A 53,940-nucleotide genomic window follows, 5' to 3' on the forward strand; every position below is an offset into this window, starting at 1 on the left:
TCCCGTTTCTCGCCCTGACACTTGGGGCAGTGTCGATTTCGACAGGAGTTATAACTTAGGCTAATATTGCCACAACTATCACAGGCATCTATATGGCCACCCAAGGCTGCGGTTCGGCAACGTTTTATGGCCGATAGGGTGCGTAATTGCCATGTATTTATTCCTATATCTTCTACCTTTTCACCCAAGCGATATAGTATATCGGCTACTTCCCACTTGGATTGCATACTACTGGGCAGTATTCAGCAAAAAGCGTATCTAAAGGACTAAAAGGTTTTACTCTACCACTTTGGGCTACGTGTAGATAAATCATCGTGGTCTCGATACTTTCATGACCGAGTAGCCCTTTCAGCGTTACGATATCTGTGCCATCTTCGAGCAAATGTGTCGCATAAGTATGTCTGAGCGTATGTACGTTTACGTGTTTAACTATTCCAGCTTTTTTGGCTGCCTGTCTTACTGCCCATTGTACTCCTTTTTGTGAATATCGGCTATCAAAATCGCCACCTTTGCGATTCTCCAAGGGCTGACCATTAAAGACCCAATCTACAGGATTTTCGGCTCCAATATACTTCTTCAGACCCCTAATAAGATGCTCACTAAGCGGAACATACCTGTCTTTTTTACCCTTTCCTTGATAAACATGGAGCATTTTACGATCAAAATCCAAATCTCTCAATCGGACATTCCTTGATTCAAAACAACGAAGACCGCAGCCGTACAAAAGGCCGATCAAGATTCTATGCTTCAATAAATCAGGTGCATTTAGTAGCCGCCAAATTTCTTCTTTACTAAGCACGACAGGAAGCTTTTTGTCTTTCTTAATACTGGGCAATCCCATATCTATCGGCTTAATGCCTTCTATTTTAAAAAGCAATCTCAAGCCGTAAATTGTAAATTTAAAATAACTCTCGGAGGGTGTTTTATGCTCTTCTTGTACGAGGTTGAGATAGTCCGTTAGTTGGTCTTCATCAAGTTCGGTAGGAATACATTTAAAATGCAGTGCAATCTTAGCTAAATGCCTGATATAGTTGAGATAAGTACTCCGACTTCGACCTAATATCGAAAGTTTCTTCTCAAACTTTTGGTTCAATTCTTTGAATCCCTTAATTTCATTGTCAGCTTGAGCAATTAAAGTGTGTTGTCCCAGCTCTTCAGGCTTTTTTTTGGTGTCATGATTATAAAATTTAATTGGTTTAAATCTAGTATTTCAATCAATATCATGCCAAAAACTACCGAAGGTTTAGTTCAACACGCGGTATAGCCAATAAGGGTTTCAGTGGTATACGAAGGTCTTCACCCGCATCAATCTTTCGTCTCGGTTGATAGGAACGTCGCTCCGCAATCCCTTACTGGCCATACCGCCACCGGTCAGCTGCATTTTAATTAAAACCTTTCAAAAAAGCAAAAATGACAAGAAATGAGCTAAAACCTTTTTGGAGTAAATACTTTAAGTTTGATTGGAAATTTGGACTTTTCCTAATTATAATAATCTCTTGTCCGAGATTTTTATTGGTTCTTAAAGCAAATTAAACAGGGAATTATGGCCCGATTGGTGCAATAATGTTTTTATCCGCTTTGATTCCTTTTATTTTTTTAAGTAAGTTCGGAAGAGAGACTGTTGGATTTAAAAAGACTAAGAGAATTGGCACAATAGCCACAGCATTCATTTTTGGAATTGTTTTTAGCCTATTCCTCTACTATCTTGGAATTGAGCTCTTTAAAAGTTCATTTCAAAATTGGTACAAATACATTGGCACATCATATAATATTCCAGAAGTCATTACTGCAAACGATAAACTTTTGCTGTTCTCGATAATGGCATCAACAGGCATGATTTTCAGTCCAATTGGTGAAGAACTATTTTTTAGGGGTATTGTTCAAGGCAGTTTTGCAAAATCCATTGGAGATAAAAAAGCATCCATCATTGACAGTTCAGCTTTTGCCATAACCCACATTGCCCATTTTGGCTTGGTATTTATAAACGGCAGCTGGAATTTTTACATTATTCCAGCAATATTATGGGTAACAAGTATGTTTCTCGTGAGCATTCTTTTCTTCAAAATGAAAAAACTATCTGGCTCATTGTTAGGGGCAATATTTTGCCACGCAGGATTTAATTTGGGAATGATTTACAGTATATTTTATTTGCTTTAAAAATAGAAGGAAAAAATAATAACAGATTCTAACATGAAGGTTTCGTTCAGCACAATATAATGCGTTCAAACATTTCGAAAGAAACCTCCCATAAACTTTCAAGATTAAACTGGATTTTTGGTGTAATCCTATCTGTTTTATAACTTAAAAAAACACCTAATTTTTGATCTAAATTGAACAAATTCAATGAAAGAAGAGATTGTTCCAAACTTTTGCCATCGACTTATAATTACTATGAATCATTTATGCATTTAGAATAGAACCTTCCAAAAGCTTTCCAAATTAAACTGTTCATTTAGAGTATGTCACACCGTTTTTTAACTTATAAATGCCATTTTTCCCGCACCTACGAGTTTTTAATCAACTTTTAAATACTTTTTGAGCATTCTTTTTACTCGGATTCGCATTTTTATTTTTTGACATTTCTGAAAAAGACGGAAAGAAATTTCATTTTTGAAATAAACTTAATGCTTTTATTATTAGACTCTTACTCGTAATTTAACATTCAGACCTTTAAAATTGAATCCTAAATAAGGTAGCCTCCCTTAAAAAGTTTTAGTACAGAGTTATTCTTAAATCGATGTACGATTTTAGAAGGTTTTCCTAATTTTGGGTAATCGTCAGCGGAAAATTAAGGACTGTATTGAAATTCTATCCCAAATGTAATAAAGTGAAAAATCTAATTTTACAATTTAGTGTTATTATTGTAATTTTCTCTTGTTCTCCTCAACAGAATAGCAACACCTCTTTTAATCCAAATAGAAACGGTAATTTTATAGTACACGATGCATTTAAAAAATACTTTGATTCCTGTGGTGTTGATGGTGCCATTGCTATTTTCGACAAAAATAATCAACAATGGATATTGTCGGACACTGGAAATGTGTTGAAAGAAAGTTTACCAGCATCTACTTTCAAAATCATTAATTTGCTTATTGCTTTAGAAACCAATGCTATAAAAGACGAAAACGAAATTGTAAAATGGATTGGTAAAACCGACACCGTTAAATATGGTTACAGGCCAGAAATCTATCACAATATGCCTGTCAAGGAGGCATTTGAAGTTTCGGCAGGTTGGGTTTTTGTAGAGTTAGCAAAAAAAATCGGAAAGGAAAACTACCAAAAGTATTTAACCGCTTGTCATTATGGAAATCTGAATCTTGACGAAAAGGACGATGATTTTTGGAATTTTGGAAGTTTTGAAATTTCACCAATCAATCAAGTAGAATTTCTAAAGAATCTCTATGAAGGTAAATTACCATTTTCTAAGAAAAATATTGAAATTGTAAAAAGGGTATTGATTAGCGAAGAAAACGATAATTTCACCATAAGATCTAAAACAGGTTGGACTAGAGAAAACAACACCAATACAGGTTGGTGGGTAGGATATATGGAAGCAAATAAAAATGTTTATTTCTTTGCAACACGTTTACTTCAAGACAGAAAATATAATAGAGCTGATTTTGGGAGTTGCAGAAAAAAAATTACGATGAGAATATTCAATGATTTGGGTTACATATAAATCCAATCTACAAGGGTGCCAGCATCGTTGGGGTAGCAGGCAAATTTAACTTGCTAATTTTTATTTATATTTCATTTTTATCAAAAAAAATTCAAGATAAATTAATCACCTATAAGTGCTACAGCACGAAAATTGGCAGTTATAGTATGGAATTTGGTAACAAAAGGCACCAGATACATAAACCCCGAAGGCTATTTATTTTTAGATCAAAAAAGAAAACTAGGCTTGGTCAAAAGAATTCAAAAACATCCCGATATTTGTCGGGAGATATATTTGGTCATACTAATGTCGAATTAAACACTACAAGTACTTGATAATCAACTTGGAGGAAAAACTTTAATAAGAATTTATAAATAACGCACTAAGGTTTAAAACAAATCATTAAACAATAGCATTTTGAAAGGTAAAATAATTACGTTAATATTATTAATAAGTTTCGGTTCAACATTGGCCCAGAATCTTATAACATCAGATTTAGAAAATTTCAAAAAGGCATATAATCTACTATCAAATTCTACAAGTAAATCGGACAGCCTAGATATTATCACTCAAAATTTACTAAATAAGGCGTCACCAGTATTTCAAGAGTACTTATCAGGAAAAAAAATATCAAAAGAACAGATTGCTGAAAGGTATTTTTATGCCCTTGATCATTATCCAAAATATTACGCTTCGGTAATTAAGTACAGTGAAATTTTTTCAGATCCAAGTCAAATTGCAAAAATAGAAAATGCATATAAGCGACTGAAAAGGGTATATCCTACTGCAAAGCTAAGGCCTAATGCCATTTGCATAGGTTTTATGGATGATGGTGGGCAATCTCTTTTTTCCGGTCAGTATATTGGTATTGAAGTAACTGCCTGCTCAAACGGCTTCGACCTTTCTGAACTTGATCAGCGTCTTCTTAGCTACTTTGGAGAATGTAAAGGAGATTTGCCAAAAATTGATGAAACAATTACGCATGAATTGGTTCACTTAAGCCAATTCAAACCAATAGATCCAATTGCTTTTGGTAAAAATTTTAATGGGACTATTAAATTTATTCCTTTGCTTAGTGAAGGGGGTGCGTCTTTTGTGACAGATTATTTGTTTAATTTCAAGGCTAGTGTTTTCAGTAAACAACAACTTGAATTCTGCTCTGCAAATGAAGAAAAGCTTTGGCAACAATTTTTATCCGATGATAATTTCAATCCCTATTTCAAAGGTATTCATCCCAAATATAATATACCACAAATAGGTTATTACCTTGGCTATCAAGTTTGTAAATCTTATTTTAATAAGTCAAAAAATAAAAAGAAAGCGATTAAAGACATAATCGAAGTGAATGATTGGGATAGATTTGTTCTTAAAAGTGGATATTTTTATTAAAACCTTTAGCAAAGAAACCGGAATATCTAGTATGGAATTATATTTCTGAAATATATTCAATAGCAGCTCACCTTTGCACGTTTTAAGTTGGTGAGGATTAGTACAATCGATATTTTTTGAAAATGAAACAATTTTTCATGGATATTTAAAAGAAATTAAAAAAAAATCGCCTTTACTCAAAATGGTAAAAGCGATTTGGCGAAATATTCTAATCTATTAATAACTAATATTGCTTGTTCTTCTATAAACTTTACTTACGCTTTAATCTTTCATTACTTAAAATTAGTCTGCGTTTTATTGAAACTCTCTAGTAATACCCTCATTCAATATTTTCATGAGCCATATTTTCAATAAAAAATAGTATTTTTCTCATCGTATAGCTGTAATTTAAATCAGACCTATTGATTCAAATTAGGATTTAATAAGTCATAGAATTGAGCTAATTTTGGCATTAAAATAATACGGGTACGTCTGTTTTTGGTTCGGCCTTCTGCAGAAAGGTTAGAAGTCAAAATATTATATTCTCCTCTACCTGCCGCTATTAACTTGTTAGGGTCAATTCCAAAACTCTCTTGCATTGTCCTTACAACTGAAGTAGCCCTCTTTGCACTCAAATCCCAATTGTCAATAATACATTCCGTATTGATACTTACATTGTCGGTGTAGCCTTCTACCATTACCTCTAGCTCCGGTCTGGACTTTACAATCAAGGCGATTTTTTCCAAAACGCTATTGGCCGACGGCGAAATTTTTGAACTTCCAGAGCTAAAAAGCATTTTGTCAGAAATATTTATCATCACTACCGTTTTATCCACTTTTACGTCAATATCCTTATCTTCGATGCCGTTTCTCAGTACACTTGTTAAATTCAGTGCCAAAGCTAAATTTATAGAGTCGGTTTTGGTACGGGCTGCATGTAGCATATAGATGTACTTGTCTTTTTCTGCCATTTGAGATAAAGTTTTTTCGATATTGGCATTGGCTTCTTTTGATAATACCGTAAGATTACCTACAGCATCCAATTGTCTATCTCGCAAGTTTCTTGCGTCAACCAATTGTACCTCTAAATCTCTGATTTGTTGCTCTCTATCATTTAAAAAACTTCTAACAACGATTATCTGATTATTGGATTCAAATTGTTCTTTGCTCATACGGTCTTTGTAGAGCATAAAGTCATTATTACAAGTTTGCAGGTTATTCTCACATTGTTCAGTCTTTTGGATTTGTGCAGTCATTTTTTTCTGTGATACACAAGAGGCCAAAGAAATACCAATAAGCACCATTAAATAATACATGAAAGGAGGTTTCATATTTTTCATAATTTTTAAATTTATATACGTTTATTTATAATTTAGGTGTAAAGCTCTGACTTTTAAGCAAATATAGTGTTATATAATTTTTTTGAATATTTGTAAGATTCACACATTTATGATTTTTGCTAAAACACGGAAAGAAGATTTCTGCCAACCGTCACGTAATTTTCAAATTCCTAAAACTATTATCAATTATTTATTTTCAAGTCGTGTAGGAATAAGTTTTTACTGTAAAAACTTAATAGCTACTTGAATGCTTTGGCATTTAATTTATTGTTATTGTTAGCAGCGTAATAACACAATATTTTTAGAAATTCTTTATTTTTAGATTCACTGAGGTCTATAAATGGTTTCATATTCAAATTATTTCAGCCAATATTTTCTACCATTCACGATGCTAATACTTATGAGAGATTAAATCGTACTTCAGAACCATTTGAAATATTAAAAACTTTAGACACACGTAATCATTTTGTCTCTGATGCAATCTATTTTGTCAACTAAGACTTCTTTTGGATAAAATCCAAGCTTATTTTTATTTTATATTACACTAAGTAATATATCAAATGTATTCATTTAATGAAGGCACCACTTTATTATGGTGCCACCATAGTTAAGATAGCAGAAAGGTTTTAATTGCTTTTTTTTGCTTTTTATTAATACTGATATTCCTCCATACAATCCTTTAGATAAATTAACCTTTAGGGTTTTCGTCAAGTTTCAAATGCTTTTTGAGTGTGGTTTTTACAGGGATTTGAATTTTTATTTTTTGATATTTCTGAAAAAGACGGAAAGAATTTTTATTTTTGGTAGAGGGTTTGTTTTATCTATTTACGATTCAGACAGTTTTGAAAAACATTTCTTCCTACTAAAACAAATACAAAGCACTATCAATCAATGCTTTTAATATGAATATCGGAAAGTATTATTAGGATGGTTTTCTACCTTTGAGAAAAAGGAATAGAAATAGCCTTATTAGGTGAAATGCAAAAACATACTTTTAGTATACTTACAAAAAATTTAACTTTAAAATAAATCAACCTTATTATGACTGTAAATAAATGTATTGCTTTATTAATCTTTTTTTATGGGACTTTAACGGCTCATAGTCAATCACTAAAAAACACTTCTTACAAAAACCAATCAGGCGAAAAGGTTTTGCGAATTGAATGTGTTCTACCAGTAAGCTTAAATGATGCCTGGAGACTTTTCACAACTGACGAAAAATTAAAAAAATGGATTGCACCGTTAGCACATATAGAATTGAAAGCAGGTGGCTATATTGTTACAAACTACGACGAATCAAAAAATCTGTCAGACAGCAGCTCAATTAAATTACCAATCACAAGCTTTATAGACAAGGAAATTCTTGTATTGAAAGTTATCCTTAACGATCACTTTGTAAAAAGTGTAAGAGAGAGCGATGAAAATCTTCAAGAAGTTATTCAATTTATAAAAGTTGACGACAAGCAAACAAAAATAGTTTCATCTATGATAGGTTGGGGAGAAGGAACTGATTGGGACAAAGTCTATGATTTTTTTGTAAAAGGCAACGAATGGACATACAAAGAACTACTAAATAATTACAAATAAAAATTCACACGATTTTGACCAAAGCCCTATAAGTAAAATTCATTTCTTCCTATAAATGGCAAATTACTCAAAGAAAAGCCTTAAAAACCTACTCATATAATAGCAAATTAAAAGACGCAAAGGTCGCTTGAATAAAGCAAAGCTTGCATAAGAATTGCAATTGACAAACTATGGCATACAGCCTGTCATGATACAGATTACCACGTCTTCCTTTCAAGTTTTAAAACTATTATTTGGCAGAAACAGTAAAAAGGCAATTAATAAATGTGTGAATAATACAATTTTATTAAATAATAGTGTAAGAATTTAATTTCAAAAAGCAACCACCTTTGTATACAAGAGCTTTCTTTTCAATTAAATAACAAAACGATGATGCATGGATATGACACTAACTCATTTTGGGGAATGCACCTTTTTGGGTGGTTCTTTATAATAATATGTTTGGTCATAATGGTTGGATGGATGTTTAGATCCAAAAAAAGGAAATAAGCGGCAAGCAAAGTCATTTAAAAAATAATTATACAACATGAAAAAGAAATATGAATTAGCAGGTATGAGTTGCGGTGGGTGTGTAAACAGCGTAAAGCAAGCATTGCTACAAATCCCAAATGTTGAAGAAGCAGAAGTGTATCTGCATCCACAATCTGCAATTATTACCATGAGCAAATTGATTGACGTAAGTGAATTACAAGCCCGACTTAGCAAATCAGGGCATTATACTATTAAAGAGACTGCTTCTATCTAAATACATAAGTTTCTGCCAGTATTCAAGTTTTAATTGCTAACTTATTGTTTCTCAGCAATATTATTACTCCATCTTTTACTAGACTTACTATCTTTAAAAAAATCACCTTGCTAATAAAGCTAATCTTTTTATTACTAAATATTTTAAAATGCACTGTTTTGCACATTTGGAGTTTATTTGTATTTTTGAGTTAAGGAGTGTTTGGGTTTGCTTAATACTTTATTAAAAGTGGTGGAACAATGGTTAAATGATTCCGATATAATTGGGATAAAGTTTCGTATCAATTTCACTATGGCTCGACATTTTGGTACTTTGAAATCGCCAAAATTTTTAGTTTAAAACATTTATCTAAAAGCTTGAAACGTAATATGCTCCAAAAGAAAAAATTAAGCATTTAAAAATAAACAACCATGGAAAACAACACTAAGACCTTGCAGTACGCTAACTGGCTCATATTTTTTGGAATACTTTTGTTTTTATTTGGACTACTCATTGCCTTCTGTATTCCTATAATGGTAAATCAAAGAATGGGACTTTCTGCCCATCTAGAAGGGACAATGAATGGAATGTTTTTGGTTATTTTGGGACTTATATGGAGCAAAATTTCATTACAAGGTAAGTGGTTAAAAATTACGTTTTGGTTGTCTATTTACAGTTCGTTTGCAAATTTTTTAGCAGTAACACTGGGTGCTATAACGGGAGCTGGAAAAATGATGCCAATTGCAGGTGGAAAAGAAGGTAACTTTCCAGTTGAAGGATTAATATCTTTTTTACTTATTACGCTCGCTATTGCAATGGTCGTTGTTTGTATTCTTGTGTTATCTGGACTTTATAAATTCATAAAACAATCCTCATGATTAATAGTACTTCTTCTCTAATTTGGTTCTAACATCCTTTAGGGGAAATATATGTTTAGTCTTTATAATAAAACAATGGTTTAATCTCGTCTATAAGTATATCGATAAAAGATTTATACAAATTCTAAAAAACAGAATGCTAATAGAAAAATACACATCCAAATGGATTAAAGACTTTGAAAACCTTAAAAATGAAATCTCCATTTGGCTCCAAGACCTAGAATTTAGTATCGAACATGTTGGAAGTACTTCTGTACCAAATTTGGACTCAAAACCAATTATCGATATTGACATTATCTATTCAAGATCCTTAGAGTTCGAACAAATAAAATTAGCTCTTGAAAAAGCTGGATATTATCATAATGGTAATCAGGGAATTGTGGACCGAGAAGTGTTTAAAAGGAATAGTAGCTCTACTAATGAAATATTAGACAATGTAAAGCATCATCTTTATATATGTCCTATAAATAGTAAACCATTAGAAAGGCACATTTTATCTCGTAATTTTTTAAGAAAAAATGAATGGGCAAGACTAAAATATCAGGAAATGAAATATGAATTGGCAGAAAAAGCCAAACAGGATAGAAAAATATATGCCGATCTGAAAGAGCTTTATGTAAATGATTTCATCGACACTATCATAGCAGAAGAAAAAAGAACTTCAAACACTTAAGGTTTTCTATTAACCTTTTCGTTCAGACCTCTGAAAGGTTCATAATTGTTTGAGATAGTAGCCCAGACTTAATTCGAATGATTTTAACACTGCTTACGAAAATGCAAATACACCAATAGAAGCAAAAGAATTCGTAGATTTCACTTTTAATTTCATAGAAAGCAATAAAGACTATTTGCAATCTGCCATATTTACATTTGGACGAGAAGATTTAATACCTGAAATGTTTGTTTCTATCGTAAATGACATTCATAAAAGATTTCCCGATAGTATCTCAATCTTTAAGTATTACCTCGAAAGACATATCGAAGTTGATAGTGACCATCATAGCCACTTGGCTTTACAGATGACATCTAATTTTTGCGGCTACAACCAAGCGTTTTGGGATGAAGCTGAAAAAGAAACAATTGAGTCATTACAAAAAAGAATCGAACTTTGGGACGGGGCTTATAATCAAATAATTAAAAGTAAAAACACCTTAGTCCTAAACTAAAAATTGCAGAGTCCCTAACAAAGACTCTGCTTTAAGAAAAAAATCTGTATTAATCCGTGCTGTCAAACATCCGTTTTTCAATAACAAACAATAAAAAAATCCGTGCAAATCTGCGTTTCGAAGAATCGGCGTCATCAGCGTGCCATCCACCACAAAAAACTCAAAAATCAAACTTAATCCCCTGAGCCAAAGGCAATGTTTTACCGTAATTTATGGTATTGGTTTGTCTACGCATATAGGCTTTCCAGGCATCTGAGCCACTTTCTCTGCCACCGCCAGTTTCTTTTTCACCTCCAAAAGCACCGCCAATTTCGGCTCCAGAAGTTCCGATATTAACATTTGCAATGCCGCAGTCAGAACCTTGGTTAGATAAAAACCATTCAGATTCCTGCATATTGTTTGTAAAAATAGCCGAAGACAATCCTTGTGGTACAGCGTTTTGTAAGCTGATAGCTTCATCTAGGGTTTCAAAACCTATAACATACAAAATAGGTGCAAATGTCTCATTACAAACTATTTCTATCTGTTTATCTACTTCAATAATTGTTGGCTCCACATAACATTTACCAAGATTTGGTAGTAAATTTCCACCATATTTCAGTATTCCACCTTCATTCATGGCACTTGTTATGGCAATTAAATACATCTCGACGGCTGCCTCATCTATCAATGGTCCAATGTGATTTGCTTTGTCTAATGGATCTCCAATTTTCATTTGAGCATAAGCAGAAACTAAACTTTCTACCAACCTATCTTTCAGTGAATTATGAACAATCAATCTTCTGGTTGAAGTACATCTTTGTCCAGCTGTTCCCACAGCTCCAAAAACTATCGCTGGCACTGCCAATTTCAAATCTGCATTTTCCGAAACTATAATCGCATTGTTTCCACCCAATTCTAACAAACTTTTACCCAATCTGGCCGCAACATTTTGAGCAACAGCTTTGCCCATCCTTGTGCTACCAGTTGCCGATATCAAAGCCATTCTTGGGTCTTTTGACATCAATTCGCCAATAAGCCTATCCCCTATTATTAAACATGAAACACCTTCAGGGACATTGTTTTCTTTTAAAACCTCTGTTATAATATTTTGACAAGCTATTCCCGTCAAAGGTGTTTTTTCGGAAGGTTTCCAAATACAAACATCGCCACAAACCCAAGCTAACATGGCGTTCCAAGACCAAACAGCTACAGGGAAATTAAAAGCTGAAATAATGCCTACCACACCCAAAGGATGCCACTGTTCGTACATACGATGCTGGGGTCTTTCTGAGTGCATGGTTAGGCCATACAATTGACGAGACAATCCCACTGCGAAATCACATATATCAATAATCTCTTGCACCTCTCCTAACCCTTCTTGTAGACTTTTGCCCATTTCGTAACTCACCAAATGGCCCAAATCGTCTTTATTCTTACGAAAAGCATCACCCATTTGCCTTACTATTTCGCCTCTTTTTGGTGCTGGAATAGTCTTCCATGTTGCGAAAGCCTCTGTCGCTTTTAAGAGCACATTTTCAAAATCTTCTGCCGAACCTAAATGCGTTTTGGCTATCAAAGTATCATTCGTTGGGGAAACTGAGTCTATTTCATCACCATTTCCTTCCCAAAACTCAAGGCCTGTTGAGACACCCGCATTACTATCTTTTATTCCTAATCTTTCTAATACTTCTTTCATTTGTTGATGTACGTTTATATGCAAATTTATTAATTTAATAGCATTCACTTTAAAATGTTCCAATAAAATCTTAGGTTTGAAAATAATTCATTCAATATATGTATTTTAAACCCCTATTTTTTGCATTTACTTTACTTTTCCCCAACATTATTTCTGAAAATATTACTTGGGGATTTTATTCTCACAGTTTAATAAATCGGATGGCAGTTTACAGTTTACCACCCGAAATGTTAGGTTTTTTTAAGGAAAATATAGATTATGTAACAGATAACGCCGTAAATCCTGACCAGAGACGTTATGCCGTAGTAGGTGAAGCTCCTCGTCATTTTATAGATCTCGACGATTATTCTGATTCTGTTCAAGTGATTTTACCGAAATTGAATTGGAATCAGGCGGTGGAAAAATTCACAGAAGATTCACTTATGGCACATGGCATTGTACCTTGGCAAATCCAAAAAATGACTTATCAACTTACGCAGGCTTTTGTCAAAAAAAGCAATCGAGATATTTTGCGAATAGCTACAGATTTAGGCCATTATATTGCAGACTCCAATGTACCATTGCACACCACGAGCAACTATAACGGCCAGAAAACCAACCAAGTAGGGATTCATGGATTTTGGGAATCGCGATTGCCGGAACTTTATAGCAAAGATTACGACTTATTTATTGGCAAGGCTGAATATGAAAACAATATTCAAAAAAGATCTTGGAAATCCGTATTGAATGCCAATGCTGCATTGGATTCTGTATTGAAATTTGAAAGATTTTTGACAGAAAAAATGGATGAAGAAAAGAAATTTACAATAGAAGAAAGAAATGGAATAACTGTAAGAGCATATTCTAGAAACTTCTCTTCAGAATATCACAAAATGCTTGATAATCAAGTAGAAAGACAAATGAAGGCTTCCATAAAAATGATATCAGATATTTGGTTTACAGCATGGGTTGACGCTGGGCAGCCTGATTTGAAAGCGATTCCAAAATTAGAAATTGACCCAAAAGAGGAACAAGACGTAATGAAATCGTGGTTACAACGTTTGTTAGATGTTAGAAAAGAATCTGATAATTGATTTTGAGAAAAATAGCCTGTTTAATTTTCATAATGCTTCTCCAAAATTTGTGTTTTGGGCAATATACTTTTTCCTTAGAAAAATATAATTCGGGAATCAAAATCCTTGATTTTGAAATAGTTGATGTAAAGTTTGAAACAAAAAACAATTATTTTGGAGATGTTTTTGTTGCGAATCTCAAAAAAGAAAAAATTGGACTGAAAGAAAATATAGAAAAGAGTATTTTTCAATACTACAAAAAATACAATAGCAATAAGAATGCAAAAGTCAAAGTAATGATTTTGGTCAAAAACTTGATGCTAGTTGAAAATTCCAACGCTTCAAAAAATATAGATGGTAAAATCTCCTATGATTTTGAAGCTTATTTTGTAAATGAAAAAGACAGTTCAAAATTCTGTAATTCGAGAAATTCTGCCAAATATACGAGGACAAGTCAAACGAGCATGTTGCCCAATGTTGAAAAACAATTTATTAGTGTTTTGGACGGAGGATTGAACTTTATCATTAAGTATGTTTCCAACTCAAAATCCAAAATGGAGGCATTTGCAACACATTCGAAAGTTATAATAAAACCTTTGTATTCAAAACCTTCCGTTGATACGGTGTATTATCAACAACGTAAAGTAAATTGGAATGATTTTCAAGGCCCATTTAGAGCAAGTGAGAAATATGGGGCTGCGATATTTTCGAGTTTTGGTTATGATAGTAAGATTTATGTGGAAAATTACACTATTTATACCGAAATAACCCCCAAGGTTTTTACAGACAAAAATATGTCTTGGGCTAAACCTGAAGTCAAAAACTCCTACTCGCTTAACCATGAGCAGCTACACTTTGATATTTGTTTCTTGAACTCGCTTCGATTTTTAAAAAAGATAAAGACTTTTGACAAAGAACCTACGCAAGATGATTTAATTAGCCGTATAAAATATGAGTATTTGGAATTTTATAGAGCTACGCATAACATGCAGGAGCAATATGACTCTGAAACCAATCATAGCATCATTAAAGACAAACAAATAGCTTGGCAAATAAAAATCGAAGAGGCTTTAAAAGAAATAAAAAAAGAAGCGATATTTGAGAATTAATCTCTAAAAATGCTCCAAGCCATCGTCGCTATTTTGTATTTCGCCAACAAAGTTTTGCTAAGTTTAAACAAAAAAGCCGGTTGGCAAATTGGTTTATTAGCTTCCGTTTTTGCCATAGCCTACTTTGTTTCAATCAAACTTTACTTATTAGTTGGCCTCGAACTTGGTTTCTTTGCCATTTTGGTTTTCGGTCTAATCAATCATGAGCAAGAGTTAAAATACGAAAAAGCCTTGTATTCCGTAATGTTTGTGCTTTTAGTATTTCTCTATTTCGTACTGAAAAACAGCACATTTTTAGAATTTTTAATCTCAGTAGATTTTATTCTAGCCATTTATTTTTTAGCTAAAAAAAACAAAACTACAGGCTGGATTATTATGTTAATTGGACACCTGATGATGGCCTATTTTACCTATACTAAGCAACAATATTTCTTTGCAACTATGCAAATTTTATCTATTGGGGTCGCTGTTTTTGCGATTAGCAGAAAAAAAATAAATTTATATTAAACTTATTCATTACTAAATCATTAAAAATCATTCGAAGTACCTCTGAGTTTTAGATAAATAGGTTAGTATAAAAAAAAACAATAAAGATTCAATATTTTATTTAAAAATAGAATAAAGACAAACATTAATATATTTTTGCCTGTCTTTATTGATTATTTAGTTAAAAGAAAGGTAATATGAAACCATCGGAATTTTATTATTGCTTTCCTCAATTTTTATAATACAATTTGAATAATATTTTCCTGCGAAACTTATGTCATTAACACACTTATATTCTAAATAACGAATTCCACCATTTGCATTAAGTGTATCAGAGCTATTTACTAATTTATATTTTATCACATAGAACCCTTTACCTGTTTCCGAAAAGTCTTTTAAATTTATTCTTGCATATTCAGTTTTAGAATTAGAACTAATATTACTTATTGATAGCACATCATTTAGCTTTTTTAAAATTTTAAACGAATTGTCTTCAGTATCTTGTAAATATATTTTTACCCATTCTATTTCACTTTCGCTTTCATTTTCCACTTTAAAACTTGCTATATTTTTATTTGGAAAAATATCTTTACAACTACTTAGCAAAATTAATATAAATGCGAATAAATGGACTTTATACTTTATCATAATCATATTAAATTAAGTGAACTAGTTCATAAGAGCTATAATCCCAAATCTGACTTGGGGTAACCAAAAAATAATCTAGACTATTTATATGGTCTGCTATAAATTCATCTGAAGCATAAATCGTAGTATTTCTGTTCCACCAAGGCCCCGTTATTTCAACAACATCAGAATAAAATTGTAATGCAACATAATTGTTTTTGTAGTCCATTTGTTGGGCTGAGCCTGATGAACCACATTCGTGAGATTCCAAAAGCTGCAAAATAATCCCCAAAGCTTTTGATTTATCTCCATATCTATATGTGGCATATTTGCCTAAATAAATCCCCCAAATTCCATGCCTTAAAGCATCAACTTTATCATCAGATCCTGAACACGTAGAACAAGCTCTTGTACATTTTTCATTTGCTACATCAACTGCAGAAAAGCCTCCACCTACATCAATGCGTGGATGCATTACTAAAACAGCCACACCACAAGCAGATTGAAATATGTCTTGTAAATCTGAATTAATCCTCCCATTTTTAGAAGATTTACTTTTGGGATGATCATTAAAATTAAATTTTCCGTTTGGTAATTGACTAAATGCTGATATAGTTTCAAAAGCTATTAATTTTTCTGTAAATTCAAGTATTAATTCAGAATTACTTTTTATTTCTTCAATTGTTAAAGTAGGAAATATTTCATTATAAATTTCTGCATCAAAATTGTCAAAACTAGGGTATCTTGATTTAACAAATTCAGTTATTTCATAAAGATTCTGACCTTTAATACCTTTAATTTTAGGAATACTTTTATAATCCCTATTCTCAACTATTTTCTGAATAGATTTGGAATCAAAAGAAAATAATTCTAGCGGATATTCTCTTGGAATCAATCCTGTTAAACCCTTATATTGGACTTGTTTAAAATCTTCTTTTTTTAAGTCTTCAAAATAGCTTTCAGATAAAGATGTCTGAGACAAATTGTTTGGGCTTTCTATTTTATTATTTTCACAAGAAGAAATTAGAAAGAAAAGTATGATTAGGAGAGAAGAGATAACTGAGGTTGTTTTTGTTGCTTGATTTTTCATTTTTTTTGATTTTTTTGTGAATAATTATTTTCTTTAACAAATGAAAAAAAAAAAGATGCTAAGCAAATTAAAATTCATTTTTTAAAACTTCTTTTAGCTAGAACTCGGTCGCTTACCCGCCCCCTCTAGCCCAAGCTTTTCTTAGAAACCGTAACCAATTCTTGTGGAATATATTTTCGATATCTTCTTTAGCATAGCCTCTTTTAGCCAAAAGGCCTTCTAAGCTTTGCAAATCAGCTATCGTATTCAAATCCATAGGAGACTGCTCAGTGCCGTAAGTGCCGTCCAAATCACTTCCAATAGCACAATGGAGAGAGTTTCCTGCAATTTGGCAAATGTGGTCATAATGGTCAATAATCGTTTCGATTTTTATCCCAAACTCAGCAGGATTGCTTTTCCTTTGAATAAAATCGGGCTTCATCATCCAAGCATCAAAACATCCTCCGATTACGGCATTTTTTTGAATTAATATTTTGATTTGTTCATCGCTCAACTGACGCTGATTTGGTGCTAAAGCCCTACAATTATGATGACTCGCCCACACATGGCCATCAAACAAATCCATTGCTTCTAAAAAACCCTTATCAGTCAAATGCGTGGCATCTAAAATCACATTGAGCTTTGACATTTCTTTGAGTAGGTCTTTACCGATTGATGTAAAACCTTCGGTGGTGCCAGTCCCATAGGCATATCTTCCAGTACTATAATGTGCTGGACCTATGGCTCTTAGGCCATATTTATAGGCTTTTTCTAAATAAGAAAGGTTAATCAAAGAGTCTGCACCTTCTAAGCTCAAAATATAGCCAATGGGCTTATCTTCACGCGGTTTACTTTCATCCATCCATAGTGCTAAGTGAGCTTCTAAACTTTTCAAATCGTTTATTTGCACCATTTCATTTTCAGCTTCCATAGCTTGATACCACGCCAATTGTGCCTGAGACATCGCCCAAGCCTGGTGAGGAGAATTCCAACCAGCTCCAGGCAAATTTCCATTGTTTTGATTGAATCTGGCCAGCTGTGTAGCCACTACTAAACCAATATTAGCTTTCCGAAGTTCAGGTAAAGAAACCGTTCCCTTACCTCTATCAATTTTATCGGTCATTCCTTCCTCTGATTTTCGAATAGCTTCGACAGACATTCTATAATCTCGGTTCCACTCAATGGCATTGGTGGATATATCTAAATGGGCGTCTATTAGGAACATAAGTTTATATATATTTCAATTTATTACTTCAAATTCATATCCTAAATCATAGAAATGTTTCAAAAAATTTGGCAAAACATACTTCATGTTTTTTTCCGCTTTCAAACTATCATGAAATAAAACTATAGAGCCTGGTTTTGTTTTATTTATTGTTCTTTTCAAACATTCCTCAGGACTAAATTTTACATCATAATCTTTGGTAAGCACACTCCACATAACTATTTTATGGCTTTTCAAAATCTCTTTGGCCTGTGATTTCTTAATTCTCCCATAAGGAGGTCTGAAAAGCAAAGAATGAGATAAATTGTTTTTTTCAATTGCATATTGGCAAAAAGAAAAATTATTTAAATAACTTTCGTCATCTGTCTCCCAGCCTTTTAAATGATTGTAAGTATGGTTTCCTATAGCGTGACCGCTTTTTATTATTTTTTCGAACACAGCCGGATTATTTTCTATATTTTCACCAACACAAAAAAACGTCGCCTTAGCTCCAAATTTTTTCAATTCAGCTAAAACCCATTCTGTAACCTCAGGGATTGGTCCATCGTCAAAAGTCAAATAAATTTTCTTTTCTGAGGTCTTTATTCTCCAGATATACTTAGGAAATAATATTTCGAATAGTTTCGTCATCTTAATTCTCTTGATTTCCATTTATAGGTTTTACTCATAAATATCGATATCACACCGAAAAATACCACATAAAAAGGATAAAGTATTTGAACCAAGGGGATATAGAAAATTGCTTTTTTCTTTTTCATAAACAGTAAAACAGCCCCTAAAAAAGTGAATTCTAAAACAAAACGTATCAACAATATTTTGAATGAAAATTGAACTGCCAAATATATGGTACTGAGATTTACAAAAAATATAAAAGCAGCTAGTAGTTTAGGAATTATAGACTTATAATGCGTCCATTTGCTTGCCCAGCGTTTTCTTTGATTATAAAAAGCAGCAATATTTTCACTTGCATTGGTTTCGACAATACAATCTTCCGATTTGGCAAATTCAATTCCTTTTGGATATTTTTCTGATATTTTATGCATTAAAAACTCATCGTCGCCTGAAGCCAGATGTTCGTTACTTTGATAGCCACCAACTTCATAAAACACTGATTTTCTGTAAGCTATATTGGCACCACTACACATATTTGGCTTTCCAGTAAAAATAGATACTGCGGCACTTCCCACCAAGGAAGCAAATTCTACGATTTGAATATTTTCCCAAAGCTGGCTCAAAACAGTTTTTGCATTTTCTTTGAAACTAACTGGGCCAGAAATAAACATTATCTCCTGATGATCAAACAAGTTGGCGTATTTATTTAAAATATGACTAGGCAAAATACAATCTCCATCAGTACAAAAAATCAAATCATATTTAGCTATACCTATAGCTTTTGCAATTCCATTTTTCTTTGGAGCATTTCCTCTTTCTTCAGGTTCAAGCTTTATTATTTGCAAATCCAATTTATTTACAAATTGTTTAGCTATTTCCACCGTCTTGTCTTCTGAGGCATCATCTATCAATATAACCTCGAAATTTTCAAAATATTGATTTGCAAGACTTTCCAATAAGTCAGCTATATTTTTTTCTTCGTTTCTAACACAGATTATTACCGAAAATGCCCATTGTTTTATTGTAATGACATCGGAAATTTCAGACTCCTTTCTTTCCCATTGAATTAAAAAATAAAATAATCCAAAGGAATAAATAAGTATGAAAACACCAGCGATTGTTATCATGATTTTGGTTGAAAAAATAAACTCCCCAACACAGGAATAAAAATATTAATAAACCAAACAGTAAACGTTGCCACAAGTACAAGGCTTTCATCTACTTTATAAAGTCCAAAAAAATTGACACTTACAAACTCTCTCAGAGTCAAATCTCCAAAAATATTTAACCCACCCCCGACCGTTTTTACCAAAAGAATAAGATTGATACCAATAAAATACAAAGCTGGTTTAAGAACCAATCCAAACGAATAATAAAAAAGCACAAATTGGAGATTGAAGATTATTGTTCTGCTAATAGAAAGACTTAAAATCTTAAATCTTAGCATATTACTTAAATCTAACTCTGTGAGTTCTTTTTTCAAATATGGCCTCAAAACTTTTATCTTCCGAAGCTTTTCCCAAGAAAAACTAAACTTAAAGACAAAAAGCAAACCTAAAATGGAAACAGAAAGCATTAAAATTGAAGGAAACAGGAGGATTTTTTTTAAACCATTTTCTGAAACTAAATACCATAAAAATATGGCACTTGAACCAAAAAATATAGAAGAATAGGTTTGACAAACGCTATTAAAAAGATTCAATGCAGCCACATAGGTTCTATTTTTCCTTTGAAAACTGGCGGTTCGTCCAAAAAAGTCACCCAACATATATGGTGTGAATAAACCTACCGCCAATCCTTTTAGAATATCCCTTAAGGATTCTTTTTTATTTCTTGTTTCAACATGGGTGGTCAAAATCTGCCATTTCCACAACTCCAAGAAATAATTAGGAAAAAGTAGAAATATTGCTCCCAAAAAATAGCCTATATTGCGACTCAGAGTTTTTAAAATTTCTTTAAACAACGCTTGATCTATTTTTAATCCAGAAATCTGGCGAGCTAATAAATAGAAAATACCAATCAAAAACGCAAGTTTTAGCCATTTCAAAAGCTTATTGGTTGGTATTTTATAATTTTGCTCCTTAAGATTCAATATTTTACCCATTTGGAAGCAAATTTAACTGAAAAAATAATACTTGGTGTTGACCCCGGAACAAGAATCATGGGTTACGGGATTATTTCTGTAAAAGGTTCACAACTTAAAATCATCCAATACGGTGTGCTTAGGTTGGAGAAACTACCCTCACATGAACTAAAATTGAAAAGGATATTTGAGAGAATTACGCAATTGATTACTGAGTATCTTCCTGACGAAATGGCCATAGAAGCTCCATTTTATGGCGAAAATGTTCAATCCATGCTCAAATTAGGTCGTGCCCAAGGTGTGGCAATGGCTGCAGCTTTAGCTAGAGATTTAAATATCGTAGAGTATCTGCCAAAAAAAGTAAAACAAAGTGTAACAGGCAATGGAAATGCATCAAAAGAGCAAGTTGCCTATATGCTCGAAAAACTATTTAATCAAACCCTAGAAAAGAAAACTTTAGATGCCACCGATGCCTTGGCCGTTGCAGTCTGTCATTTTATGCATGCCAAAACCAAAGCACTCACAGGCAACAACTCTAAGAAAACAGGTTGGAATGCTTTTTTGTCAGAAAACCCCGAAAGGTTAAAAAAGTAAAATAATCTCTACCATTTATCCCGAATAAGCTTCCACTTATCGATTGCTTCTCATCGTTTAGGTTTTAGGTTCATTTATTGAAATAAAATAGTTTTAAATCGTGATTCCTTTTAAAACCATTTTAGCATGAAAAGTTTATTCCTCTTTTTTTTGGCGTTTTTATTTATAAATATAGCCAAAGCCCAAAGTATAGAATTCAGTCCTTCAGGTCCTGTAAATCTCAAAATCGGAAATTATTATTCTCCATTATCTCCTATTTCTCCTGAAAATAAACTTTTGATTTATAGTAGAGAAAGTGGAAATTCTGGGTTGACCATGGTGGATTCAGCTGCAGATGGTACAACTAATATTTCCCAAATATTTTCAAAAGCTGGAGGAGCACCCTTTCAAGGTTTGTTTTTTGGAAACTACTCCAATTCGCCATTGGTATTTTTCAACAATGATGAAATAAATAATTTGATAATAACGCCTTCAGGCAAAATCGGAATTGGAATAGATAAATATGGTATCGATAATTCACAAAAGCTATACGGTAAATTTTTTGTAAATGGTATTGGCGACAGTTTGTACTCATTTTTAGATCAAATGCCAGGACATGTTGGCATGTTTTCAAATCTTGAGGGTTCGACCAACAGTAATACATTAAGAATAGGGATAGGCTCCCAAACTGACGGGACTGGCAATGCCGCAGACAATGTAACCAATATTGGAATATTCTCCGAGGCATCTAAAGTAGATACGAGCAATGCAAATGGCATCGGCCTTCATAGCCAAAGTTTCACAAAAACGGAGGGTTATTCGATAGGTGTTTTTGCAAAAAGCAAAAATTTAGGAACTGGTTCCTCTTTCGGATTAAATGTAGAAGCCTACTCGGGCAATGGAACTACAAAAGGACTTAATTCCACTGCAAACGGGGCTTTTTTAAATTATGGCGTCTATTCTAATGTTATTCCAACATCTGGCTCACCATCGCCTTCTTATGGATATTATGCCAATATCCTAAATGCTGCAAACAACAATGCCATCTATGCGTATTATGCTGATGTCTCCAAAACAAGCGGCAATTCTACTGCGTATGGTTCCTATTTGAAAATTAACGGAAGCTCAGGCGTAAATGCAATAGGCTCATACCAAAGGGTTAGTTCGGCAGGTAATTCTAGTTTTGGAACATTTGCAAATGCTATTGGAAGTGGAGAAAACTATGGACTCTATGGATTTGCTGACGGTGGCTCAATAAATTATGCTGTTTATGGATCTTTGGGCGAGGCAGCTGGTTCAAGTGATTTTGCGGGTTATTTTGCTGGAAATGTACATGTGGCTGGCGTTTTGTCTAAAAGTAGCGGCACATTCAAAATAGATCACCCTTTAGATCCTGAAAACAAAACCTTGAGTCATAGTTTTGTAGAAAGCCCTGAAATGATGAACATCTACAATGGAAACATAGTAACAGACCAAAACGGAAATGCGACAATTCAACTTCCCTCCTATTTCGAGGCACTCAACGAAAACTTCAGGTATCAACTGACAGCAATTGGCCAATTTGCTCAAGCTATAGTTTCCGAAAAAATCAAAGGGAATATTTTTAAAATAAAAACAGATAAACCTAATGTAGAAATAAGTTGGATGGTTACAGGCACTAGAAAAGATACTTTCGCCAAACAAAATCCAATTATAGTGGAAGAAGAAAAAACTTCTAAAAATAAAGGGAAGTATTTAAATCCGAAATCTTTCGGTAAAACCAAAAAAGAGGGAATGTTTGAAGTTGATGCGATTGACTAAAAAAACCAGTTCTCTCAGTTTTATTGAAAAACTAAAAAAAAAGACAAAAAAACTTCATTTTTTAAAACATTCGCTTTCAATAATTTAGACATAAAAGTTCTTTATTGTGGAAAAAAACATAGAATATTTTCAGGCAAAAGTTTGCTATGAAAAACAAATGAGCTATATTTGCAAACCTTTTCGGAGAGACGGAGAGATGGGTGAGTGGCTGAAACCACCAGTTTGCTAAACTGACGTACTGGTAACGGTACCGCGGGTTCGAATCCCGCTCTCTCCGCTGATACTTAAAAGACACCTCGGGGTGTAGCGTAGCCCGGTCATCGCGTCTGCTTTGGGAGCAGAAGGTCGCAAGTTCGAATCTTGCCACCCCGACAAAAAAGCAGCTAAAGCTGCTTTTTTAAATTAAAAAGGTTCTGTTTTTGTTTTATACAAAAATCCCCTTGATGGTTCCATAGCTCAGCTGGATAGAGCAACAGATTTCTAATCTGTGGGTCGCAGGTTCGAATCCTGCTGGGATCACATTAAAGCTCAAACTTTTTGTTTGGGCTTTTTTTGTTTTCATTCAAATTTAAAACTTCGAATCTTTTCTTTATAAAAATTGAAAAAAGCAATAATAGACCTCGGCACCAATACTTTTCACTTGATGATATTTGAAGGAAAAGAAACACTTTTCAAGACTTCAATTGCCGCAAAAATAGGAATGGGAGGTATTAACAAAGGTTATATTACAGATGAAGGAATAAGCAGAGGAATCGAAGTTTTGAAAACTTTCAGAGAAAAATTAGATGAATACCAGGTAAGTGCTGCAAATACATTTGCTTTTGGAACAAGTGCTATAAGAAATGCCTCCAATCAAACTGAATTTCTTGAAAAAGTCAAAGAAGAAACTGGTATCGATATTACGGTAATTGATGGCGACAAAGAAGCAGAGTTGATTTACAAAGGTGTAAGTCAGGCTGTACAAATAAAAAACACTTCCTTGATAGTTGATATTGGTGGAGGAAGTGTTGAGTTTATACTTTGTAATCCTGAAAAAATACTTTGGAAACGTAGTTTTGAAATAGGAGGACAAAGACTCATGGAAAAATTCATGAAGAAAGACCCAATTTCTCCATCAGAAATAAATAGATTAGATGAATACCTAAGAATGGAGCTTTTGCCACTTACCAATGCCATTCATCAATATCAACCCGAAGTCCTTATAGGTTCATCAGGATCTTTTGATACGTTAAATGATATGCTATTTTGGAAAAACACAGGTGCCTTTGCTCCTACTGATATCGCTGGTTTTGAATATCCTATTCAAGAATTCTGGAAAGCCTATGAAACATTGGTATTTGCCAATCACGAAGAAAGAATGGCAATTGGAGGTATGATACCTTTAAGAGTGGATATGATTGTTGTAGCTGTTTGCTTAATAAAATACCTCTTGATAACGCACAATATCAAACAAATGAAAATCTCAAACTATGCACTGAAAGAAGGAGCCATGTTGATGGTATAATTGGTATATTGGCATATTGGTATATTGGTATATTGGTATATTGGTATATTGGTATATTGGTATATTGGTATATTGGTATATTGGTTGAATTCGATTTGAGAATTTCAAGTTCAAATATTTAGCTTATTATTAGAAAAAAGTCTGTTCAATTTAATTTAAAAAGAATTTAAACTAATTTACAAATAACTAATTATCTAATAAACAAACAACTAATTCACAAATTAACCAATAACAAACTGAAATTATGCATAACAATTATCATTTCTTAAAACATCTAGCTGCTGAACTGAAAACAAAACTTTCGGGAATGGATTTGCTTGTTTGTTTTAGTCAAGAGAAGGATGAGTTGATGCTTGGTTTTGCAAAAAATGAGACTGAAGTCTTTTTGAAATGCACTTTGAAACCTGAATTTTCTTGTATTACCGTTCAAAATGAATTTGCCAGAGCTCGAAAAAACACGGTAAATCTTTGGGAAGAATTGTATGGTTTGGAGGTTTTGGATAGCACAGTTTTCGAAAACGAAAGAGCTTTAAAAATCGAACTGCAAAATCATTACCTATTGATAATCAAGCTTTTCGGAAATAGACCAAATCTCTTGGTTTATAAAAATGAAGAGCAAATGGCTATTTTTAATAATTCATTAATATCCGATAAAAACCTAAAGATTTCGGATTTTCAAAAGAAAGCGGATTTTAGTTTCGAGCATTTTATAAGTTTAAATGGGGATTACAAAAAGGTGTTTTTTACTTTTGGCAAGAATGTATTCTCCTATATAAATCCTAAATTAGAAAACTTAGAAATTGAAGAAAAATGGAAGTCTATTCAGGTTTTTTTAAAAGATTTGGAAAGTCCTACCTATCATATTGGAATATTCAATGAGCTGCCTGCATTGTGTCTTTTCCCAATTGAAGAACCAAAATACATATTTACAAATGCAATAGAAGCCATCAATGCTTTTTACCTTTTTTATCAGAAAGAATATACTTTTTCAAATCAAAAGAATACTTTTCTTAATACTTTAATAAAAGAGAAACTAAAAACTGAAAGCTACCTTAAAAACACAGATGCTAAATTAAAAGCTTTAAAATCAGGACAATCTAAAGAAATAATTGCCAATATTTTGATGGCAAATCTCCATAATATTAAAGATGACCTTACGGAAGTAGAGCTTTTTAATTTTTATAACGATCAGCCGATTGTTATTAAATTAAAAAAGGAACTTTCTCCTCAAAAAAACGCGGAGAATTATTACAGAAAAAGTAAAAATGAGAAAATTGAGGTTGAAATCATTGAAAAAAATATTGAAACAGCTTTTAATAAAATAATCGAAATAGAAGGACAAATAGCTGATATAGAATCTACTGAACATTTTAAAGATTTAAAAAATACCCTAAAATCTCAAAAGAAAACCGAAGCGGAAAAAGAAAGTCCAAAGAGCCTTTTTAAAGAATTTAATATTGAAGGCCATTTGATTTTGGTAGGGAAAAATGCCAAAAACAATGATATTCTAACATTAAAACATGCTCAAAAAGAAGATTATTGGCTGCATGCCAGAGATTGTTCAGGATCACATGTGGTCATAAAAAGAAAAAACAAAGAGAATCTTCCCAATCATATAATAGAATATGCAGCAAGTTTGGCAGCTTTTTATTCTAAAAGAAAAAATGAATCTGTGGTGCCTGTGATTTTTACCCAAAAGAAATTTGTTAGAAAAACCAAAGGATTGGCTGATGGCAAAGTAATAGTTGACAAAGAATCTACAATTATGATAGAGCCTTTTGATCCTGAAAAATAAATTTCTGTACTTTTTTATGATTTCCGAAATTAGCTTTTATGTAAATCTTTAAAAATATTCCCTTCTTTTTTTTCTAAAAATATTCAAAATAAATATCAGAATTCTTCAATTAGTAAAAAAACATTCTGATTTATCTAAAATATTTTATGCCAATCCCACCTTTGTGTATTAACTTTGTTTTTCGATAATCGAATCGAAACTCTCCAAAAAAAAATGCCAAAAAATTCTAGCATTAAATCAGTCCTAATCATCGGTTCAGGACCAATTGTTATAGGCCAAGCATGTGAATTTGACTATTCAGGATCGCAAGCCGCAAGATCAATCAGACAAGAGGGAATAGAAGTTGCTTTGATAAATTCAAATCCAGCTACTATCATGACCGATCCCATGAATGCTGATTTTGTATATCTTAAGCCTCTCGAAAAGAAATCTATCAAAGAAATCTTGCTCAAACACCAAGAAATGGGCAGGCCAATTACACATGTTTTGCCTACAATGGGTGGCCAAACTGCCTTAAATCTTGCAATTGATTGCGAGAATGCAGGGATTTGGAAAAAATACGGTGTTGAAATAATTGGTGTTGACATCAAGGCCATCGAGACCACTGAAGACCGCGAGCTTTTCCGTAATAAGATGATAGAAATTGGTGTGGGCGTTTGTAAAGGACGTACCGCCAAATCGTTTTTAGAAGGAAAAGAAATTGCACAAGAGATTGGATTTCCGCTTGTAATCAGACCTTCTTATACCTTAGGCGGCACTGGAGGCGGATTTGTAAACTCGCCTGAAGAATTTGACGAAGCTCTAAACCACGGTTTGCATGCTTCACCAGTACATGAGGTTTTGGTAGAACAATCTATAATGGGTTGGAAAGAATACGAACTCGAACTTTTGCGTGATCACAACCAAAACATTGTGATTATCTGTACGATAGAAAACTTTGACCCAATGGGTGTTCATACTGGTGACTCCATCACTGTAGCCCCAGCAATGACATTGCCAGACACAGTATATCAGAAAATGCGTGACATGGCCATCAAAATGATGAACGCCATCGGGCAGTTTGCAGGTGGTTGTAATGTACAGTTTTCATTGAATCCCGACACTGACGAAATAATAGCCATAGAAATTAATCCAAGAGTTAGTCGCTCATCTGCTTTGGCATCAAAAGCTACGGGTTATCCAATTGCAAAAATTGCCGCTAAAATGGCGATTGGATACAATTTAGATGAGTTGATAAACCCAATTACAGGTTCTACCTCAGCATTTTTTGAGCCAGCCATTGACTATGTGATTGTAAAAGTACCAAGATGGAATTTTGACAAATTCCCTGGTTGCGACCGTAGATTAGGATTGCAAATGAAATCTGTCGGTGAAACCATGGGTATAGGGCGTAATTTCCAGGAAGCTCTTCAAAAAGCTTGTCAGTCATTGGAAATCAAAAGAAATGGATTAGGAGCTGATGGAAGAGAAGAAAGAGATCAAGAAAAACTAAAATATAGCTTAGCAAATCCTTCCTGGGACAGACTTTTCCACGTTTATGATGCTTTCAAGGCAGGTTTATCTTTTAAAACCATTCAGAATCTAACGAAAATAGACAAGTGGTTTTTGCATCAAATAGAAGAAATGATTCAATTAGAACATAAAATTGAAACTTTCAGATTAGATGCTTTGCCTAAAGAAATATTGGTGGAAGCTAAACAAAAAGGTTATGCAGACAGGCAATTGGCTCATTTGCTAAGATGCAAAGAGAGCGAGGTAACTGCGAAGCGTAAAGGTTTAGGCATTAACAGAGTTTTCAAATGCGTAGATACATGTTCGGCAGAATTTGAGGCAAAAACGCCTTACTTCTACTCTACTTTCAGTGCTTCTGAAGAACATCCTGAAAACGAATCAATAGTTTCGGACAAGAAAAAAATCGTGGTATTAGGTTCTGGACCTAATAGAATTGGTCAGGGAATTGAGTTTGATTACTCCTGTGTTCATGGTGTTTTGGCAGCCAAAGAAATGGGCTACGAAACCATCATGATTAACTGTAATCCTGAAACAGTATCAACAGACCCAGACATTGCAGATAAATTATACTTTGAGCCAGTTTTCTGGGAGAATGTCTTTGACATCATTGAGCACGAAAAACCAGAAGGTGTTATAGTGCAACTAGGTGGACAAACAGCCCTTAAAATGGCCGAGAAATTTACCAAATATGGTGTTAAAATCATTGGTACATCTTACGAAGCACTAGATTTAGCAGAAGACAGAGGTCGTTTTTCAGAAAAACTTAAAGAATTAGATATTCCTTATCCTCCATTTGATACCGTAAGAACTGCCGACAGAGCAGTCGAAGTGTCAAAGGAATTGGGTTTCCCTCTTTTGGTTCGTCCAAGTTACGTATTGGGTGGTCAAAGTATGAAAATTGTTATCAACGAAACGGAATTGGAGCAACATGTTGTAAAAATCCTTAACGATATTCCTGATAACAATATCCTTTTAGATCATTTCCTTGAGAATGCTATAGAAGCTGAAGCTGATGCCATTTGTGACGGAACAGATGCTTATATCATTGGAATAATGGAGCATATTGAGCCTGCAGGAATTCACTCTGGAGATTCTTATGCCGTATTGCCAGCTTTTGATTTGAGCGAAAATGTGCTTAAACAAATAGAAGAATATACCAAAAGAATTGCGATAGCACTTGACACTAAAGGCTTGATAAACATACAGTTTGCAATAAAGGACGAGAAAGTTTACGTGATAGAAGCCAATCCAAGAGCTTCTCGTACAGTTCCGTTTATTTGCAAAGCGTACCAAGAACCTTATGTAAATTACGCTACAAAAGTAATGTTGGGAGCCAAAGTGAAAGACTTCGATTTCAATCCTATAAAAGAAGGCTATGCGATAAAAATCCCAGTTTTCTCTTTCAACAAATTCCCGAACGTAAACAAAGAACTTGGTCCAGAAATGAAATCAACAGGCGAAGGTATTTATTTCATAGATGACCTTCAAGACGATTTCTTCTTACAAGTATATTCTGAAAGGAATATGTATATGAGTAGATAAGAATTCAATAAATTATATAATGAAGCCCCTTGGTTTATACTGAGGGGCTTTTTTTGACAATAAAAAGAGCCATCTCCAATCGGAAATGGCTCTAAAACTACTCCTAAACCAATTTTTAATTATTCAAAGCTCCTGCTTTTACCCAATTTTCTATTGCTGTTATCTCACAAATAGAAAGCTTAGAACTTGGTGGCATAGCTATGTATCCAGTTATTTTTTTAACGCTTCCAAGCAAAACACCATTATCAGCTACAAATTTTATGTTGGCGTAAGAATTCAACAATACGCCACCTGAGGCATTTCCCGATTGATGACACCCTAGGCAATAATTATCAATGATTGGTTTGATAACAGCAGCAAAAGTTGGATTTTCGGCGTTGATAACCACATCACATTTGGTTTCTTTTGCTCCTTCTTTTATCCATTTCAAAAGCATATCTTTATTGGCTTGACTTATCGGAGCTGCTGGTGGAGGTGGCATCCGCTCTCTTCCAGTATCTACTATAACTTTGTACAATTTACTATTTGTAGGATTTGAAGTATTTATACCTTTTTTTATGCCTGCCAATGTTGTTAAATCATAACCTTCTGCCCGAGTTTTAGCATCATGGCAGCCGCTTTGACTACAATTACTCTGAAAAAAAGGTAAAATTTGCGTATTGAAACATACTACCGAGGAAGGAGTACTATTTGTGCCACAACTGACGGTTGAGGTATCTGTTCCGGTAGAATTGCTATTATTATCAATTGGGTTTCCGTTGATATCAACCAAACTACTACCGTTTTTTTCGTAAAGGCAGCCTTGAAGAGCAACCACTACGATGATAAATGAAAGTATTTTTTTCATAAGAATTGGAAATTATTTTTTAGTAAAAACAAAAGTGTTTTTCACTGCTATAGATTCTGCTATTTTGGCAATAACTAGCGTAGGAATATCTATTTTATGGTCCTTCAGAGGTATTTCGAAATCGCAATTCAATTTTATTTGTCCATTCAAAATTTCCATTTTCCCTTTTAATGTGCGTTCTTTTGTTACTCCGTGCATATTTAAAGATCCAACTGCAGTAATATCATAAGAGCCATTTTTTGAATAATCTACAGTCTCTTGAATTTTCCCTTTAAATGTTCCCAAAGGAAATTTATCTGATTCCATATAGTTTTCGTTGAAATGCTCCTCCATCAAGTGATTTTTGAACTTAAAATCTGTCATAGTAATTTTAACCGCAATTTCATTTTTATCAGTATCTATTACAGCAGCTACTTTATTATCCAGTGCTGAAATGTTCTCCATTGGTGTTTCTGAGAAAAAACTTGTTTGACCAGCTTTGCATACATAATAATTTTGGCTAAATGCCCCTGAAGAAATTCCTAAAAGGAAGATGATTATTTTTTTCATTTTTTATCAAAACTAAATGTTCGTGAAATATTAAATCCGTAATGAATGTCGCCTTTTGTCCAGGCTCCAGCTGTTTGCGTAAGAAACTGCCTTTCGACCATACCCAATGAATTGGTAAAGTGCAATTGGAAAACGTGGCCGCCAGTTTCTATATCAAACCCTATTGAAAGCGAATTATAATTGGAAGTATTCGGCAATAAACCTGGCTCTAAACTGACTGGTAGTCTATAAAAATACTCTGCATTCAGTGTTGTTCGCTTGGTGATTTTTGTCCTCCCTCCTATTCCTATCAAAAATATATCATTGGGATCGGTGGTATTTTCAACTTTGTTTCTGTGTACATAAGAGGGGCTTAGTTGTAGAGAAAGTTTGTCATTAAACTTCCTTGCAATCAACAATTGTCCTGTGTAAGTCCAACGCTCCAAGTTATTGTTAAAAACAAATTGAGGACTGGTTGAAAGGGAAATTGCATCCCAAGCACCTAAAGCAGTTAAACTTATAGGCGAACTAATCGGTCCTTTTGCCTGTCGCAAAATTTTATATTTTGCAAATGAGTCAAAAGTTTTTTGAGAAGTACTTCGTCCCAAACCAACCATAAACCTGTCAGTAACTCCATATTCAAGACCCAAACGCATAGTGGCTTGATCAAGCCCAAAGAAATTATAAGGGCCGTCGTTCAATTTTCCAAATCTGTGGGCTATTCTAAAGTCCAAATGATTCTTGGCCATGGTTTCATTCGAATGACCATTTATGATTCTTGTAGATTTAAAAGTGGCCGAAGTATAACTTTTAGAAGGCTTTACATTTTTATCTAATTCATCAAAAAGATCCTGACCATAGGCAAAATTTGCACATAATAGTCCAAGGACTAAAATTCTTTTCATATTATGTATATTAAGCATTTACAGTTAAAATATCTCCTACAAGAGAAGTCGTATAAACTGTCAACCCTCTGCTGCCGTTGGAGTTAAGTCCTTTTCCAGTTGTTGAAAAACGAGCACCATGAGCGGTACAATACCATTCGTTGTTGTTAAACTGAATTTGATTTTGGCCTTCATGGCTACATTTTAATGTTGCTGCTATATAATTTCCATTATAGTTTGCCACAACTACTTTATTAACGACCACATAAGAGCCTGAATTTTTAAGTTTCGCATAAGATGCATTCGCAAGATCTAGGCTAAGACCAGCACCCGAAGGCGTTACAGCACTTTCATTTAAACAACTGTCCAATCCATAAACTGCCATAAGAGCAGCACCACTAAATCCCAATTGTCTCAAAAAATTATTGCGACTAATTTTTTCTTTTAATTCCATTTTTTTTATAAATTGATTTAATTTCAATTGTATCTACGCAATAGATTTTCTTATGTTTCCATTGAAAAAATAAATATTTTTTTAGTGTTTTATTGGAATCAAATACCGATTTTTACCGTAGAGTACACTGAAAGACCAATTAATTCCTAATCCCTGAAGATATCTGTGTTTTTTAAAAAGAATAATAAAGTTTTTGATCTATCTGCTGTAATAGAAGGTTGTAGAAATGACTCACCTTCATCGCAAAAGATATTATTTGAAAATTTTTCGAAAATTGCCATGCGAATTTGTTCTAAATATGCATCTAATGACGTAGAAGCAGAAGAAATGATTATGGATGGATTTTTGAAGGTTTTCAAGAACATAAAAAAATATGATAGCAAATATGAGTTTAAAGGTTGGTTTCACAGAGTAATGGTAAATTCGGCCATAGATTATTTTAGGAAGAATAATTCTAGGATTGAGTTTTCGGATATTGAAATGGTAGAAAACAAAAATTTCGACCCTCATGTTATAGATATATTATCGATAGACGAAATATTGGATTTTGTGAGAAGACTTTCACCAGTATATAGGACGGTTTTCTCGATGGCAGTAATAGATGGATATGAATATAGTGAAATAGCAGAAAAACTTGGAGTGACAGAAAGTGCAGTTCGTGGAAACCTTTCGAAGGCCAAAAGTCGTTTACAAGGATGGATAACTGAGTATTTGAATAATCAAGCTAATAAATAGCACCCTATGGCAGAAGATTTATTTGAAAAGAAAATCAAGGCGAAACTAGAACAATTGGATAAACCCGTAACTGGAAGCCTTTGGTCTAAAATAGAAAGCCAAACAGAAAAACCCTGGTGGGTCCTTTTCTGGAGGAAATATGCATGGCCATTGTATGCAACTATGGCAACTGGCGTATTGTGGTATACATTTTACCAGAATACACTAATAAATGAGAAAGTATCAAACTTGAATGACGAATTAAATAACAAGACTACTCAAATCACTGAAACACAATTGGTAAACAATGTTTATCATAAAGACACTATATATATTGAAAAAACGATATACATTAAAAATGACAACTCAACTTATTCAACACCAACTGAAAAGTCAAATAAAGAGAGAGCTTTGGAGCGATATATTGAATCATTAAAAAATGACTTTGAGCAATATGTAAAAAATGTTGAAACAAAATATCTACAACCTCAAATTGAAAATATAAACAAAAATAACCAAGAAAATATTCAAGGATTTGTTGAAGCTGTTGAATCTTCCAATCAGAAAATAATTCAAAAGATTGAGGAACAACCGGCCATTGCTGAAAAAAAAGCAATAAAGGAAGATTCACTTCTGATGCCTACTAGAAAAGTAGAAACAGAACCTGAGGCTGAACCAAAGAAAAAGAAGTTTACGATTCCCAAAACAGAAACGAGGATTGGAGTTACTACTGGATATAACTTTGGAAATCAATTTGCTGTTGGACCTGTGCTGGAATGGTTTATGGGTCGTTCTTTAAGTTTGGATTTAGGAACCAGTTTTTCAAATTATCCAGAAAAAGAATATGGAAGCACAAGAGAATTCAACATCGCAACAGGTAAAGATTTCAACACAATATACGCAAGCCAACTACCTGAATATGAAGCCATAGAAGATATAAAAATTAGGACCTCCATAGTCGAAATGCCAATAAATCTAAACTATTACTATCCTTTAAATCAGAATTTAGATTTGAAATTTAGTTACGGTACACATATGGACTTGCGAACCTATCAAACTTTAGAAATTGAATTGTATAAAGCTGGAGAGGAATTTACTTCCAAAATATCTAACAATATGAAAAACAGCAATTTTCATAATATGGTTTTTGGTTCAGGACTTCAATATAGACGTGACAGATATATTTTTCAGATATTCCCTTCATATACTTTTAATTTCAGAGAAATAGACAATCAAAAAACAGGAGGAATTTTCAAATTGAATGGAAGTATATTATTGAAATTGAATAAATAATTCCATTGTCTTCGTTCAAAATTTAATTTTTGAATGAAGTTTTTTTTCATTTGTAAATTGCTCAATACCCGAATCACAATACTTCATTTTCGTATTTTCTGAATTTGGTAACCAATTTGCCAATTTCAGACTTACCTTTGCAGCAGTTTAATGGTGTCCACGATAAAATTGTTTATCGAAAGACATAATAGGGAATCACGTTAGAGTCGTGAGCTGTCCCCGCAACTGTGCGGTTTATTTGTTTCATTTTACCCTAAACGCCACTGGTTTACAGCTGTTTACTGGGAAGGCAAAAATGAAAAACCAAGCCAGGAGACCTGCCTTTAAATTATTCTTTTTGAGAACTCACGGAGGATGAGTACCAACGAGCGGTCGCCTATTTTTTATTTTCTTTACAAAAACAAAATGTTCAAAACATTTAAAAAAATCTTTTTTGTAGGTTTTTACCTGCATTCGTTTTCTGTGTATTCCCAAGATGAGAAATCGCTTGAGGAATTGGTCGTAACTGCCAATAAGTCTCCCCAAAAGCAAAATCAAACAGGAAAAGTAATTTCTGTCTTAAGCGATTCTTTACTAAAAGCTAACCTCGGAATGAACCTTGGGCAGATTTTGAGTCAGCAAGTTGGCGTATTGGTAACAGGTCAATCACAAACGATGGGCAGTGTTCAGAATGTTTCTCTGAGAGGAGCAAATTTTGGTCATACTTTAATATTGATTGACGGTGTACCAGTAAATGAGCCTTCTGGAATAGGAAGTAGCTTCGATATTAACCAAATCCCAATTCAGCAAATAGAACGCGTGGAAATAATGAAAAATGGGCAGTCAAGTTTATATGGCTCTGATGCCATTGGAGGTGTGATTAATATAATTACAAAACAAAAAAGTAAGGAAAAACTTAATTATACTGCCAATATTTATACTGGAAATATGAAAACTGCCCAAGCAACTGTGGGTATATCTGGAACTTTCAATAAAACATCCTATTCGTTAAATCAAACGCTTATTACGACGGATGGTTTTTCATCTGCTATTGACAAAAATGCATCAAAAGTCCTTGAAAATGATGGTTATAAATCTTCAAACACTTCTTTTAATATTTCTCAAGAAATAAGTAAAGACCTCAACTTAAGAGGTTTTTACAGGTACAATGTTTACAAAACCGACTTAGACGAGGGTGCATTTATAGATGATAAAGATTATACTTATTTGAGTAAAAACAATCAAGCAGGACTTGGACTGACTTTAAAGATTAAACCTGGAAAAATTACCTTTAATTATCTTTTCAATCAAACTTTTAGGAATTTTAAAAATGATTCTACGAATGTGCCATTTAATGCTTTCACAAGTTTTTCAAATACCGATTATCTTTCAAAAGCATCTTTTGGTGAAGTGTTTGCAAATTTAAGACTTAGCAAAGTCGCTGAATTGTTAATAGGGATGGATTATCGTGCTCAAAATATGAGCTATGAATATTTCTCAGTAAGTGCATTTGGGCCTTATGAAGATACACCAATCAAGCCCGAGAATGCAAAAATCAACAATCAAAGTGTATATACTTCACTAAACTTCAATTTCGAAAATGGCTTGGGAATGGAGCTTGGAGGAAGATTAAACAATCATTCAACTTATGGAGGAAATGCAACTTATTCCTTGAATCCATTTTATGTAATCAATGAAAGATTGAAGATTTTTACGACTATGTCAACGAGTTTTAAAAATCCGGCATTGTACCAATTGTATTCACCTTATGGCAACCTAGACCTTCAGCCTGAATTTGCGAAAACCGTGGATTTGGGATGGCAATATTTTGGAGAAAATCCATCCAATAATTTTAGAATCGTATATTTCAACCGAGCTTATTCAGACCTGATATTCTTCAGTTCATTAAATGAACCTCCTTATGGTCAATACATTAATTTGACTTCACAAAAAAATGATGGAATAGAAATTGATGGAAAATATGGCATTAAAAATCTAAGCATAAATGCCAATTATACCTTTCTTTCAGGTAAAATTTCAGATGATTTAATACTATACGAAAAATCAATTAATACATTTTTAAGGAGGCCCAACCACAATTTTAATTTAAATCTTGGGTATAATTTTTCGAAAAAACTAAAGGGATCGGCTACTTTTCAATATCAAAGCAAACGCAATGATTTGTATTATGACGGCGATACATTCTCAAATGCTGCTGTCATTTTAAATGATTTTGCTCAAATACATACCAATTGGTCTTATCAAATCAATAATAAATGGGGTGCTTTTATACAAATTCAAAATTTAACAAATACTTCATTTACAGAAGTTTACGGATATTCCTCGAGACCATTCACTTTTATAGGTGGATTGAATTTTCTAAAATAATTGTTCTATTTTTAAAAAATACCGCCGAAGGAAAATTTTCTTTGGCGGTATATCTTAGTTTTAAGTAATTTCGCATAAAAATACTGATAGAAATGCCAATAGACTTTTCAATAATCCCTTCCCCATGCTTCGTTTTAGATGAAAAATTACTAAGAAAAAATTTGGAATTGCTAAACAAAGTCCAGATTGATTCTGGTGCCGAAATCATATTGGCATTGAAAGGTTTTTCGATGTACCGTATGTTTCCAATGGTAAAAAAGTACCTTTCAGGAGCAACAGCAAGTTCATTAAATGAAGCCAGATTAATAGTGGAGGAAATGGGTTGCTTAGCACATACTTATTGTCCTGCGTATAAACCTGAGGAATTTCAAGAGATTTTGGGATATAGCAGTCACATTACTTTTAATTCATTAAACCAATACAAATTATATAAAGAGGAAGTTGAAGCTTCAGAAAAGAAAGTTTCAATGGGATTAAGAATAAACCCACAGTACGCTGAAGTTAGTACAGACATGTATAACCCTTGCGTAATTGGCTCACGCTTAGGCATAACCAGAGAATTGATTGGTGATAAATTACCAGAAGGAATAGAAGGCTTACATTCACATACCATGTGTGAAAACGACTCTTACGTTTTGGAACGCACATTGGTGCATATTGAAGAAAAGTTCGGTGATTTATTGCACCAAGTCAAATGGTTAAATCTAGGAGGTGGACATCTAATGACACGTGAAGGATATGATCATGCTCATTTAGTTTCAATCATAAAACGCTTAAAATCAACCTATAATATTGAAATAATTCTTGAGCCAGGCTCTGCTATCGCTTGGCAAACTGGTTATTTGAGAAGTAAAGTATTGGATATTGTTGATGCCCAAGGTGTTGATGTGGCCATTTTGGATATCTCTTTCGCAGCTCACATGCCCGATACTTTGGAAATGCCCTACAAACCAAAAGTTTGGGGTGCTACGGATGCAATTCCTGGTAAACCAACCTACAGACTAGGCGGTATGACTTGTTTAGCGGGTGATTATATGGCGGATTATTCCTTCGAAAAACCCTTAAATATTGGCGATACCCTTATTTTTGATGACATGATACACTATACTATGGTAAAAACTACCACTTTCAATGGAGTTGGCCTTCCTTCAATGGGAATTTGGCATGAAGATGATACTTTTGAGTTGGTGAAGAGTTTTGGTTATGAAGTATTTAAAGAGAAAATTTAAAGCTGAGATTCTAAAATGCAGCTAGTTTGTAACAAAACAACTTTTAAGAATGTTGATTAATACATAAGACTAAAAACAATGCTAGGATTTAATTTTTCAGAGTACAAACCAGAAGTTGAAAACAAAACTGGCTTCGATAAATTATTGGATATTTTCCAGCAACTATTATTGATTTTTTCGGGAAATGTAACCGAAGCCTTGGCATATATGAGCGATTTGGATAGGCAGTATAAGCTAACTGATGATAAATATGGTATTGCAGATTTCATAGACGATTTAAAGAAAAAGGGTTATTTGTCTGAAGAAAATGCAGATGGTGAAATTGTAATGACACCAAAAGCAGAACAAAGCATTAGAAAGAGAAGCTTAGAGGAGATATTTGGTAAGTTAAAAAGAGCTAAGTCTACCGGAAATCACAAATCTACTTATACGGGTAGTTCAGACGAAAATAGTAGCGACATCCGATCATACCAATTTGGCGATGGTTTAGACCAAATAGCCATGACAGAGTCTATTCGTAATGCACAGATAAACAACGGCTTGAATGATGATTTGATAATTTTTGAAAAAGATTTAGAAGTTACAGAGAGAGAATCAAACATTCAAACTTCTACCGTTTTGATGATTGACATCAGCCATTCGATGATACTGTATGGAGAAGATAGAATAACACCTGCTAAAAAAGTGGCATTGGCCATGGCAGAAATCATCAGAACCCGATACCCAAAAGACACGCTAGACATTATTGTATTTGGAAATGATGCTTGGCAAATTTCCCTTAAAGACATTCCGTATCTGGAAGTGGGACCTTATCATACCAATACAGTAGCAGGCTTGGAACTAGCGATGGACTTGCTTCGAAGAAGAAAAACCAAAAACAAACAAATTTTTATGATAACTGATGGAAAGCCAACTTGCTTGAAAGAAGGAATCCGTTATTATAAAAATAGCTTTGGTTTAGACCGTAAAATTGTAAATAAAACCTTCAATATTGCTGCACAAGCACGTAGACTAAATATTCCCATTACTACATTTATGATTGCCCAAGACGCTTACTTGAAGCAATTTGTCCATGAATTTACAGAAATAAACAAAGGCAGGGCTTATTATTCCAACCTAGATGGCCTTGGAGGTTTTGTATTAGAAGACTTCGAAAGAAACCGTAGACGCAAAGTCAAATAATTTAATTTTTTCTATCCTATTCAAAAAATTACTTGAATTATTTTTGTATAACTAAATATTTAGTTATAATTTCATAATAATATATTTTACAAACATCAAAATATTACTAATTATGAAAAATCTATTAATGTTATTATTATTGATCATTTTGTCTATTTCCTGCAATTCAAGAAAAAATCATGAAAACAAAGAGGAATTTGAACTGCAAGCCAATCTAGCATTTATTCCGCCACCTCCTGTTGAAAATGAGATTTCTATGTTAAAAAATGAAGAGCGAGTATCTACCAGTGAGCCTTTTGATAAAAACCAGAAACTAATAAAAGAAGGAAATATTAAGTTCTAAACAGATAATCTAAACGAAACAAAGAAATACATTTTTGAAAAAACAAAAGTTTTAAAAGGATATGTTGCAAATGAAAGCCAGAATAAACTTTATGATAGAAACGAAATAAATATAAGTTTAAGAATACCGGCAGAGCATTTTGACGATATCATGAATACGATTTCAGAAACTGCCAAAAGCATTGATGAAAGGAATATTTCCGTCAGAGATGTAACCGAAGATTACAGAGACAATGAATTACGAGCAAAAAACAAAAAAGAGGTTGAAAATAGATATAGAGAATTATTAAAAAGGGCAAATAAAGTAGAAGAAATACTATCGATTGAGGATAAACTGGGAGAGATAAGGACTGAAATAGAAAATTCGGAAGGGCATATAAACTATCTACAAAATCGAATCAAATACAGTACTTTAGAAATCAGTTTTTACAAAAAAATCGCGGAATCTAATTTATCTAATATCACTTTTTTTGATTCTTTAAAAAAAGGCTGGAAAATGCTGATTGATGTATTGAATAGCTTATTTAGTTTTTGGCCATTTTTCATTATATTAGTAATATTGTACTTAGGAATTAAAAACTATCGCAAAAAAAGAAATTCAAAAAATTAATGATACAAAAAGAACGCTACCAAAAGCTCATCGCATATTTTGAAGAAAACATGCCCAACCCTGAGACTGAGCTTCAATATAAAAATCCATACGAGCTTTTGGTAGCTGTCATACTTTCGGCACAATGCACAGATAAACGCGTAAATATAGTAACCCCTGGACTCTTCAAGCGTTTTCCAAACGCTGCCAGCTTATCTCGTTCTGATTCTGAAGAAGTTTTCGATTATATCAAAAGCATTTCTTATCCAAACAATAAAGCCAAACACTTGGTAGGAATGGCCAAAATCTTGACTGAAGAATTTGAAAATCAAGTTCCCGATACAATAGACGAATTAACCAAAATGCCTGGAGTTGGAAGAAAAACTGCAAATGTAATAGCCTCAGTCATTCATAATCAACCAACTATGGCTGTTGATACACATGTTTTCAGAGTTTCACATCGCTTAGGTTTAGTTCCACTAAAGGCCAAAACACCATTGTTAGTGGAAAAAGAATTAGTTAAACACTTTGATGAAACAGTAATTCCTCGGGCTCATCATTGGTTGATACTACATGGTAGATATACCTGTTTAGCAAGAAGCCCTAAGTGTGGGGAATGTGGACTAACTGAAATATGCAAATCTTATCCTAAAATATTAAAAGAAGGAATAAGCAAGGTAGACGGAAAACTACCATCTATTAATTAATCTAATAGTTGTATTTTTTTGAATATATAAACGCCAATTATGAAGATTATAGCTGGAAAAATTGAAAGTCCGAATGCTTCAAAAAATGCACTTTCATCAAAATAATCCCAAGCTAGTTTATAAGACAAAGCCAATAAACCAGGAAAAGTAATAAAGCCTAAAGGAAAAGTAAAAAGCAAAAAAGGGTTAGCTTTGCGATGCTTATTTATTAAATAGAAAAACTGACTATTGGCAAAAAACCAATAGTAGAGCGAAATTGCCCCAAGAACCTGTACCGTTATTAAAATTAAAGTTGCCAATTATAGAAAGTTTTTGCCAATATATAGAAAAAATAGTGCCACAAATTTTTCTGTACGGCTACAATCGATAATTGGCTTAAAAGTTTATATAATCGGTTAGTCTTGACTTAATTCTTTGATAGCAAGCCAAGCCATCAATCCAGGACCTAACGCTAAAGCATCCTCGTCAATATCGAATGTTGGTGTGTGAACTCCCGAAATTATTCCTTTATCCTCATTTCTTGTTCCTAATCTATAAAAACAGGCATCTACTTTCTGGCTATAAAAAGCGAAGTCCTCACCTCCCATCCATAAGTCCAGATCAACAATATTTTCTTGACCAATATACTCTGAAGTTGCTGTACGCATCCTTTGGGTTAATTCAGGGTTGTTTTGAAGAAAAGGATAGCCTTTCTCTATCCAAAACTCACACTTTGCTCCCATTGCTTCCGCCATACCCTCAGCCATTTTCTTCATTTTTTCCTTACCTTCAGCTCTCCAGGTTTCGTCCATACATCTAAAAGTACCTTCAATATAAACTTCATTAGGAATAATATTGGTAGCACCTTCAGCTATAAATTTGCCAAAAGTCAACACCGAAGGAAAAGAAGGATTACGATTTCTAGAAATAATTTGTTGTAATGCTACAATGATATGAGAGGCAACCAAAATGGGGTCAATAGCTTGGTGAGGAGCTGCACCATGCCCACCTTTGCCAATTATTCGCATATATATTTCATCTGTGCTAGCCATATACATTCCTTCTCTAAAGCCTATTTTACCAACAGGAATATTGGGAGCTACGTGCTGTCCTATAATATTATTAACTTTTGGATTTTCTAATACGCCTTCTTTAATCATCAAAGATGCCCCACCAGGAGCCTTTTCTTCTGCAGGTTGAAATATTAATTTTATACTTCCTTCAAATTCTTCTCTCAATGCAAATAATATTCTTGCGGCACCTAAAAGTGAGGAGGTGTGAACATCATGCCCACAAGCATGCATAACGCCTTCATTTTTAGATTTATATTCTTTATTGTTATCTTCTAAAATTGGTAAAGCATCTATATCAGCTCTTAAAGCTATCACTTTTTTGTTTGGATTTTTTCCTTCTATTATCGCCACCAATCCTGTACCTGCTACTCCTTCTTCGGGATTCAAACCAATGCCCTTTAATTCAGACGCAATAAATTTAGCAGTTTCAAACTCACAAAAAGAAAGCTCAGGATTTTGATGAATATGCCTTCTAATTCTGATGGTTTCTTCAAAATTTTCTTTGGATAAATTCTTTATTTTTTCGATTAATGACATAGAATACTTGTTTTATGATCAAAATTAAAGGTATAGCTTCAAAGATTTCACTTATGTTCAATTAAATTCAAGAATTTTGTCACTTTAAGTACTGAAATGGCCAGAAATAAATAAAAAGACTATAATTTTGGAGAAAAATAAAAGTTTTTTGAAATCAAAAATAATAATAGTAATGGGAGTTTCAGGTAGTGGAAAAACTACTTTAGGCTCGATGCTAGCAGAAAAATTGAATACCGATTTTTTCGACGGTGATGATTTTCATCCAAAAGAAAATATAGCTAAAATGTCAAATGGTATACCACTAACTGACGATGACAGAATAGGATGGCTTGATAGAATCAATGAAAAAGGGGTTGAATTGATTCAAAATAATAAATCTGGTGTATTTGCCTGCTCCGCTTTAAAAGAATCCTACAGAAAAAGGCTTTCTAATACTTTAGAAAAAGAGATTCTTTTTGTTTATCCAAAAGGCTCTCAGGAAGTGATACAAAGGAGAATGGATGCCAGAAAGGATCATTTTATGCCAAGCAATTTGCTAGATTCTCAATTTTCGATTTTAGAAGAACCAAAAAATGCGATAGAAATAGATTTGACCAAAACACCAGAACAAATGTTAGAAGATACTATAAAGAAAATGGCTCTTTCGGAATTCGGCCTTGTTGGATTGGGCGTAATGGGCAAAAGTTTGGCCCGAAATCTCGCAAACAATGGTACAAAGCTTTCATTATTTAATAGATATGTAAAAGGAAGTGAGGAAGGAATAGCCAATAAATTCATCAATAGCTTTGAAGAATTGTCTGATGCTCAAGGATTTGAAGATTTGGAAGACTTTGTTGAATCTATGCAAACACCAAGAAAAATCTTCTTGATGATAAAAGCGGGTAAAGAAACAGACGAATTTATTGAAAAAATCAAACCGTTTCTAAATGCCGAAGATGTGCTAATAGATGGGGGAAATTCACATTTTAAAGATACCAAAAGAAGGATTGAATATTTAGAAAAGGAAGGAATCTATTTTGTAGGCACAGGGGTTTCTGGCGGAGAAGAGGGAGCCTTAAAAGGCCCATCCATTATGCCTTCTGGTAATTTTGATGCCTATAAAACAATAGAACCGTTTCTTAAAAAAATAGCCGCTAAGGATAAAAAAGGTCTAGATTGTTGTACCTATATTGGGCCGGAAGGTTCAGGGCATTTCATAAAAATGGTCCATAACGGTATAGAATATGCTGAAATGCAATTGATAGCTGAAGTTTATGCATTGCTAAGATATAGCAATCAAATGAGTCCTGATGAAATCTCAGAAGTTTTTAAAGAGTGGAATCAAGGCGAACTTAAAAGTTATCTTTTAGAAATATCTTCTGAAATACTCACAAAAAAAGAAGGAGACAATTGCTTACTAGACATGATTTTGGATCAAGCTGGCAATAAAGGAACGGGAAATTGGACCACAGTAACTGCTACCGAAATGGGCATGCCAGCAACTATGATTACTTCAGCATTGTTTGCAAGATATGTTTCATCTGTAAGAGAAAAATACGGAAACTTATCTCTAATTACGGAGCAAAGTTTCATAAAACTGGAAATTGAAACTGTAAAAAATGCTTATTCTTTGGCTAGGATAATTAATCATCAACAAGGATTTACTTTAATTAAAATAGCTTCGGAAGAATACCGTTGGAATCTTAATTTATCTGAAATATCAAGAATTTGGACAAATGGATGTATAATAAGAAGTACACTTATGGAAGAAATAAGTGCTGTTTTTAAGCATAATTCAGATATTTTTGATGATTTAAGTATTTTTGAAAATGTAAATAAATTCAGAAGTGCTTTAAAAACTTTTTGCGTAAGTAGTCTTATGGCTGAGCTTCCAATACCAACTATGTTGGCTGCCAATGATTTTGTAAATTCATTGAATGGAGAAATAAAAACGGCCAATATTATTCAGGCCCAAAGAGACTTTTTCGGTGCTCATACCTACCAAAGAACGGATGCTGAAAGAGGTAAATTCTTTCATACCAATTGGTAATAAGTATTTCTGTGAAATTTTTGGAACAGATTTTGCGTTTATCTTAAAAAAAACATTTTCATGAAGTTAAAAATATTATTTTTTGCTCTCCTATTTATCAGCAGTTTAGCTCAAGCACAAACCAAAATAAATTGGATGAGCATAGAGGAAGCTTATGCAAAACAGAAAATTACACCTAAAAAAGTTCTAATTGATGTATACACTGGCTGGTGTGGCTGGTGTAAAGTAATGGATAGAGAGACGTTTACCGACAAAGACGTCATCAACTATGTAAATCAAAATTATTATGCTGTAAAACTAGATGCAGAAAGTAGAAAAGATATTAATATCGGAGGTAAAGTTTATAAGTTTGATGAGGCCAACAGAGCAAATGAAGCTGCAATAGCACTTTTACAAGGTAAAATGAGTTATCCAAGCATAGTATATTTGGATGAGGCTTTTAGTATGATACAACCTGTTCCTGGCTATATGAAACCTAAAGAATTTCACGAATTGATCACTTATTTTGGAGGAAATTACCACAAAAAAGAACAATTTGACCTGTATAAACAGAGTACCTATGGCAAATTATTTACAAAAAAAGGGATTTAAAATCCCTTTTTTTATGCTCAATATTTTAGCGTTTTTTATAAAATATATTGACTTAAATCTTTGTTTTTGATTAAACTCGCTAACTTATCAGAGACCATTTCTTTCGAAATCTCCAAATTTGTTCCTGCCGTAATTTTCTCTGGAACATCAAAAAGAATGTCATTCAACAAGTGTGACATTACAGTTTGTAATCTTCTTGCACCTATATTTTCTACCTCAGAATTTGCTTGAAACGCTAAAGATGCCAACTCCCTTAGAGAATCATCACTGAAAGTCAAATGAACGCCTTCGGATTCCAGCATAGCTTCATATTGTTTCGTGAGTGCATTTTTTGGGGTTTTTAGGATATGATAAAAATTATCCTCTGTTAATGCTTCCAACTCAACTCTGATTGGGAATCTTCCTTGTAATTCAGGTATTAAATCTGAAGGTTTTGATACATGAAATGCTCCTGCGGCAATAAATAAAATATGGTCAGTTTTGATTGCCCCATGTTTGGTATTAACGGTGGAACCTTCGACAATTGGAAGCAAATCTCTTTGAACTCCTTCCCTACTCACGTCTGGACCAGACTTTCCACCCGAAGAAGCTATTTTGTCTATTTCATCAATAAAAATCATCCCTAAGTTCTCCGCTTTCCAGATGGCTTCGTCTTTCACTTCGTCCATATCTATCAATTTAGCGGATTCTTCTTCCATCAAAATCTTTCTGGCTTCGGCTATTGTCACTTTCCTTTTTTTCTGGCTCTTGGGCATGAATCCACCAATCATTTCTTGAATATTCATCATCGAAACATCATCAATAGGACCACCCATCACGCCAATTGGTGCCATATTAGAGCCTGCAACATCGATTTCTATTTTTCTGCTATCAAGATCTCCATTTTTTAATTTGTTTCTAAAAGCCTCTCTTGTTTCCTGATTCAACTCAAAATCCTCTTGCGAGTCCTCTGTATTTTCCTCTTTTTTAGCGTTGGTTTTCTTTACGGGAGGAATCAAAATATTCAGTATTTTACCTTCAACCGCTTCAGCAGCTTTTATTTTGACTTCTTCTTTTTTATTGGTTTTAACGATATTGATACTTTGCTCTACCAAGTCCCTCACCATACTTTCCACGTCACGACCTACATAACCGACTTCCGTAAACTTCGAAGCTTCAACCTTTACAAACGGGGCATCAGCTATTTTGGCCAATCGTCTTGCTATTTCAGTTTTGCCAACTCCAGTTGAGCCAATCATCAAAATATTGTTGGGAATAATCTCATCTTGCATTTCAGGAGTGGCGTTCATCCTTCTCCACCTATTTCTAAGAGCTATGGCAACATTTTTTTTAGCATCTTTTTGGCCTATTATGTATTTGTCAAGTTCCGCTACTATTTGCCCTGGTGTAAGATTATCTATGGTTCTGTTCATTCAAAAATTTTAATTAAATACAAAAAAACGCAAATATTCGGGGTTTTCTATGGGTTATAAAGAAAAAAAAGATATCTACTTCAAATGAATGGAAGCAAATATCTTTTTAAACTTTACATATTGAGATATGTTTATAAAAACCTCTGAATCCAATGGTAAAGTAAGTTTTTTCTTATGGGAATAATTTAGATCTTATTGATGACTTACCACAATTTTTTGACTAGTGGTTCTGATTCCATCAACAATCAAACTATAGAAATATGTGCCGTCAACCCATCTGTTTGTTTCAATTTTAACAAAATTAGAAGTTTTAGATAATTCTAAATATTTCATTTGTTTTCCATTGATATTTGAAAAATTCAAAGCTGCTTTGATAGCAGTATTTGGCACCCTATATTCTACTGTAAGAAGATCACTTACGGGATTAGGATAAGCGTTAGCTATACTCAAATCTCCTAAATCTCCTTGTGGAACCATCAACGGATTATCGCATCCACATACATCTTCACCAGCAAACTTACCAGGTTTTTCAACAGCTAATTCTTTTAAATAAGCTTTGACGGTTGGTCCAACTGTATTTGTTTTTTTATCTCTAAATGCCACATAATATGTCCCAGGCACTTTGGCCCTGAATTTTTTACCTGTGCGTATCTCTTTGGTTGCAAGCTCATCAGCAAACCAAACTACTTCTGCTCCAGCCTCTTTTGTAACTACCAAAAATGCTGGCGGAAATTGGTTTTCGTTTACGAATTGAGTGGTTTGATCTAAAACGGGCATTCCTAGTGGTTTTGTTGTACAGTTTGGTGCATTAACTATTCTAACGTTTCGGCACTTTCCTGTCAAATCACTCGATACTAATGTAACATTTGGCATAAATGCAGGGACATTTTCAATTCTATAAGAACTATTGCCTAAAGAAGTTACAAATCCAGAACTAGAAGTAAGCGGCAATGTGTTTATCCTGCTTAAATAATTGGTCAAAACTGGGAAATTCAAATTTGACATGGCATAAAATACTTTCTCGATTAGGCTGTATTTATCATTTTCGAGATGAACAAGAATATTATAACTATCAACAGTTGTATTACAATATACGGAATCTACCACAATTGGAGGCCCAGAGCATGATTCCACAATTATTGGGCAACAAGAGCTTATATTACAATCTCCTACTTTTTTAGAAAACGAAAACTCACCTCCTTGTTTTACAGTAAGCGAGCTATCAGGATTTATGACAGCCAAAGCAGGGTTGGTACGGTCATTAATTTCTGAAAAATTACCTGATGCATCTTTATAATACCATTTAATCCCTTTATATTCTTTCAATACAATCGAATAAACTTCTGAAGAATTTATGGCGATTGGTACTGTAACGCAACTCGTGCCACTTCTTTTTCCACCTGTTATACCTGAGGCTTGTGCATCAGAATAGTCGTATATTCTGTCACCTTCTTGTGCAATATAAGAAGATAGGTAGTTTAGTCCTGTTGATTTTACTTTTAATCTTAATACCAATTTTACTGATTTCCCTCCTTCAAGTGTCCCGACTTTCCAAATGTTTCCAACAGAAGTATATTGGCCTTTTTCTGTATAAAAGTTTACCGTTTCTAGATTTAAACTTTGGATTAATCTAACCTCAATACTTTCAGAAGTCTTGGTGCCTTTATTTTGGATTATAGTAGTAAAAGTTACAAGTTCATCCAGCTGGGGTTTTGAATTATCCACCGCCTGAATCATTTCTAAAGTAGTATAGTCTCTATCTAAGGCGAAATTCATGTGTTCGAAAATGATGGTTGCGTCTGTATGACATTCTTCATTTTCATTATACAATCTTACTCTGTATGTTTTTTTACCTGTAGGATTTGAAATATTCTTGATTTCAATTTCTTTTTGAAATGGAGCTAGAGCTATTGATTGTGCAAAATCAAAAGGTGTATTTGTCCCTTCTATAATTTCGTAATGTGTGGCGTAGTTGATATTGGTTATTAATAACCTTCCGTCATTGGTTGTTGGTGATGAGACATCGGTATTTCTTGTGGTATATGTTGGAAACCTACATGTAGTACTTGTAGAATCAATGTTTTTTGCTTGACTTTTTAAACAAAACAAGGATATAACTCCAAATACTATTAGGAATGTAAATTTTAAAGGATAACGGAAATTCTTGTAGAATTTTTCCATTTTCGGAATTGAATTTATGTAAATATCAGGATTTGTTTTAAAAAGTAAATACCCGAAGGTTGATTTCAGGTATTTACTGTAAGATATTTTCTTAGAAAATTGAAATCTCATTTTACTGAGATTTCAATTCAAGTTTTATTTAGTTTTTGTAACCGTTGCAGGCTCACAATATCCACCTGGACAAGTACAATCTTTAGCTACCAATGGAACTGTTACGTCAATGAAACATTCAAATCCACCCGGATGGAAGTTTTTAATTCTAACAGTATAATCCTGTTGGGCTCCTGTTGGATTAGGTAAGTTTGAAGCAATAATTCCTGAGGTTGGAACATTTTCAAAACCAGGTGTAGGATTCTCTGGAGTTGTAGATGAAAATATTGAACCTGTACTCCAATCAACTTGATCTGAATCACGATATCTTGTTAAAATAAGTTGACCATCATTTTGAGATATGGTACCTATACATAAAGCACTAACTGGAATTACACTAGCCACTGGAAGTGGATTGACAGTGATTTTAAGAGGTGCTTGTGGTGATTCGCAAGAAATGGTATCAACACCTATTAGCTCATATAAAGTAGTTTGTGTAACATATGCCCAGGTAGCACCAGCAAAATTTGTTGGAGGTGTTGGTGCAGTAGCTGTGGTATCTCCATCCCAATACCATGTCAATGTATTCAAAGCGTTTGAAACCGTGTTGGTAATAACTGGAGTTGCTATAAGGGCAACTGAAGGTTCGTTCAAACAATATGTAGGTTCAACCACAGCTGGTGCGTCAGGCGTATCTTTTATGTAAACATTGAAATTGGCCGTATCAGATTGGCATCCCGAAGTTGAGTTATATTGCGAAACCCAATAGTTAAACGTTCCAATAACATCTGTTGGCGGTGCAGTATATGTAGCATTTGTATCACCTGGAATTACTGTTTTATCCAAACCATACCATATTAAATTATATGTTCCAGGTGAAGCCGTTGCTGTTAAAGGAACCGACGGATAGTTTTCACAATAAGCTAAGTCTTGAACCACAGGTGGTAAAGGTTTGGCGTCGATAGTGACAATAAGCGTATCTGGATGAGATTGACATCCGTTGTTATCCACTTGCGTTACATACCATGTGTATTGACCTGCAGCTACTGATGTATTTGCATAAGGTCCAACGTTATAACCAATCAAAGTGGTTGTATCTGGCTCATCTGTAAATTGATACAGTGTAGGTCCTTCATACCATCTTAAGCTATCTCCATTGTGATCTGGTGCAGTAAGAGAAGGAATTAATAAAGCAGATAATCTTTTTCCTTCAATTTCTTGACAATAGGTTGTATCTATTGCGTTTGGAATAGCTGGAAGAGGATTAATTACAACAGGTATTGAAACTGTATCAGCACATTCTAAACCGTTTGTAGTGTAAAAAGCTCTTACAAAATAATCACCTTCGTTAACCTCTTGAGCATTTAATATCACATCAACTGAATCAGTACTTGTCCAACTGTTTGGTCCCCACCATTCCCAACTTGCAGCAGGAAAAGGATTTATTGAATTGTTAACTGCTGCATTATATGCTGCAAGTTCTATTGTATCTTCTTGACATATTGGAGAGTTGCTAGAAGCAACTGGAATAGGCAATTCATTAATAATAAACTGAACCTCAGTTGTATCTGTACATGATTCGTGTCCATCTTGAACCGAAATCAATCTATAGTTATAAATACCCGCCGTAGTAGGTAAAGTAACCAAAGTAAGAGTGGTGTCAGTCGCCAAGGGAGTAGTATCATTGTTACTTGGACCGTTGTTGTTATACCACTGGTACTTGAAAACACCTTGGTCAGCTAGAAAGCCAGTTATTGGTGTTGAAATATCATAGGTAATATGATCTGTGGCAGTGTACCCTGTTTGAGTATTTGCTGACTCAATTAATGGTGAAGGCATACCAAAACAAATTACTTCGTCAGCAGGTTTAGTCAAAATCGGAGGTAAACCAGGTATAACTTTTATTGGACAACATCCTTCATATCCGCATGATGTAGAAGATGAATCTCTATAATATTTATAATCTCCAATACTTTTAATAATTAAAGCACCAGTAGCTGCAATTTCATAATCAGCATTTGCACCTGAAATTGTAGTCCAATTCGCTCCATTATCAGTACTCCTTTGCCATACTACACCTGTGTAATCACCTGAAACTAATGCGAAAGTATATTCGTCTCCATTACAATAATCTCTGTGCGTAGTAATACATATCTGGGCCTCGTCATCTTCAACTTCAGCATTAGGAACAGGCGTTGAGTCTAAGTCAATTTGATCTAATGCTGTCGCTTCAGCTGTAATTTCCTTAATTCCTCTTGCATCCACAGTATATGTTAATGTTAAACTTACCGTTGTTCCAGCAGGTATATCTCCTATGGTCCAAACACCAGTTGTGTTATTAAATGTACCAGCGGCAGTATTATCTGCAGTTAATGTTAAATCTAAAGCACTTCCTATTTGATAAACTACACCAGTTGCATCTAAAGATCCAGCATTTTTAACTGCAACAGTAAGTGTTACAGATGCTCCTAAAGGAACATCGCCAGCAGGTGATCTTGTAATAGTAGCCTCTAAATCGACATAAGTTGGAGCATAGTTATAATTTACATAAGGTAAATAAAATGTGGAATCTGTGTAACAGCTACCTGTTGCATCATAAACTCTAACTGTATATTGATCTCCTGGTGCCGCCAATGGGGCAGTCAAAGTGGAATCTATATATCCGTTTGTAAGAGATGAGAATAGATATGCTGAAGCAAAGCTACCACTATAAGAAGTTCCTGGAGAAATTCCTACTTTATAATTGCCGTTTTGAATACCAGATATTCTGACTTTTGCATCGCTTACTGTTTCTGCACTTGCATCAAATGTCGTTATAGTCATGGCCAAAGCAGGGTTACATGCTTGTGCGTAGGTTGACAAATGAGCAAACAACATAAGAAATCCTAAGACAAGGATTTTCATCCAAATCTTCCTATCCCTTTCAAAAACAGATGCTACTCTGGTTTTTAAATAATTGTTTTCCATGTTAAAAAAATATTAAATTGTTTATGTTTCTATTTTGTTTTTTCTACTGTTCCGGGAGGACAAACTTTAATATCGCAATCTTGACATACATTCTCAATCGAAACATTTTGGTCTATAGGACATCCTTCCGCACTAATGATCCTAATTGTATATTCTTGTGGGCTTCCTTTTGCTGGACCAGCCAATGTTTGAGCAATTTTTCCATTTGAAGGAATCAATGCTGGCGAATTAGCTAGCGAAGCGTTATAATTTGGTCCTGGATTAAATGAATACGTTTCTCCATTTTTAAATCCTGACAATATTAGACTTCCGTTGTTTAGTACAGCTTTTCCTATACAAGTAGGGTTTATAGCAAGTACATCCGTTTCTGGAAATGATTTAATATTGGCTAAAACCACAGATCTTTGTGGACTAGTACAATTATCAATCGAAATGCACGAAGCGAAGAAATTTGCATTTTCACTCAATATATTGGTAGCAAAATTGGTGCCACTTAATAATAAATTTCCAGAAAATTGTTCGTCATACCAGTTTATTGTTCCGTTGCAATTCGATCCGCTTAGATTTAAACTTGCTGGACCGCAATTACTGTCTCCAGTCAAGGTGGGTGCCTCTGGCAATGGAAGCACATTGATTTGGGTTGAATCATAATTTGTACAATTATATGTATTGGTTACTTCTAAATAATATGTTCCATTGTGTAGTAAGCTGTCAGCATTATTTATAGTTGGATTTTGGTCAGTTGATGTGAAACCATTTGGACCATTCCATACATAACCCGAACCGCCACTTGATATAAGAGAGATATCTGTATTGGTACAAAACTGTCCTCCGTTTATTGAGATAACAGGATTTGGATTTACTTGAATAGTAGCAGATGATGAGGTTGCTGTTCCGCAGCCATTGCCACTCGCCACTCCAACTACTTGGTATATGCTAATGCCAGGCACATTTGTTGGTACAATTAAACTATCTGCAGTTTCTCCAGTGATTTTTGTAAAAATAGCACCGTTGAATTTTCTCCATTGGAAAGAAATATTTCCTGTACCATTGCTTGGGTTAGCATTTAATACCATTGATGTTCCTTCACAAATTTCAGCACTTGTCAAATTCACATTTATTGTTAAATTTGGAACAATGACAACTTTGCTTACCGCAGAAGTATCCGCTCCACAACCGATACCATTTGCAGAGGCTATTATTCTATAATATGAAGTATCTGCAGATGAAGTTGAAACTGAATAAGAAGTCGAATTTGCTCCAGAAATGTTATTCCAAATTAAACTATCAGAAGAAGATTGCCATTGGTAAGAAATGCTTCCAGTTCCATTGTTGGTTGATGCTGAAATTGTTACATTTCCACCTTCACAAACTTGGAAGTTTAAAGTATCTAATGATACGCTTAAATTTGGCACAACTGTTATAGTTGCAACTGAAGGATTAGATGCTCCACATCCAATACCACTTGCGGTTGCTACAATTTCATAATAATTAGTTCCAATAAATGTACTCGAAGTTCCAACTATCAAAGTGTCAGCTGTTGCACCTGATATAGTTGTCCAAGTAGAATTATCAGTAGAAGTTCTCCATTGATAAGTAATTGTGCCAGTTCCATTTGTAGTATTTGCTCTTAAAATTAGTTCGGCATCTTCGCAAACAGTGGTGCTTGGAACGTTGACATTTACACTTAAATTAGGTAAAATTACAACTCTCGAACTATCAGAGTCTTTATAATTACAACCAATACCTACAGCCTGAACACTAACTTTGTAAAAAGTAGTATCTACTATTGAAGAGTTAACGTTCAAAGTTTGACCAGTTGCACCTGAAATTGGCGACCATGACAATCCATCTGGTGAAGATTGCCATTGATATCTTACAAATCCATTTTGATTAGTTACTTGTGCATTTAATGTCAATGATCCTGATTGACAAATCGTGATATCCGCCAAATCAATATCCGCACCTAAATTTGGCAAAACAACAATTGTGAACGTCTCTGTATTTCCAGGGCAACTATTTATTAATGGAGTTACAGTAATAGTTGCAGTAACAGGGGCAATTCCGTTGTTGATAGCGGTAAATGAAGAAATATTTCCAGTTCCTGATGCAGCTAAGCCAATTGAAGTATTTGAGTTAGTCCAAGTATATCCACTAGATAGTGTTCCAGTAAAAATTTTATCAGGAATCGTTCCATTGTTACAAACTGTATCACTTTCTACTGGATCCATCGTGATTACAGGATTTACAATGATTGTAAATGTCTCTGTATTTCCTGGACAGCTATTAATTAATGGCGTAACTGTTATTGTCGCTGTTATTGGCATTGTTCCAGAATTGGTTGCTGTAAAGCTTGCAATGTTTCCTGTTCCACTTGCTGCCAAACCAATCGCTGTATTGCTGTTGGTCCAAGTATATCCAGTTGATAATGTTCCTGTAAAGTTGATTGCTGAAACAACTTCCGTATCACAAACCTCTTGGTCTGCTACTGGATCCATCGTGATTACAGGATTTACAATGATTGTAAAGGTCTCTGTATTTCCTGGACAGCTATATC

At 33.8% G+C, this 53,940-nt stretch carries 44 protein-coding genes, 3 tRNA genes, 2 pseudogenes and 1 riboswitch; of the genes and pseudogenes, 29 read left to right on the forward strand and 20 right to left on the reverse strand.

Annotation, left to right across the window (positions count from 1 at the left end; all coding sequences use genetic code 11):
* Positions 1 to 227, reverse strand: a 227-nt coding sequence (locus EGI22_RS13120) for a transposase zinc-binding domain-containing protein (RefSeq protein ID WP_255068919.1), incomplete at its 3' end; no start/stop codon positions are given.
* The gene (locus EGI22_RS13125) at positions 206 to 1,093 is read right to left on the reverse strand and encodes a tyrosine-type recombinase/integrase (protein ID WP_255068920.1); all 888 of its coding nucleotides are present in this window, start codon (positions 1,091 to 1,093) and stop codon (positions 206 to 208) included. The genes EGI22_RS13120 and EGI22_RS13125, both read right to left, overlap by 22 nt.
* 470 nt (positions 1,094 to 1,563) lie before the next feature.
* Here EGI22_RS13125 and EGI22_RS13130 point away from each other — a divergent pair, with 470 nt between their 5' ends.
* The 3 genes from EGI22_RS13130 (at position 1,564) to EGI22_RS13140 (ending at position 5,047) form a co-directional block, all read left to right on the forward strand.
* Positions 1,564 to 2,157, forward strand: coding sequence for a CPBP family intramembrane glutamic endopeptidase (locus EGI22_RS13130; RefSeq protein WP_255068921.1), 594 nt, complete (start codon positions 1,564 to 1,566; stop codon positions 2,155 to 2,157).
* A 670-nt stretch (positions 2,158 to 2,827) separates the two neighbouring features.
* Positions 2,828 to 3,679, forward strand: coding sequence for a penicillin-binding transpeptidase domain-containing protein (locus EGI22_RS13135; protein WP_255068922.1), 852 nt, complete (start codon positions 2,828 to 2,830; stop codon positions 3,677 to 3,679).
* Positions 3,680 to 4,075: 396 nt separating this feature from the next.
* The gene (locus EGI22_RS13140) at positions 4,076 to 5,047 is read left to right on the forward strand and encodes a hypothetical protein (RefSeq protein WP_255068923.1); all 972 of its coding nucleotides are present in this window, start codon (positions 4,076 to 4,078) and stop codon (positions 5,045 to 5,047) included.
* Positions 5,048 to 5,445: 398 nt separating this feature from the next.
* Here the strand turns inward: EGI22_RS13140 and EGI22_RS13145 are convergent, their stop codons facing one another.
* Positions 5,446 to 6,357, reverse strand: coding sequence for an OmpA family protein (locus EGI22_RS13145; RefSeq protein WP_255068924.1), 912 nt, complete (start codon positions 6,355 to 6,357; stop codon positions 5,446 to 5,448).
* Positions 6,358 to 7,407: 1,050 nt separating this feature from the next.
* Between EGI22_RS13145 and EGI22_RS13150 the strand changes: the two genes are divergently transcribed.
* From EGI22_RS13150 to EGI22_RS13170, 5 genes and pseudogenes are all read left to right on the forward strand, one after another.
* A complete protein-coding gene (locus EGI22_RS13150) occupies positions 7,408 to 7,953 on the forward strand; it encodes an SRPBCC domain-containing protein (RefSeq protein WP_255068925.1) in 546 nt (181 codons plus the stop codon).
* A 553-nt stretch (positions 7,954 to 8,506) separates the two neighbouring features.
* Positions 8,507 to 8,698 carry a heavy-metal-associated domain-containing protein gene (locus EGI22_RS13155; protein WP_255068926.1) on the forward strand — a complete coding sequence of 64 codons (192 nt, stop codon included), beginning with the start codon at positions 8,507 to 8,509 and terminating at the stop codon, positions 8,696 to 8,698.
* Positions 8,699 to 9,108: 410 nt separating this feature from the next.
* Entirely contained in the window at positions 9,109 to 9,555 is a 447-nt protein-coding gene (locus tag EGI22_RS13160; RefSeq protein WP_255068927.1) for a hydrogenase, read from the forward strand.
* A 136-nt stretch (positions 9,556 to 9,691) separates the two neighbouring features.
* Positions 9,692 to 10,228 carry a GrpB family protein gene (locus EGI22_RS13165; RefSeq protein ID WP_255068928.1) on the forward strand — a complete coding sequence of 179 codons (537 nt, stop codon included), beginning with the start codon at positions 9,692 to 9,694 and terminating at the stop codon, positions 10,226 to 10,228.
* 85 nt (positions 10,229 to 10,313) lie between these two features.
* Positions 10,314 to 10,721 (forward strand): annotated as a pseudogene (locus tag EGI22_RS13170) (DUF3050 domain-containing protein); the annotation flags it as partial.
* Positions 10,722 to 10,881: 160 nt separating this feature from the next.
* Here the strand turns inward: EGI22_RS13170 and EGI22_RS13175 are convergent.
* On the reverse strand, positions 10,882 to 12,399 hold the full coding sequence (locus EGI22_RS13175) for an aldehyde dehydrogenase family protein (RefSeq protein ID WP_255068929.1): 1,518 nt from the start codon (positions 12,397 to 12,399) through the stop codon (positions 10,882 to 10,884).
* Between the two features lie 200 nt (positions 12,400 to 12,599).
* Between EGI22_RS13175 and EGI22_RS13180 the strand changes: the two genes are divergently transcribed.
* Genes EGI22_RS13180 through EGI22_RS13190 form a run of 3 tightly spaced genes read left to right on the forward strand, consistent with a single transcriptional unit; the run spans position 12,600 to position 15,067 of the window.
* Positions 12,600 to 13,472: a zinc dependent phospholipase C family protein gene (locus tag EGI22_RS13180; RefSeq protein WP_310588155.1), complete on the forward strand. Its 873-nt coding sequence runs from the start codon at positions 12,600 to 12,602 to the stop codon at positions 13,470 to 13,472.
* Between the two features lie 32 nt (positions 13,473 to 13,504).
* A complete protein-coding gene (locus EGI22_RS13185) occupies positions 13,505 to 14,560 on the forward strand; it encodes a hypothetical protein (RefSeq protein ID WP_255068931.1) in 1,056 nt (351 codons plus the stop codon).
* Between the two features lie 9 nt (positions 14,561 to 14,569).
* The gene (locus EGI22_RS13190; protein ID WP_255068932.1) at positions 14,570 to 15,067 is read left to right on the forward strand and encodes a nicotinamide mononucleotide transporter; all 498 of its coding nucleotides are present in this window, start codon (positions 14,570 to 14,572) and stop codon (positions 15,065 to 15,067) included.
* A gap of 156 nt (positions 15,068 to 15,223) precedes the next feature.
* Here EGI22_RS13190 and EGI22_RS13195 read toward each other — a convergent pair whose 3' ends face one another.
* The 6 genes from EGI22_RS13195 to EGI22_RS13220 all read right to left on the reverse strand — a co-directional run bounded on the left by EGI22_RS13195 (position 15,224) and on the right by EGI22_RS13220 (position 20,683).
* Positions 15,224 to 15,694, reverse strand: a complete 471-nt coding sequence (locus EGI22_RS13195; protein WP_255068933.1) for a hypothetical protein — start codon at positions 15,692 to 15,694, stop codon at positions 15,224 to 15,226.
* Positions 15,695 to 15,701: 7 nt separating this feature from the next.
* Positions 15,702 to 16,763 (reverse strand): hypothetical protein, encoded by a 1,062-nt coding sequence (locus EGI22_RS13200; protein ID WP_255068934.1) that lies wholly within the window; start codon positions 16,761 to 16,763, stop codon positions 15,702 to 15,704.
* Between the two features lie 112 nt (positions 16,764 to 16,875).
* Positions 16,876 to 17,967: a dipeptidase gene (locus EGI22_RS13205; RefSeq protein ID WP_255068935.1), complete on the reverse strand. Its 1,092-nt coding sequence runs from the start codon at positions 17,965 to 17,967 to the stop codon at positions 16,876 to 16,878.
* Positions 17,968 to 17,982: 15 nt separating this feature from the next.
* Positions 17,983 to 18,597, reverse strand: coding sequence for a polysaccharide deacetylase family protein (locus tag EGI22_RS13210; RefSeq protein WP_255068936.1), 615 nt, complete (start codon positions 18,595 to 18,597; stop codon positions 17,983 to 17,985).
* The gene (locus tag EGI22_RS13215; protein WP_255068937.1) at positions 18,594 to 19,706 is read right to left on the reverse strand and encodes a glycosyltransferase; all 1,113 of its coding nucleotides are present in this window, start codon (positions 19,704 to 19,706) and stop codon (positions 18,594 to 18,596) included. Before EGI22_RS13215 ends, EGI22_RS13210 begins: the two co-directional genes overlap by 4 nt.
* Positions 19,703 to 20,683 (reverse strand): lysylphosphatidylglycerol synthase domain-containing protein, encoded by a 981-nt coding sequence (locus EGI22_RS13220; protein WP_255068938.1) that lies wholly within the window; start codon positions 20,681 to 20,683, stop codon positions 19,703 to 19,705. The genes EGI22_RS13215 and EGI22_RS13220 overlap by 4 nt, the downstream gene beginning before the upstream one ends.
* Here EGI22_RS13220 and ruvC point away from each other — a divergent pair, their 5' ends adjacent.
* The 8 genes from ruvC to carB all read left to right on the forward strand — a co-directional run bounded on the left by ruvC (position 20,684) and on the right by carB (position 29,388).
* Positions 20,684 to 21,256 (forward strand): crossover junction endodeoxyribonuclease RuvC, encoded by a 573-nt coding sequence (gene ruvC, locus EGI22_RS13225; RefSeq protein ID WP_255068939.1) that lies wholly within the window; start codon positions 20,684 to 20,686, stop codon positions 21,254 to 21,256.
* A gap of 126 nt (positions 21,257 to 21,382) precedes the next feature.
* On the forward strand, positions 21,383 to 23,035 hold the full coding sequence (locus EGI22_RS13230; protein WP_255068940.1) for a hypothetical protein: 1,653 nt from the start codon (positions 21,383 to 21,385) through the stop codon (positions 23,033 to 23,035).
* A 190-nt stretch (positions 23,036 to 23,225) separates the two neighbouring features.
* Positions 23,226 to 23,312: transfer RNA gene (locus EGI22_RS13235), tRNA-Ser, on the forward strand.
* Between the two features lie 20 nt (positions 23,313 to 23,332).
* Positions 23,333 to 23,407 (forward strand) — tRNA-Pro (locus EGI22_RS13240).
* A 73-nt stretch (positions 23,408 to 23,480) separates the two neighbouring features.
* A tRNA-Arg gene (locus EGI22_RS13245) sits at positions 23,481 to 23,554 on the forward strand.
* A gap of 79 nt (positions 23,555 to 23,633) precedes the next feature.
* Complete coding sequence (locus EGI22_RS13250; protein ID WP_255068941.1) at positions 23,634 to 24,539, forward strand: phosphatase; 906 nt, start codon at positions 23,634 to 23,636, stop codon at positions 24,537 to 24,539.
* A 244-nt stretch (positions 24,540 to 24,783) separates the two neighbouring features.
* Positions 24,784 to 26,334: an NFACT RNA binding domain-containing protein gene (locus EGI22_RS13255; RefSeq protein WP_255068942.1), complete on the forward strand. Its 1,551-nt coding sequence runs from the start codon at positions 24,784 to 24,786 to the stop codon at positions 26,332 to 26,334.
* A gap of 213 nt (positions 26,335 to 26,547) precedes the next feature.
* Positions 26,548 to 29,388 carry a carbamoyl-phosphate synthase large subunit gene (gene carB / locus EGI22_RS13260; protein ID WP_255068943.1) on the forward strand — a complete coding sequence of 947 codons (2,841 nt, stop codon included), beginning with the start codon at positions 26,548 to 26,550 and terminating at the stop codon, positions 29,386 to 29,388.
* Between the two features lie 115 nt (positions 29,389 to 29,503).
* Here carB and EGI22_RS13265 read toward each other — a convergent pair whose 3' ends face one another.
* The 4 genes from EGI22_RS13265 to EGI22_RS13280 are packed head-to-tail and all read right to left on the reverse strand — an operon-like array spanning position 29,504 to position 32,101.
* The gene (locus tag EGI22_RS13265; protein ID WP_255068944.1) at positions 29,504 to 30,235 is read right to left on the reverse strand and encodes a c-type cytochrome domain-containing protein; all 732 of its coding nucleotides are present in this window, start codon (positions 30,233 to 30,235) and stop codon (positions 29,504 to 29,506) included.
* A gap of 12 nt (positions 30,236 to 30,247) precedes the next feature.
* A complete protein-coding gene (locus EGI22_RS13270) occupies positions 30,248 to 30,784 on the reverse strand; it encodes a YceI family protein (protein WP_255068945.1) in 537 nt (178 codons plus the stop codon).
* Positions 30,781 to 31,668: a DUF5777 family beta-barrel protein gene (locus EGI22_RS13275; protein WP_255068946.1), complete on the reverse strand. Its 888-nt coding sequence runs from the start codon at positions 31,666 to 31,668 to the stop codon at positions 30,781 to 30,783. The genes EGI22_RS13270 and EGI22_RS13275 overlap by 4 nt, the downstream gene beginning before the upstream one ends.
* Before the next feature lie 10 nt (positions 31,669 to 31,678).
* Entirely contained in the window at positions 31,679 to 32,101 is a 423-nt protein-coding gene (locus EGI22_RS13280; RefSeq protein WP_255068947.1) for a Rieske 2Fe-2S domain-containing protein, read from the reverse strand.
* Between the two features lie 165 nt (positions 32,102 to 32,266).
* On the opposite strand from EGI22_RS13280, the gene EGI22_RS13285 reads away from it, so the two are divergent.
* The 8 genes and pseudogenes from EGI22_RS13285 (at position 32,267) to nth (ending at position 40,524) form a co-directional block, all read left to right on the forward strand.
* Positions 32,267 to 32,836, forward strand: a complete 570-nt coding sequence (locus EGI22_RS13285) for an RNA polymerase sigma factor (protein ID WP_255068948.1) — start codon at positions 32,267 to 32,269, stop codon at positions 32,834 to 32,836.
* A gap of 6 nt (positions 32,837 to 32,842) precedes the next feature.
* Positions 32,843 to 34,108, forward strand: coding sequence for a hypothetical protein (locus EGI22_RS13290; RefSeq protein WP_255068949.1), 1,266 nt, complete (start codon positions 32,843 to 32,845; stop codon positions 34,106 to 34,108).
* Positions 34,109 to 34,242: 134 nt separating this feature from the next.
* Positions 34,243 to 34,448, forward strand: a riboswitch (cobalamin riboswitch).
* 65 nt (positions 34,449 to 34,513) lie between these two features.
* Complete coding sequence (locus EGI22_RS13295) at positions 34,514 to 36,475, forward strand: TonB-dependent siderophore receptor (RefSeq protein WP_255068950.1); 1,962 nt, start codon at positions 34,514 to 34,516, stop codon at positions 36,473 to 36,475.
* A 92-nt stretch (positions 36,476 to 36,567) separates the two neighbouring features.
* Complete coding sequence (gene nspC / locus EGI22_RS13300; RefSeq protein WP_255068951.1) at positions 36,568 to 37,704, forward strand: carboxynorspermidine decarboxylase; 1,137 nt, start codon at positions 36,568 to 36,570, stop codon at positions 37,702 to 37,704.
* Positions 37,705 to 37,782: 78 nt separating this feature from the next.
* Positions 37,783 to 38,886 (forward strand): VWA domain-containing protein, encoded by a 1,104-nt coding sequence (locus EGI22_RS13305; protein ID WP_255068952.1) that lies wholly within the window; start codon positions 37,783 to 37,785, stop codon positions 38,884 to 38,886.
* A gap of 112 nt (positions 38,887 to 38,998) precedes the next feature.
* Positions 38,999 to 39,229: a hypothetical protein gene (locus tag EGI22_RS13310; RefSeq protein WP_255068953.1), complete on the forward strand. Its 231-nt coding sequence runs from the start codon at positions 38,999 to 39,001 to the stop codon at positions 39,227 to 39,229.
* Between the two features lie 12 nt (positions 39,230 to 39,241).
* Positions 39,242 to 39,838, forward strand: a pseudogene (locus EGI22_RS13315) (DUF4349 domain-containing protein); the annotation flags it as partial.
* Positions 39,838 to 40,524, forward strand: a complete 687-nt coding sequence (gene nth, locus EGI22_RS13320) for an endonuclease III (RefSeq protein ID WP_255068954.1) — start codon at positions 39,838 to 39,840, stop codon at positions 40,522 to 40,524. The pseudogene EGI22_RS13315 and the gene nth, both read left to right, overlap by 1 nt.
* Here the strand turns inward: nth and EGI22_RS13325 are convergent.
* Positions 40,521 to 40,823 carry a hypothetical protein gene (locus EGI22_RS13325; RefSeq protein ID WP_255068955.1) on the reverse strand — a complete coding sequence of 101 codons (303 nt, stop codon included), beginning with the start codon at positions 40,821 to 40,823 and terminating at the stop codon, positions 40,521 to 40,523. The genes nth and EGI22_RS13325 overlap by 4 nt on opposite strands.
* 96 nt (positions 40,824 to 40,919) lie before the next feature.
* Complete coding sequence (locus EGI22_RS13330) at positions 40,920 to 42,113, reverse strand: M20 family metallopeptidase (protein WP_255068956.1); 1,194 nt, start codon at positions 42,111 to 42,113, stop codon at positions 40,920 to 40,922.
* 148 nt (positions 42,114 to 42,261) lie between these two features.
* On the opposite strand from EGI22_RS13330, the gene gndA reads away from it, so the two are divergent.
* The gene (gene gndA / locus EGI22_RS13335) at positions 42,262 to 44,142 is read left to right on the forward strand and encodes an NADP-dependent phosphogluconate dehydrogenase (protein WP_255068957.1); all 1,881 of its coding nucleotides are present in this window, start codon (positions 42,262 to 42,264) and stop codon (positions 44,140 to 44,142) included.
* A 60-nt stretch (positions 44,143 to 44,202) separates the two neighbouring features.
* Positions 44,203 to 44,733, forward strand: a complete 531-nt coding sequence (locus EGI22_RS13340) for a DUF255 domain-containing protein (RefSeq protein ID WP_255068958.1) — start codon at positions 44,203 to 44,205, stop codon at positions 44,731 to 44,733.
* A 35-nt stretch (positions 44,734 to 44,768) separates the two neighbouring features.
* Here the strand turns inward: EGI22_RS13340 and hslU are convergent, their stop codons facing one another.
* From hslU to EGI22_RS13360, 4 genes are all read right to left on the reverse strand, one after another.
* Positions 44,769 to 46,145 carry an ATP-dependent protease ATPase subunit HslU gene (gene hslU / locus EGI22_RS13345; RefSeq protein ID WP_255068959.1) on the reverse strand — a complete coding sequence of 459 codons (1,377 nt, stop codon included), beginning with the start codon at positions 46,143 to 46,145 and terminating at the stop codon, positions 44,769 to 44,771.
* Positions 46,146 to 46,337: 192 nt separating this feature from the next.
* Positions 46,338 to 48,326, reverse strand: a complete 1,989-nt coding sequence (locus EGI22_RS13350; protein WP_255068960.1) for a T9SS type A sorting domain-containing protein — start codon at positions 48,324 to 48,326, stop codon at positions 46,338 to 46,340.
* A gap of 135 nt (positions 48,327 to 48,461) precedes the next feature.
* Positions 48,462 to 51,383 (reverse strand): DUF11 domain-containing protein, encoded by a 2,922-nt coding sequence (locus EGI22_RS13355; protein WP_255068961.1) that lies wholly within the window; start codon positions 51,381 to 51,383, stop codon positions 48,462 to 48,464.
* Positions 51,384 to 51,412: 29 nt separating this feature from the next.
* A partial coding sequence (locus EGI22_RS13360; protein ID WP_255068962.1) for a hypothetical protein occupies positions 51,413 to 53,940 on the reverse strand: 2,528 nt, incomplete at its 5' end.

The sequence above is a fragment of the Lacihabitans sp. LS3-19 genome (assembly GCF_024343575.1).
Classification (GTDB): Bacteria; Bacteroidota; Bacteroidia; order Cytophagales; family Spirosomataceae; genus Leadbetterella.

Excerpts from the sequence above, each read along its gene's own strand:
- EGI22_RS13130 (WP_255068921.1), top strand. The coding sequence starts at position 1,564 with ATGTTTTTATCCGCTTTGATTCCTTTTATTTTTTTAAGTAAGTTCGGA.
- EGI22_RS13145 (WP_255068924.1), bottom strand. The coding sequence starts at position 6,357 with ATGAAACCTCCTTTCATGTATTATTTAATGGTGCTTATTGGTATTTCT.
- EGI22_RS13150 (WP_255068925.1), top strand. The coding sequence starts at position 7,408 with ATGACTGTAAATAAATGTATTGCTTTATTAATCTTTTTTTATGGGACT.
- EGI22_RS13155 (WP_255068926.1), top strand. The coding sequence starts at position 8,507 with ATGAGTTGCGGTGGGTGTGTAAACAGCGTAAAGCAAGCATTGCTACAA.
- EGI22_RS13160 (WP_255068927.1), top strand. The coding sequence starts at position 9,109 with ATGGAAAACAACACTAAGACCTTGCAGTACGCTAACTGGCTCATATTT.
- EGI22_RS13165 (WP_255068928.1), top strand. The coding sequence starts at position 9,692 with ATGCTAATAGAAAAATACACATCCAAATGGATTAAAGACTTTGAAAAC.
- EGI22_RS13175 (WP_255068929.1), bottom strand. The coding sequence starts at position 12,399 with ATGAAAGAAGTATTAGAAAGATTAGGAATAAAAGATAGTAATGCGGGT.
- EGI22_RS13180 (WP_310588155.1), top strand. The coding sequence starts at position 12,600 with ATGGCAGTTTACAGTTTACCACCCGAAATGTTAGGTTTTTTTAAGGAA.
- EGI22_RS13185 (WP_255068931.1), top strand. The coding sequence starts at position 13,505 with ATGCTTCTCCAAAATTTGTGTTTTGGGCAATATACTTTTTCCTTAGAA.
- EGI22_RS13190 (WP_255068932.1), top strand. The coding sequence starts at position 14,570 with ATGCTCCAAGCCATCGTCGCTATTTTGTATTTCGCCAACAAAGTTTTG.
- EGI22_RS13195 (WP_255068933.1), bottom strand. The coding sequence starts at position 15,694 with ATGATAAAGTATAAAGTCCATTTATTCGCATTTATATTAATTTTGCTA.
- EGI22_RS13200 (WP_255068934.1), bottom strand. The coding sequence starts at position 16,763 with ATGAAAAATCAAGCAACAAAAACAACCTCAGTTATCTCTTCTCTCCTA.
- EGI22_RS13205 (WP_255068935.1), bottom strand. The coding sequence starts at position 17,967 with ATGTTCCTAATAGACGCCCATTTAGATATATCCACCAATGCCATTGAG.
- EGI22_RS13210 (WP_255068936.1), bottom strand. The coding sequence starts at position 18,597 with ATGACGAAACTATTCGAAATATTATTTCCTAAGTATATCTGGAGAATA.
- EGI22_RS13215 (WP_255068937.1), bottom strand. The coding sequence starts at position 19,706 with ATGATAACAATCGCTGGTGTTTTCATACTTATTTATTCCTTTGGATTA.
- EGI22_RS13220 (WP_255068938.1), bottom strand. The coding sequence starts at position 20,683 with ATGGGTAAAATATTGAATCTTAAGGAGCAAAATTATAAAATACCAACC.
- EGI22_RS13230 (WP_255068940.1), top strand. The coding sequence starts at position 21,383 with ATGAAAAGTTTATTCCTCTTTTTTTTGGCGTTTTTATTTATAAATATA.
- EGI22_RS13255 (WP_255068942.1), top strand. The coding sequence starts at position 24,784 with ATGCATAACAATTATCATTTCTTAAAACATCTAGCTGCTGAACTGAAA.
- carB (WP_255068943.1), top strand. The coding sequence starts at position 26,548 with ATGCCAAAAAATTCTAGCATTAAATCAGTCCTAATCATCGGTTCAGGA.
- EGI22_RS13265 (WP_255068944.1), bottom strand. The coding sequence starts at position 30,235 with ATGAAAAAAATACTTTCATTTATCATCGTAGTGGTTGCTCTTCAAGGC.
- EGI22_RS13270 (WP_255068945.1), bottom strand. The coding sequence starts at position 30,784 with ATGAAAAAAATAATCATCTTCCTTTTAGGAATTTCTTCAGGGGCATTT.
- EGI22_RS13275 (WP_255068946.1), bottom strand. The coding sequence starts at position 31,668 with ATGAAAAGAATTTTAGTCCTTGGACTATTATGTGCAAATTTTGCCTAT.
- EGI22_RS13280 (WP_255068947.1), bottom strand. The coding sequence starts at position 32,101 with ATGGAATTAAAAGAAAAAATTAGTCGCAATAATTTTTTGAGACAATTG.
- EGI22_RS13290 (WP_255068949.1), top strand. The coding sequence starts at position 32,843 with ATGGCAGAAGATTTATTTGAAAAGAAAATCAAGGCGAAACTAGAACAA.
- EGI22_RS13295 (WP_255068950.1), top strand. The coding sequence starts at position 34,514 with ATGTTCAAAACATTTAAAAAAATCTTTTTTGTAGGTTTTTACCTGCAT.
- nspC (WP_255068951.1), top strand. The coding sequence starts at position 36,568 with ATGCCAATAGACTTTTCAATAATCCCTTCCCCATGCTTCGTTTTAGAT.
- EGI22_RS13305 (WP_255068952.1), top strand. The coding sequence starts at position 37,783 with ATGCTAGGATTTAATTTTTCAGAGTACAAACCAGAAGTTGAAAACAAA.
- EGI22_RS13310 (WP_255068953.1), top strand. The coding sequence starts at position 38,999 with ATGAAAAATCTATTAATGTTATTATTATTGATCATTTTGTCTATTTCC.
- nth (WP_255068954.1), top strand. The coding sequence starts at position 39,838 with ATGATACAAAAAGAACGCTACCAAAAGCTCATCGCATATTTTGAAGAA.
- EGI22_RS13330 (WP_255068956.1), bottom strand. The coding sequence starts at position 42,113 with ATGTCATTAATCGAAAAAATAAAGAATTTATCCAAAGAAAATTTTGAA.
- EGI22_RS13340 (WP_255068958.1), top strand. The coding sequence starts at position 44,203 with ATGAAGTTAAAAATATTATTTTTTGCTCTCCTATTTATCAGCAGTTTA.
- hslU (WP_255068959.1), bottom strand. The coding sequence starts at position 46,145 with ATGAACAGAACCATAGATAATCTTACACCAGGGCAAATAGTAGCGGAA.
- EGI22_RS13350 (WP_255068960.1), bottom strand. The coding sequence starts at position 48,326 with ATGGAAAAATTCTACAAGAATTTCCGTTATCCTTTAAAATTTACATTC.
- EGI22_RS13355 (WP_255068961.1), bottom strand. The coding sequence starts at position 51,383 with ATGGAAAACAATTATTTAAAAACCAGAGTAGCATCTGTTTTTGAAAGG.